This window comes from Pseudoruegeria aquimaris (assembly GCF_900172235.1).
Lineage (GTDB): Bacteria > Pseudomonadota > Alphaproteobacteria > Rhodobacterales > Rhodobacteraceae > Pseudoruegeria > Pseudoruegeria aquimaris.
The window spans coordinates 109381-166090 of the sequence record NZ_FWFQ01000001.1; the positions used below are offsets into that span (position 1 = coordinate 109381).

The following is a 56710-nucleotide window of genomic DNA, read 5'->3' on the forward strand; positions in this document are numbered from 1 at the left end:
ACTTCAGCCGCGCGAAGACGCCCTCGCCCTGCACGTGGGCAACGACCTCCTTGATGCCGCCGAGCTCGGTTTCGCTCTGCTCGATGATCTCGAAGCGCCAGCCGCGGCCTTCCGCGTAGCGCTGATACATCCGCAGCAGATCGCCGGCGAAGAGCGCCGCCTCCTCGCCGCCGGTGCCGGGGCGGATCTCGATCATCGCCGGGCGTGCGTCGGCGGCGTCCTTCGGCAGCAGCGCCAGTTGCAGCGCCGCCTCCATCTCGGGCAGCCGCGCCTTCATCGCCGCGATTTCCTCCTCGGCCAGCGCCTTCATCTCGGGATCGGAGAGCATCGCCTGCGCGTCCTCGAGATCCTGCAGAAGCTGGCGGTAGGCCGCGATCTCCTCCACCACCGGTTTCAGCTCTGAATATTCCCGCGCCAGCGCCGCGAGATCCGCGCCGCTGCCGCCTTCGGCCATCTGCGCCTCAAGAAACTGAAAGCGCTGCGTAATCTGTTCGAGTTTGTCCAAGGGAACCATGCCTTGCTTTCCCCTAATTGCCCGGATTGGTCAAGAGCGCAGGCCGTGCTATCCTCACGCCATGAAAGCCCTGACGCCCCTCTTTCTGATCCTCGCCACCGCCGCCCCCGCCCTGGCCGACGTGAAGGGCCCCGGCGGCAAGGTGATCGACTGCTACTGCACCGATTCCAAGGGCGCGCGGGTGGAACTGGGCGAGATGATCTGCCTGCAGGTGAACGGGCGGATGTTCATGGCCCAGTGCCAGATGTCGCTGAACAACCCGATGTGGCGCGAGATCAGCGAAGGCTGCCTCTCATCCGGCCTCGGGCGCGGCCTCCAGCGCAGCGAGCCAGCCGGCCACGCGCTTACCGTTGACGCCAAGATCTGAGCGCCCGAAACGCAGGCGCGCGAGGATCGCAAGGCGCGCGGTGCCGTCGGCCTGCGGCACGAGCTGCACCGTGGTGTAATCGGGAAAGCCCCACAACAGGCTGCGCGTTTCGTAGGTGATCCGCCCCTCGCCGAGGCTGCCCGCGATCCGCCGCGTGCGCGGCGTGGCCATGGCGACGGCATCGAGACGCGCCAGAAGCCTGTCGGCGCGGCCCGCGGGCGCGCGGGCGTCGTCGGAGCGGATCAATATGCCGGCCTCGCCCGGATCCCCGGCGGCATCGGGATCGACGTGCCAGGCGTCCTCCGTGGTGGGCGCGAGGCGCACGTAGAGCATGGCGACGGCCACGAGGCCGACCAGCAGAAGCAGGGCCACCTTCATGCCGCGCCCCCTGCCCGCGCCCGCCGGTTCCAGGCCCACAGGCACATGATCTCGGTCGCCACATGGGCGCCGGCGATGGCGGTGGCGCCGGTGGTATCGTAGGGCGGGTTCACCTCCACGACATCGCCGCCGACGATGTTGATGCCGGCGAGATCGCGCAGGATGATCGCCGCCTGCGCGCTGGTCAGACCGCCCCAGACGGGGGTGCCGGTGCCGGGCGCATAGGCGGGATCGAGGCAGTCGATATCGAAGGTCATGTAGCAGGCGGAGCCGCCCACGATTCCCTTGATTTTTTCAGCCACGGCCTGCGGGCCGGAGAGATGCACCTCGCGTGCGTCGATGGTGTGGATGCCCATGGTATCGGGGTTCGTGGTGCGGATGCCGACCTGCACCGAGCGGGCCGGATCGATGAGCCCGAGCTTCACCGCCTTGTAGATGAAGGTGCCGTGGTCGATGCGCTCCATGTCGTCATCCGGCCAGCTGTCGGAATGGGCATCGAACTGGATCAGCGCCAGGGGGCCGTGTTTGGCGGCGTAGGCTTTCAGGATCGGGAAGGTGATGAAGTGATCCCCGCCGAGGGTGAGCGCCTCGACGCCCTTGTCCAGGATACCTGCGATGTGGGACTGAAGTCTCCCCGGAAAATCAGGGGTTTTCGCGTAGTCGAAGGCAAGATCGCCATAATCGGCAATGTTGAATTCGCTCAGCGGGTCCACGTCCCAGCCATAGGGCGGGTCGTAGGGCTGGAGGGTGGAAGCCTCCCGCAGGGCGCGGGGGCCGAAGCGGGCGCCTGGCCGGTTGGTGACGGCCTGGTCGAAGGGCACGCCGGTGATGGCCAGATCGACGCCGGTCAGATCCTTGGTGTAGCGCCGCCGCAGGAAGCTGGTGGCCCCGCCGAAGGTGTTTTCATAGGCAAGCCCGGTGAGCTTGCTGCGGGTCAGAGCGGTATCGACTTCATTGACCGCATCTTCGAGGGCCATCTTGGGTATCCTGTATTGTGGTTTCGCGCCAAATCAGCGCCGCGCGTCAGCTTTGCGCGGTTTCGAGCCGTTCGGCAAGCCCTTCGGCGCGGGCCGCGATCTCGGCGAGGGTCTCGGTCAGCTGCGGCGGGATCACCGGCACTTCGACGGGGACCTCCACCTTCACTTCGCGCACTTCCGCCTCGGCCTCGGGCCGACGCGCTTCAAGCTCGGCGATCTTTGCCTCCTGCGCCGCGATCTTCTGCTCGGCCTCCTTCAGGCGCTCATCCAGACCGGCCGTCTTGTCGGCCAGCATCAGCCCGGCCATCAGCAGCATCCGCGCCTCGGGCAACCGCCCGATCTGCTTCACCAGCGTATCGGCCTCGGCCCCGAGCAGCGCCGCGGCGGCGCGCAGGTAGTGTTCTTCGCCTTCCTGGCAGGCGACCTGGAAATCGCGGCCGCCGATGGAAATCTTGATCTCGGGCATCATTCCCCCTCCCCGATCGCGCCTTCAAGGGCCGTCAGCACCGAATCCAGCTCGCGCTTCTCGGCGTTGCGGGCGGCGCGCAGGGCTTCGAGCTCGGCCATCATCGAGCGGTTGATGAGGAAGGGCTCGCCCACGTTCTCGGCGTTGGCGTTGCGCAGGGCTTCGAGGCTCTCGGTCAGCTGCGCGTTGGCGGCGCGCAGCTTCTGGCTCTCCCTCTCGGCCGCATCCAGCTGGGCCTTCAGCTCTTCGACGCTGCGCTGGAGCGCGGCGACGTTCTCTTCCTGCTTTTCCCGGATCGCGGCCACCCGCGCCTCGAGGCTTTGGTTCGCCGAGCGCTCGGCCTCCAGTTCGGCGCGCAGCGCTTCCAGCGCCTCGCCCTCGGCGGATCCGGCGGCCGCGGGCTGCGGAGCGCCCGCCTCGGCCACGGCCTCGATGCGATCCAGCGCCGCGCGGATGCGGGCCTCGATCTCGGTGATATCGCTCATGATGCCTGTTTCCCCTTCTCTTTGCCGCCCCTGACCGCGCTGGAAGGCGCGCGCCCGGCGAATCGGGTGTCATTGTTCAAGGTTGGAGTTTAGCGAATGAAATGGCGAATTGCGCCCCCTTGGCGGCTGCAAATCGTCCCTCTGGTTGCGCGATTTCGCGCCGTGGGAGCGCTCCTTCGCCTCATGGGGGCGTGGAAACTTGCACTAATCGGCGACCCTGCTATCAGGGGCGCAAGCAAGCGAACTCCCGAACCAGAGGATGAACCAAGTGGATATCTCTGCCCTGCGCGAAAAACACCCCGAGCACTGGAAGAAGGCCGCCGCGATCCGCGTGCTGACGCTGGATGCCGTCGCCGCCGCCAATTCCGGCCACTCCGGCATGCCGATGGGCATGGCCGACGTGGCCACCGTGCTGTTCGAGCACCACCTGAAGTTCGATCCGAAGAACCCGGACTGGATCGACCGCGACCGCTTCATCCTCTCCGCCGGCCACGGCTCGATGCTGCTCTATTCGCTGCTGCATCTCACCGGCTACGAAGACATGACGATCGATCAGCTGAAGAACTTCCGCCAGTGGGGCGCGAAAACCGCCGGCCACCCGGAATACGGCCACGCAAAAGGCATCGAGACGACGACCGGCCCGCTCGGGCAGGGCATCGCCAACGCCGTCGGCTTCGCGATCGCCGAGCAGATCCAGCGCGCGCGCTACGGCAAGAAGGTGATCGATCACTACACCTACGTGATCGCCGGCGACGGCTGCCTGATGGAGGGCGTGAGCCAGGAGGCCATCGGCCTGGCCGGCAAGCACGAGCTGAACAAGCTCATCGTGCTGTGGGACAACAACAACATCACCATCGACGGCACCGTCGACATGGCCGACAAGACGGACCAGGTGAAGCGCTTCCGCGCCTCCGGCTGGCACGTGGTGGAATGCGACGGCCATGATCCGGAAGACATCGACCGCGCCATCACCGAAGCCAAGGCCGCCCGCCGGCCCTCGCTCGTGGCCTGCAAAACGCACATCGCCCTCGGTTCCTCCGCGCAGGACACCTCCAAGGGTCACGGCGCGCTGACCGATCCGCAGCTCATCGCCGATACCCGCGCCGCCTACGGCTGGGAGCACGGGCCTTTCGAGATCCCGGCCGACGTGAAAGCCGCCTGGGAGGCCATCGGCGCCAAGGGCGCGGCCGCCCACGCCGAATGGCAGGAGCGTTTCGCCACCCTGAGCCAGGGCCGCCAGGCCGAGCTGACGCGCATCTACGCCCGCGAAGTGCCCAAGCGGCTTTCGGCGGTGGTGAAGGCGCTGAAGAAGAAGGTCTCGGAAGAGCAGCCCAAGGTCGCGACCCGCAAGGCCAGCGAAATGGCGCTCGAAGTCATCAACCCGATCATGCCCGAAACCATCGGCGGCTCCGCCGACCTGACCGGCTCCAACAACACGAAAACCGGTGATCTGGGCGTGTTCATGCCCGACAACCGCAAGGGCCGCTACATCTACTACGGCATCCGCGAGCACGGCATGGCCGCGGCGATGAACGGCATGGTTCTGCACGGCGGCGCAAGGGCTTACGGCGGCACCTTCATGTGCTTCACCGATTACGCCCGCCCCTCCATGCGGCTGGCGGCGCTGATGCAGATCCCCACCGTCTTCGTGATGACCCACGATTCCATCGGCCTGGGCGAAGACGGCCCCACCCACCAGCCGGTGGAGCATCTGGCCATCAGCCGCGCCACGCCCAACACCTGGGTGTTCCGCCCCGCCGACGCGGTGGAAACCGCCGAAGCCTGGGAACTGGCGCTCTCGTCGCAGTCCACGCCTTCGGTGCTGGCGCTGTCCCGCCAGGGCCTGCCGACGGTGCGCACAGAGCACAAGAACGTCAACCTGACGGCCCGCGGCGCCTACGTGCTCTCGCCCTCCGAAGGCAAGGCGCAGGTTGTGCTGATCGCCACCGGTTCCGAGGTCGCCGTGGCGCTCAAGGCACAGGCCGCACTCCAGACCGAAGGCATCGGCACGCGCGTGGTCTCCATGCCCTGCATGGAGCTCTTCGCCGCGCAGGACGAGACCTACCGGCGCAAGGTTCTGGGCGCGGGCACCGTGCGCATCGGCATCGAAGCGGGCGTGCGCCAGGGCTGGGATCAGTGGCTGCTGGGCGAGCGCGCCCGGCCCGCGAAATCGGCCTTCATCGGGATGGAGGGCTTCGGCGCTTCCGCTCCGGCGGGCGAGTTGTTCGAGAAGTTCGGCATCACCGCCGAGGCCGTTGCCGCGAAGGCCAAGGAACTGCTGTAAGGCAGCCCTCGAAAACGATTGGAAAGAGCGCCCCCGCGGCGCTCTTTTTTTGCGCCCTGCGTCTGTGTTGCGTCGGGTGTCTTCTTGCGCCCGGAACAAGCCGAAGGCGCCGGGCGCGCGCCGGCCCGTCCCGGCGGGCTGGCGCGCAGGGGGCCACATGCGCGGCGGAGATCTTGCACGGATTTGGATTGGATAAAGCGCAGACCTCCGGCGGGGTTTGCGCCACCCCACGGGCCGCCGCGCGCCCGGCGCGCTCCGCAAAGTGATTCTGCACCTGCGAAGTGACGCGCGGAAATGGTGGCGCTAACCGGGTGGAATCGTTTGCGCTAACGCCGCCCAAATTGCCTCAGTTTGCGCTAACATATTGGAAAAATACGCCTTTCCGGTTGGCCCAACGCCCCCGTTCCCCCTATAGAATGCGCAACTTCCGCCATGGCCCGGCGGCAGCATCGAGAGTAGGAGAGCGCACCCATGACGATCACCGTTGGCATCAACGGCTTCGGCCGGATCGGCCGCTGCACCCTGGCACATATCGCCGAAAGCGCGCGCAACGACGTGCAGGTGGTGAAGATCAACGCCACCGGACCGATCGAAACCAATGCCCACCTGCTGCGCTATGACTCCGTGCATGGCCGCTTCCCCGGCGAGGTGAAGGTGGACGGCAACACGATGGATCTGGGCCGCGGGCCGATGGAGGTCTTCTCCACCTACGAGCCGCGCGAGCTGGACTGGTCGGGCGTGGATGTGGTGCTGGAGTGCACCGGCAAGTTCAACGACGGCCCCAAGGGCGCGGTGCACCTGGAACGCGGCGCGAAGAAGGTGCTCTTCTCCGCCCCCGCCACCAACGTGGACCGCACCATCGTCTACGGCGTGAACCACCGCGCCCTGCAGGCCGACGACCGCCTCGTGTCCAACGGCTCCTGCACCACCAACTGCCTCGCCCCTCTGGCCAAGGTGCTGAACGACGCCATCGGCATCGAGCGCGGCATCATGACCACGATCCACAGCTACACCGGAGATCAGCCCACGCTGGACCGCCGCCACAAGGATCTCTACCGCGCCCGCGCCGCCGCCATGGCGATGATCCCGACCTCCACCGGCGCCGCCAAGGCCCTGAAGGAGGTGCTGCCCGAACTGGAAGGCCGGCTTGACGGCACCGCCCTGCGCGTGCCCACGCCCAATGTCTCGGCCGTGGATCTGACCTTCGAAGCCGGCAAGGACGTGACGGTCGAGGACGTGAACGAAATCGTGCGCGAGGCCGCCATGGGCCACATGGGCTCGGTGCTCGCCTACGATCCGGAGCCCAAGGTCTCCATCGATTTCAACCACACCACCCATTCCTCCATCTTCGCCCCCGACCAGACCAAGGTTATCGGTGGCCGGACCGTGCGCGTTCTGGCATGGTACGACAACGAATGGGGGTTCTCCTGCCGGATGGCCGACGTGGCCGCGGCGATGGGGCGTCTCCTGCACTAGAAGGGAGATTCGGGGCCGCAGCGCCCCGTGCCACACATGACGAACGGACTTGCAATCGTGCTCGGCGGCCTGATCCTGGCGATCTTTGCCGCCGATTTGCTGTTTTTCCACTGGGGCCTTCCCGTCTTCCTCGGCAGGAAGCTTTCCGAATTTTCGGAATTCCTCGCTTTCTGGCGATAGCGACCAAATGAACGGTTGACCTTCTTTCGCAAATGAACATGTTAGCGATAACAGATTTCCGGGGGCTTGGCCCGGCCCCATCACTGTTGCCGATAGGAGTTTTCGCGACATGGCTGTGAAAGTAGCAATCAACGGTTTTGGACGGATCGGGCGCAACGTGCTGCGCGCGATCGAGGAGGCTGGCCGCACCGACATCGAGGTGGTGGCGATCAACGATCTGGGCCCGGTGGAAACCAACGCCCACCTGCTGCGCTACGACAGCGTGCACGGCCGCTTCCCCAAGGAAGTGAAGACAACCGAAACCACCATCGACGTGGGCCGCGGCCCGATCGAGGTCACCGCGATCCGCAACCCCGCCGAGTTGCCCTGGGGCGACGTGGACATCGTTCTGGAATGCACCGGGATCTTCACCGCCCGCGAGAAGGCCGCGCTGCACCTGGAATACGGCGCCAAGCGCGTGCTGGTCTCCGCCCCGGCCGCCGGCGCCGACAAGACGATCGTCTACGGCGTCAACCACGACACGCTGACCGCCGATGACGTGATCGTCTCCAACGCCTCCTGCACCACCAACTGCCTGTCGCCGGTGGCCAAGGTGCTGAACGAAACCGTGGGCATCAAGCGCGGCTTCATGACCACGATCCACAGCTACACCGGCGATCAGCCGACGCTGGACACGATGCACAAGGATCTCTACCGTGCCCGCGCCGCGGCGATGAACATGATCCCGACCTCCACCGGTGCCGCCAAGGCCGTGGGCCTCGTGCTGCCCGAGCTGAACGGCAAACTCGACGGCGTGGCCATCCGCGTGCCGACGCCGAACGTCTCGGTGGTGGACCTGACCTTCGAAGCCGGCCGCGAGACCTCCGCCGAGGAGATCAACGCCGCGATCCATGCCGCCGCCGCCGGCCCGCTGAAGGGCATCCTCGGCGTGACCGACAGCAAGCTCGTGAGCATGGACTTCAACCACGATGCCCATTCCTCGATCTTCTCCACCGACCAGACCAAGGTCATGGACGGCAACCTCTGCCGCATCCTCTCCTGGTATGACAACGAGTGGGGCTTCTCCAACCGCATGGCCGACACGGCCGTGGAAATGGCGAAATACCTGTAAGAACCTTCCAACTTTCTTCCAGGCTTCTCCGCCCGCGCTTCCCCAGAGCGCGGGCGGTTTTCGTTTGAGCGCCCTGCGCGCACCGTTTTTCTTTGTGCGCCCTTCCTGCGCGGGCCCATGCAGCCGCCGCATGGCGGAAATGCCGCTGCGGGCCTAGCTCAAAGCGCTTTGGGTTCCCATTTCCCTGTCATGACAGAACAGAGATGACCCGAAAGGAAGCGAAGATGACCCTGTTCCACTCCCTCCGCGACGCCGTTTCCAAACGCATCGCCTTCCGCCGCACCGTCCGCGCCATCCGCAACATGCCGAAAGAGATCGCCGACGATCTGGGCATCTTCCGCGGCGACGCCGACCGGATCGCCGCCAAGGCCGTCTACGGCTGAGGGCGCACACCCCGATACCGGGCGGAGCGCCCGCCCGACGAAATGCGAAAGCCGCCCAACGGGCGGCTTGCCTGATTCAGGACGCGTGTTCAGGACGCGTGTTCAGGGCGCGTGGCACGCGGGTGTGTTGCGGAAGATCGGCCGATACCGATGCGCGGGAGCGTTGCCCACGCAACGCCTCCGGCGCGCCTCCCCCGTCATTCCATCGGTCAGAAGAAGGATCAGCGGCCGAGGCGCTCGTAGAGCGCATCGCGCACCGCGGGCGGCACGAACTTGCTGATGTCGCCGCCGAGACGGGCGATCTCCTTCACCAGCTTGGAAGCGATCGCCTGGTGCCGGGCCTCGGCCATCAGGAACACGGTTTCCACCGAGGCGTCCATCGCCCGATTCATGCCGACCATCTGGTATTCGTATTCGAAATCGGCCACCGCGCGCAGGCCGCGCAGGATGATCTGGGCGCCCACGTCGCGCGCGCAGTCGATGAGCAGGTTCTCGAAGGGATGGGCCACGATCTCGGTGCCCGTTTCCTCGGAGAGCGCGGCGCATTCGGCCTCGATCATCGCCACGCGCTCTTCGAGGGAAAAGAGCGGCCCCTTGTCCCGGTTGATGGCAACGCCGATGACGAGCTTGTCCACCAGCGTGGTGCTGCGGCGGATGATGTCGATATGGCCCAGCGTGATCGGGTCGAAGGTTCCGGGGTAGAGCCCTACGCGCATGTGACGCCTCCTGTTGCTTGCGCGCACGCAACATTATTGCGCAGCGCTTTGCAAGCGGCTTTTCCCGAGCGGAAGAAAGTGACGCAACGCCGTGGCGCGATGCCCCCGGTCAATGCCCCATGATCATGCCTTCGAGGGCGTCCTTCTCCATCGCCAGCTGCGACAGCCGCGCCTTCACCACGTCGCCCAGCGAGATCAGCCCCACCATGCGCCCCTCCTCCATCACCGGCATGTGGCGGAAGCGGCCTTCCGTCATCTTCTCCAGCACGCTCTCGGCCGTCTCGGACGGATCGCAGGTGACGAGCTTGCGCGTCATCACGTCGTCCACGGAATCGCTCATGCAGCCCACCCCGCGCTTGCCCAGTTCGCGCACGATGTCGCGTTCGGAGACGATGCCCTCCGCGCTCTGCCCGTCGGAACTGATCACCACCGTGCCTATCCGCCGGCTCGACAGCAGCGCGGCCACCTCGGAGAGGCTGGAGCCGGGCGGCATGGTCACGACACCGGCATCGCCCTTGAGGGTGAGGATCTGTTGAACGAGCATGGGTGGGCCTCCCTTTTACAACCTTCTGAAAATACACCTTCAGCGTGGGGGCAGAGTGGATTTTAGTCAAGTCAGCGCCTCAAGCCGCGCAACTTCCTTGCGCAGGCCCGCGGTGAGCGCCTCCGCGAAGCGGTTGAGCCGCGGCACGCGGCGGTCCGCGGCGTGGCGGATCAGGTAGAAGCTGCGCACGAGGGAGGCCTCCTCCACCAGCACCTTGCGCAGCTCGGGCGCGCTCGGCAGCGCGAAATCATGGGCCACGGTGAGCCCCGCGCCCTGCCGGGCCCAGTTCAGCTGCACCGCGACGGAGTTGGAGGAGAAATCCACGTGGCTCACGCCGACTTCAGCGAGGTAGTCCAGTTCCTTGTCGAAGATCATGTCGGGGATGTAGCCGATGATCTTGTGCTGCCCGAGATCGGCCAGGCTTTTCGGGGTGCCGGCGCGGGCGAGATAGCGCACCGAGGCGGCGAGATGCAGGCGGTAGTCGGTGATCTTCTGCACCATCAGGCGGCCCGAGGCGGGCGGGGAGACGCCGATCGCCATGTCGGCCTCACGGCGCGAAAGGTTGAAGACCCGCGGCAGCGCCACGATCTGCACCTCCAGCCCCGGGTTGGCCTCGCAGATCTGGGCGCAGACCTGCGGCAGCAGGTAGTTGGCCGCCCCGTCCGGCGCGCCGATACGCACGGTGCCGGTGAGCCGCCCCGCCTGCCCGCGCATCTGCTCGATGCCGCCGATGATGCTCTGTTCGGCCTCGGCGGCGCGCGCGCGCAGGGCGTGGCCTTCATCGGTAAGGCTGTAGCCCTGCGGGCTCTTGGCAAAGAGCACCGCGCCGGCGCTTTCCTCCAGCCGTGCGATCCGGCGCCCAACCGTGGCCGGATCCAGCTTCAGCGCCTTGCCCGCGCCCGAAAGGCTTTCGTGCCGGGCCACGGCCAGAAAGATGCGAAGATCGTCCCACTGGATGTCCATGCGCGCCCCGTCCTTGCAATTTTGCAAAATGCTTTTGGGAAACTGCCTCTTTTCCGGTGATTTATGCAAGCCTATTGTGCCGCCAAATCGCACTCAACGGGAGGCTGTCATGACCGTCGAACTCACCCATTTCATCAATGGCCAGCATGTGAAGGGCACCTCCGGGCGCTTCGCGGATGTCTTCAACCCCGCCACGGGCGAGGTTCAGGCCAGGGTGCCGCTCGCCAGCAAGGCCGAGCTGGACGCCGCCATCGAAGCCGCCGCCGCCGCCCAGCCGGCCTGGGGCGCAACCAACCCGCAGAAACGCGCGCGGGTGATGATGAAGGTGGTGCAACTGCTGAACCGCGACATGGACAAGCTGGCCGAGGCGCTTTCGCGCGAGCACGGCAAGACGCTCCCCGACGCGAAAGGCGACATCCAGCGCGGGCTGGAGGTGATCGAGTTCTGCATCGGCGCCCCGCACCTGCTGAAGGGCGAATACACCGACAGCGCCGGCCCGGGCATCGACATGTATTCCATGCGCCAGCCGCTGGGCGTGGTGGCGGGCATCACCCCGTTCAACTTCCCGGCCATGATCCCGCTGTGGAAGATCGGCCCGGCGCTGTCCTGCGGCAACGCGATGATCCTGAAGCCGAGCGAGCGCGATCCTTCCGTGCCGCTGATGATCGCCGAGATCTTCAAGGAGGCCGGCCTGCCCGATGGCATCCTTCAGGTGGTCAACGGCGACAAGGAGGCCGTGGACGGCATCCTCGACAACGAGATCGTGCAGGCGGTGGGCTTTGTCGGCTCCACCCCGATCGCCGAATACATCTACAGCCGCGGCTGCGCGAACGGCAAACGGGTGCAGTGTTTCGGCGGCGCGAAGAACCACATGATCATCATGCCCGACGCCGATCTGGACCAGGCCGCCGATGCGCTGGTGGGCGCGGGCTACGGCGCCGCCGGCGAGCGCTGCATGGCGATCTCCGTCGCGGTGCCGGTGGGCGAAGCCACGGCGGATGCGCTGATCGAGAAGCTGGTGCCGCGCATCGAGAAGCTGAAAGTCGGCCCCTACACCGCCGGCAACGATGTGGACTACGGCCCCGTCGTCACCGCCGCCGCCAAGCAGAACATCCTCGGCCTCGTGCAGTCTGGCATCGACCAAGGCGCGGAACTCGTGGTGGATGGCCGCGATTTCAGCCTGCAGGGCTACGAGGAGGGCTTCTTCGTGGGCCCGCACCTCTTCGACCGCGTGACCCCGGACATGGACATCTACAAGAAGGAAATCTTCGGCCCGGTGCTCTCCACCGTGCGCGCGGGCTCCTACGAGGAGGCCATCGGCCTTGCGATGGACCATGAATACGGCAACGGCACCGCGATCTTCACCCGCGACGGCGATACGGCGCGCGATTTCGCCAACCGCATCAACATCGGCATGGTCGGCATCAACGTGCCGATCCCGGTGCCGCTGGCCTATCACACCTTCGGCGGATGGAAGAAATCCGGCTTCGGCGATCTGAACCAGCACGGCCCCGATGCCTTCAAGTTCTACACCCGCACCAAGACGGTGACGGCGCGCTGGCCGTCGGGCATCAAGGAAGGCGGCGAGTTCAACTTCAAGGCGATGGACTGACGTCCTGACCGGAACGCCCGGCGGCACGCCGGGCAGCCCCCGCCCGCCCCACAGGCGGGGGCTTTCGCCCCCACCTCGGGCTGGGGCCGCCCTTTGCATTTTCGTGGGACAGAATGGCGTGCGCCGAGTCGGAGGAGGCCAAGGCGCTTGCAAGGTGGCGCAATTCACGCCCAGCATGGAAGCGCAAGCCCAGGGAGGAGACCATGACGCAGACACCCCCATCCTTCACCATCGGCATCGAGGAGGAATACCTTCTCGTCGACCGCGAGAGCCTGAGCCTCGCGGAGGCTCCCGAGGCGATGATGGCGGAATGCGTGTCGGCGCTGGACGGGCAGGTCAGCCCGGAATACCTGCAATGCCAGATCGAGATCGGCACCAAGGTCTGCCACGACATCACCCAGGCGCGCGCGGATCTGAAGCGCCTGCGCGGCACCGTCGCGCGCATCGCCGCGCGCCACGGGCTCGCCCCCATCGCGGCCTCCTGCCACCCCTTCGCCGACTGGAAGCAGCAGCACCACACCGACAAGGCGCGCTACAACGATCTGGAGCGCGATCTGGCCGGCGTCGTGCGGCGGATGCTGATCTGCGGGATGCACGTGCATGTCTGCGTGGAGAACCCGGACCTGCGCATCGACCTGATGAACCAGCTCACCTATTTCCTGCCGCACCTGCTGGCGCTCTCGGCCTCCTCCCCCTACTGGAACGGCCAGGATACCGGGCTCGCCTCCTACCGGCTCACGGTGTTCGACAACCTGCCCCGCACCGGCCTGCCCCAGCGGCTGGGAAGCTTCGCTGAATACGAGCGCTCCGTGCAGGCGCTGGTGGATCTGGGCCTGATCGAGGACGCCAGCAAGATCTGGTGGGATCTGCGCCCGTCGAGCCACTTCCCGACGCTGGAATCCCGGATCTGCGATGTCTCCCCCCGGCTGGAAGACGCGCTCTCGCTGGCGGCGGCCACCCAATGCCTGACCCGGATGCTCTACCGCCTCTCGCGCGACAACCAGCGCTGGCGCATCTACGAAAACTTCCTCGTCGGCGAAAACCGCTGGCGCGCGCAGCGCTACGGCGCCGCCGGCGCGGGGCTGATCGATTTCGGCAAGCGCGAGATCACCTCGATGGCCGATCTCGTGGAGGAGTTGATCGATCTCACCGCCCCGGACGCCGCGGCCCTGGGCTGCACCGCCGAGGTGGAGGGGCTGCGCCGCATCATCGTGGACGGCACCAGCGCCCAACGCCAGCGCGCCGCCTATGCCCGCAGCAGGGACGCGGGCCAAAGCCATGAGGACGCACTGAAAACCATCGTGGAACACCTGATCGAGGAATTCCACGCCGATCTATGAAACACCGCGCCCGCGCCCCCGACGGCCCATCGGGCGCGCAGGCACGGAAGGCTCACGGAGGAAAGAGACTTGGATTTTGCACTGAGCGAAGAGCAGCAGCTCATTTTCGACATGGCGCGCGATTTCGGCGCCGCGGAGATCGCCCCCCACGCCCGCGCCTGGGAGGCCGAAGGCACGATCCCGAAAACGCTCTGGCCGCAACTGGCCGAGCTTGGCTTCGGCGGGCTCTACGTGCGCGAGGAAAGCGGCGGCGCCGGGCTCTCGCGGCTCGATGCGACGCTCGTCTTCGAAGCGCTCTCCATGGCCTGCCCCTCGGTGGCGGCCTTCCTTTCGATCCACAACATGTGCGCCGCGATGATCGACAAGTTCGGCAGCGCCGAGATGCGCGCCCGCGTGCTGCCGCGCGCCATCGCGATGGAGACGATCCTCTCCTACTGCCTGACCGAGCCCGGCTCGGGCTCGGACGCCGCCGCGCTCAAGACCCGCGCGGTCAAGACGAACGAAGGCTATCGGCTCACCGGCACCAAGGCCTTCATCTCCGGCGGCGGCTACTCGGACGCCTACATCGTGATGTCGCGCACCGGCGAGGACGGGCCGAAAGGCATCTCCGCGATCCTCGTGGAAAACGGCACGCCCGGCCTGTCCTTCGGTGGGCTCGAAGAGAAGATGGGCTGGAAGAGCCAACCCACGCGGCAGGTTCAGCTGGACGACTGCGCGGTGCCGGCGGAAAACCTGCTCGGCGAAGACGGGCGCGGGTTTGCCTACGCCATGGCGGGGCTCGACGGCGGACGGCTCAACATCGCCGCCTGCGCCCTTGGCGCCGCGCAGTCGGCGCTCGATGCCACGCTCGTCTACATGGGCGAGCGCAAGGCCTTCGGCAAGCCGATCGACCAGTTCCAGGCGCTGCAGTTCCGCCTCGCCGACATGGAGATCAAGCTGCAGTCGGCGCGCATCTTCCTGCGGCAGGCGGCCTGGAAGCTCGACACCGGCGCCCCCGACGCCACGCGGCACTGCGCCATGGCCAAGGCCTACGTGACGGAAGCCGCGAGCGCGGTGGCCAACGACTGCCTGCAGATGCACGGCGGCTACGGCTACCTGGCCGACTACGGCATCGAGAAGATCGTGCGCGATCTGCGGGTGCACCAGATCCTGGAAGGCACCAACGAGATCATGCGCCTGATCGTTTCCCGCGGCCTGCTCGCGGAGCGCGGCGCATGAGCGAGATCACCTGCCGCAAACAGGGGCGTATCGGGCGCATCACGCTGACCCGGCCCAAGGCCCTCAACGCGCTCACCCACGGCATGGTGCAGGCCATCGATGCCGCCCTGCTGGAATGGCGCGAGGATCCAGACGTCGCGATGCTGGTGATCGACGCCGAAGGCGAAAAGGCCTTCTGCGCCGGCGGCGACATCGCCCAGCTCTACGCCGAAAGCCGCGCCGGGAACCTGGCGTTCGGCCGCGCCTTCTGGCGCGAGGAATACCGCATGAACGCGCGGCTCTTCGAATTCCCCAAGCCCGTGGCCACCTTCCTGCAGGGCTTCACCATGGGCGGCGGCGTGGGCGTGGGCTGCCACGGCTCGCACCGGGTGGTGGGCGACAGCTCCCGCATCGCCATGCCCGAGGCCGGCATCGGCCTCGTGCCCGACGTGGGCGGCAGCCTCCTGCTTTCCCAGGCGCCGGGGCGGCTGGGCGAATACCTCGGCACCACCGCCGGGCGCATGGGGCCGGGCGATGCGCTGCACGCGGGCTTCGCCGACTACTACATCCCGGAGAGCCGCTGGCCCGAGCTGATCGCCGCGCTGGCGGACACCGGCGAGCACGGCCTGATCGACGAAGCCGCCCTGCCCGCCCCCGAGAGCCCGCTGGCCGCCCAGCAGGCGGAGATCGACGCCCATTTCGGCGGCGAAACCTTCGGCGACATCCTGCGCGCGCTTCAGGCCGCCGGCGGCCCCTTCGCCGAGGCCGCGCTCAAGGCGCTCGCCCGCAACTCGCCGCTTTCGATGGCCTGCGCCGTGGAGATGGTGCACCGGCTTCGGGGCAGCAACGACATCCGCAAGGCGCTGGAACTGGAATACCGCTTCACCCACCGGGCGGTGGAACACAGCGATTTCCTGGAAGGCATCCGCGCCGCCATCATCGACAAGGACCGCACCCCCCGCTGGCGCCATGCCGGCACGGGCGCGGAAGTGACGCAAATGCTCCTGCCCCTCGGGGCGGAAAAACTGACATTCGAGGAGGAGACGCAATGAAGATCGGCTTTATCGGGCTGGGCAACATGGGCGCGCCGATGGCGGCCAATCTCGTGGCCGCCGGCCACGAGGTGACAGGGTTCGATCTCGCCGCCCCCATGCCGGAGGGCGTGGCCGCCGCGGGCTCGGCCGCGCAGGCCGCCACCGGGGCTGAGGTCGTCATCACCATGCTGCCCAACGGCGCGATCCTGCGCAGCGTGGCGGCCGAGATCCTGCCGGCGATGTCGAAGGGCGCGGTGTTCCTCGATTGCTCCACCGTGGATGTCGAAAGCGCCCGCGCCGTGGCCGAAGAGGCCGAGGCCGCAGGGGTGCTGGCGGCGGACGGGCCGGTATCGGGCGGGATCGGCGGCGCCGCCGCGGGCACGCTGACCTTCATGGTCGGCGGCTCCGAGGCGGCCTTCGCCCGGATCTCCCCGCTGCTGGAGATCATGGGGCAGAAGGCGGTGCATTGCGGGGCCTCCGGTGCCGGCCAGGCCGCCAAGATCTGCAACAACATGATCCTCGGCATCACCATGATCGGCACCTGCGAGGCTTTCGCGCTGGCCGACAAGCTGGGGCTCGACCGCCAGAAAATGTTCGACGTGGTGTCCACCTCCTCGGGCTACAGCTGGAGCATGAACGCCTACTGCCCCGCCCCCGGCGTCGGCCCGCAGAGCCCGGCCGACAACGGCTACAAGCCCGGCTTCGCCGCCGAGCTGATGCTCAAGGATCTGCTGCTGTCGCAACAGGCCGCCGAAGCCGCCGATGCCGATACGCCCATGGGCGTGGCCGCCGCGGCTCTCTACAAGACCTTCGTGGAGGAAGAAGGCGGCAAGGGGCTGGATTTCTCCGCCATGCTGCCGCGCTTCGAGAAACGCTCCCGCGGCTGACCCCGCCCCCGCGATTTCGCAGGCGCCGCCGGCAAAGGCTTGCGGCGCCTGCCTTTTTTCGGCCCCACGGGGCGCGAAGTTTGCACATTTCCTTCCAACTGACGCCGCCGTTTCACGGTTAACAGTTTCTTGCGCGTGGACAACGGCAAGAGCCGGCCCGCGATTCGGACTTGAGTGGCGCAGGCGTTGGAGCCCGCGCCCGTTGGGGAAAAGCGGATGCCGACGGCACAGGAACTGGCGATCAACACCGACGCGACCGCGCTGGACATGGCGAATGCCATCTTCGGCGACGGCGTGGCCGTCTGGAACGCCAGCTACTCCGGCGATCAGCTTTCGTCCGGCATCTACAGCGGCGCCGACACCACCGTGCAGGGCGTGGCCCCCGCCGATACCGGCGTCATCCTCTCCACCGGCTACGTCGCGGATTTCACCAACAGCGACGGCAGCACCGACACCAACCAATCTTCCGGCACCACGACGAACACCTCCGGCATCAACGACGACGGCGATTTCAACGCCCTCGCCGGCACGGCCACGCGCGATGCCTCCTTCCTCGAAATCACCTTCGTGCCGCAGGGCGACTACATCACCATCGATTTCGTGATCTCCTCGGAGGAATACCCGGAATACGTCAACAGCCAGTTCAACGACGTGGTCGGCGTCTGGGTGAACGATCAGCTCGCCACGGTGACGGTGGGCGACGGCTCGGCCTCCGTGGGCAACATCAACGGCGGCGCGACGCAGAACCTCTACGTCGACAACACCGGGGATCAATACAACACCGAGATGGACGGCTTCACCGTCACCCTCACCTTCGTGGCGCCGGTGAACAGGGGCGATTTCAACACGCTCAAGATCGGCGTCGCGGACGTGGCGGATGCGCGCTACGACACCAACCTGCTGATCGCCGGCGGCTCGGTGCAATCGGCCATCGTCGCGCAGGACGACAGCGTGACGATCCCCGGCGGCCGCTCCGCCACGCTCGACGTGCTGGCCAATGACACGACGTCCGCCGGCGGCGTGCTCACCGTTACCCACATCAACGAAACGCCCGTCGTCGCGGGCCAGAGGGTGCAGCTGGCGACGGGCCAGTTCATCACCCTCAACGAGGACGGCAGCTTCTTCATCGAACGCGATGCGGACACGGAAACCGTCTACTTCAACTACACCGTCCAAGACGTTGACGGTAATAGCGATACCGCGCTCGTGGAGATCGTGCAGGAAGCGCCCTGCTTCGCCGCCGGCACGGCGCTTCTCACAGCGGACGGCCCGCGCCCGATCGAGGAGATCGCCGCCGGGATGAAGGTCTGGACGCGGGATTCCGGATTTCAGACGGTGCGCTGGATCGGCAACCGCGCGGTGGACGGAGCGGGCAAGGATGCGCCGATCCTGATCCGCGCCGGCAGCTACGGCGCCGAAACTGACGTGCGCGTGTCACCGCAGCACCGGGTTCTGGTCGGCGGGGTCTGGGCCGAACTGCTGTTCGGCGAGGCCGAGGTGCTCGTCCGGGCGAAGGATCTCGTCAACGGGCGCAGCGTGGTGGTGGATCGCCGCGCGGCGCCGATCACCTATTACCATCTGCTGTTCGACCGCCACGAGATCGTCGCGGCCAGCGGGCTGCTCAGCGAAAGCTACCACCCGGGGCCGCGGACGATGAAGGGCTTCGATCCGGAAACACAAAGCGAAATCATGCGCTTGTTTCCCGAACTTGAGATCGGCACCGGCCGGGGATACGGCCCCGCCGCGCGCAGATCCCTGCGCAGCTACGAGGCCGCAACGCTGCTGCACGAGATGGCCCGCTGACCGGCGGCGCGCCGGATCGCCTATTCCGCCGCCACCCGCCGCCGCGCGCCGGCTTCCAGCAGCTCCTTCAGGTAGCGGCCGGTATGGCTGCGCGGCTCCTTCACGATGTCTTCGGGCGTGCCCACGGCCACCACCTCGCCGCCGCCGTCGCCGCCTTCCGGGCCGATGTCGATCACCCAGTCGGCGGTCTTCACCACGTCGAGGTTGTGCTCGATGACGACGACCGTGTTGCCCTGGTCCACCAGTTCATGCAGCACTTCCAGCAACTTGCGCACGTCCTCGAAATGCAGCCCCGTGGTGGGCTCGTCGAGGATGTAGAGCGTGCGCCCGGTGGAGCGCTTGGCCAGTTCCTTGGAGAGCTTCACCCGCTGCGCCTCGCCACCCGAGAGCGTCGTGGCCTGCTGGCCGACCTTGATGTAATCGAGACCGACGCGGGAGAGCGCCTCCATCTTCTCGCGGATCGAGGGCACCGCCTGGAAGAACTCCTTGGCATCTTCCACCGTCATATCAAGGACATCGGCGATGCTCTTGCCCTTGAACTTGATCTCCAGCGTCTCGCGGTTGTAGCGCGCGCCGCCACAGGTTTCGCAGGTCACGTAGACATCGGGCAGGAAGTGCATCTCGATCTTGATGACGCCATCGCCCTGGCAGGCCTCGCAGCGGCCACCCTTCACGTTGAAGGAGAACCGCCCCGGCTTGTAGCCGCGCGTCTTCGCCTCCGGCAGCCCGGCGAACCAGTCGCGGATCGGGGTGAAGGCCCCGGTGTAGGTGGCCGGATTGGACCGCGGAGTCCGCCCGATGGGGCGCTGGTCGATGTCGATCACCTTGTCGAGGTGCTCAAGCCCCTTGATCGTCTCGCAGGGAGCCGGGGTCTGGCGCGCGCCGTTCAGGCGCATGGAGGCCGTCTTGAACAGGGTCTCGATGGTGAGCGTGGATTTCCCGCCGCCCGAAACCCCCGTCACGCAGACGAATTTGCCCAGCGGGAAATCCACCGTGACGTCCTTCAGGTTGTTCCCGGAAGCCTTTACAACCGTTATCTTTTTCTTGTTTCCCTTGCGCCGCTCGGCCGGCACGTCGATGGCCCGTGCACCCGAGAGATACTGCCCGGTGAGCGAGGCCGGATCGGCGGCGATCTGCGCGGGTGTTCCCTGCGCGACGACCTGGCCGCCATGCACCCCGGCGCCGGGGCCGATGTCGAACACGTAGTCGGCCTCGCGGATGGCCTCCTCGTCGTGCTCCACCACGATCACCGTGTTGCCCTGGTCGCGCAGGTTCTTGAGCGTGCCGAGCAGGCGGTCGTTGTCGCGCTGGTGCAGGCCGATGGAGGGCTCGTCCAGCACGTAGAGCACGCCGGTCAGGCCCGAGCCGATCTGGCTGGCCAGCCGGATCCGCTGGCTTTCGCCGCCCGAAAGCGTGCCGGCGGAGCGCGACAGCGTGAGGTATTCGAGGCCGACATTGTTCAGGAATCCAAGGCGTTCGCGGATTTCCTTCAGGATGGCGCGGGCGATCTCGTTCTTCTGGGCGGTCAGGCTTTCGGGCACCGTCTGGCACCAATCGAAGGCCTCGCGGATCGACATCTGCACCACCTGCCCGATGTGCAGCCCGGCGATCTTCACCGCCAGCGCCTCTTCGCGCAGGCGGTAGCCGCCGCAATCGCCGCAGGGGCGGTTGTTCTGGTAGCGCTCGAATTCCTCGCGGATCCAGTTGGAATCCGTTTCCCGGTAGCGCCGCTCCATGTTGGGGATCACGCCCTCGAAGCTGCGCGTCACCTCGTAGACGCGGCCGCCCTCGTCGTAGCGGAAGCGGATCTCGTCCTCGCCGGAGCCGTAGAGGAACACCTGCTGCACATGGGCGGGCAGATCCTTCCAGGGGGTGTTCTTGTCGAACTCGTAGTGGCGCGCGATGGCCTCGATCGTCTGAAGGAAGTAGGGCGATTTGCCCTTGCGCCACGGGGCCAGCGCCCCGTCGTAGAGCTTGAGCGTGGCGTCCGGCACCACGAGGCGTTCGTCGAAGAACAGCTCCATCCCGAGCCCGTCGCAGGAAGGGCAGGCCCCGAAGGGCGCGTTGAAGGAGAAGAGCCGCGGCTCGATCTCGGGAATGGTGAACCCGGACACCGGGCAGGCGAATTTCTCGGAGAAGGTGATGCGCTCGGGCTCGCCCTCCTTGGGCGCGGTTTCGAGGATGGCGATGCCGTCGGCGAGATCCAGCGCGGTGCGGAAGCTGTCGGCCAGCCGCGTTTCCATGCCCTCGCGCACGACGATCCTGTCCACCACCACGTCGATGTCATGGCGGAACTTCTTGTCGAGCGTGGGCGGCTCGTCCAGTTCGTAGAAATCGCCGTCCACCTTCACACGCTGGAAGCCCTGCTTGCGCAACTCCATGAATTCCTTGCGGTATTCACCCTTGCGGTCGCGCACGATGGGGGCCAGCAGATAGGCGCGGGTGCCCTCCTCCATGCCCATCACGCGATCGACCATGTCCTGCACCTGCTGGGCCTCGATTGGCAGGCCGGTGGCGGGCGAATAGGGCGTGCCGACGCGGGCGAAGAGCAGCCGGAGGTAATCGTAGATCTCGGTGACGGTGCCCACGGTGGAGCGCGGGTTCTTCGAGGTGGTCTTCTGCTCGATGGAAATGGCCGGCGACAGGCCGGCGATGTGGTCCACGTCGGGCTTTTCCATCATGTCGAGGAACTGGCGCGCGTAGGCCGAAAGGCTTTCCACGTAACGGCGCTGCCCCTCGGCGTAGATCGTATCGAAGGCCAGCGAGGATTTGCCGGAGCCCGAAAGCCCGGTGATCACCACGAGTTCGTCACGCGGGATGTCCACGTCGATGGATTTCAGATTGTGCTCGCGCGCCCCGCGCACCTCGATCTTCTTCAGCTCGGGCATGCCCCACCTCTCAACAGACCGCCTACAGATAGGCGATGTGCGGCGAGTCTCCAATCAGAAAATGCGAACATAACGGGAACAGGCGGCAGGATGCTGACATTCCGCCACGGATCTTGCCTGACGGCGGGCTTCGGGCCTAGGCTTGGCGCATTGATTGAGGAAGACAGGACATTTCGATGATGAAGCGATTTCTGCTGGGCGCCGCGCTTGCGGCAATTGCCCAGGCCGCGCCGGCGCAGGAGGCGCCCACCCGCAGCATTCTGGTTCTGGACGGCAGCGGTTCGATGTGGGGCCAGATCGACGGCGTGGCCAAGATCACCATCGCGCAGGAGGTGGTGGCCGGTCTGCTGGCCGAACTGCCCGCCAGCCACGAAGTGGGGCTCACGCTCTACGGCCACCGGCGCAAGGGCGATTGCGCCGACATCGAAACCGTCATCGCGCCGGGCACCGACCGCGCGGCGGTGGCGGCCGCCGTGCGCGCGGTGAAGCCCAAGGGAAAGACCCCGATGACGGATGCGGTGAAGGCCGCCGCGGAGGCGCTGCGGTTCACCGAGGAAAAGGCGACCGTGATCCTGGTGTCCGACGGGATCGAGACCTGCAACCCCGACCCCTGCGCCGCGGCCCGCGCGCTGGAGGAAACCGGGGTGGATTTCACCGCCCACGTGGTGGGCTTCGACGTGACGGACCCGGAAGCGCTGGCCCAGATGCAATGCCTCGCGGAGGAAACCGGCGGCACGTTCCGCACCGCCGCCAATGCCGATGAGCTGGTCTCGGCGCTTCAGGCCGTGGCCGCGGCCCCGGAGCCCGAGCCGGCCGCCCCGGTGGAGGTGCTGTTTCGCGCCGTCACCCGCCCCGGCGGCACCGAGATCGGCAGCGGCCTCGTCTGGAGCCTTTCCGGCGAAGGGGTGTCGCGCGAGGGTGTGAACGAGGCCAGCTTCGAAGAAGCGCTGCCGCCCGGCAGCTACCGGGTCGTGGTGACGCGGCTCGCCGACGAGGCCGGCGCCGAAGGCACGGTGACGGTGCAGGGCGCCCCGCTCACCGTCACGCTGGAACTGCCGGAGCTTCTGCCCGCCGCCAGCCTCGAAGCACCCGAGAGCGGGATGGCCGGGGCGGAGATCACCGTGGGCTGGGACGGCCCCGGCGGCGGCGAGGACTACATCGCCGTCGCAGCGCCCGACGCCGACGAGGCCGCATGGGAGACCTACGCCTACGTGCGCGACGGCAACCCGCTCCGGGTGCCGCTGCCCTCGGCGGAAGGGGCCTACGAGCTGCGCTACGTGATGGAGGGCGGCCGCGCGCTGGCCCGCCGGGCCGTCACCGTGACGCCGGTTTCGGCCACGATCGAGGCGCCCGGCCCGCTTCTGGCCGGGGCCACGGTCGGGATCGGCTGGACGGGCCCGGACTACGAAGGCGACTACCTCGCCGTCGTCGAACCCGGCGGCGATGGCTGGATCACCTATGCCTACACGCGCGACGGCAGCCCCCTGCCCCTGCGGATGCCGGCGGAGCCGGGCGCCTACGAGATCGTCTACACGATGGATCAGGACGCCCGCATCATCGCCCGCCTGCCCGTCACGGTCGCGGCGGCCAGCTTCGGCGTCGAGGCCCCGGCCACGGCCCCGGCGGGCAGCGTGATCGAGATCCCCTGGACGGGGCCGGGCCACGCAGACGACTACATCGCCATCACCGCGCCGCAGGCCGCTGACGGCGAATGGATCACCTATGCCTACATGCGCGACGGAAACCCCGCGCGCCTCACCATGCCCGGCACCCCCGGCACCTATGAAATCCGCTACGTGCAGGGGCAGAACACCAAGGTCAGGGCCCGTGCGCCCATCGAGGTGATGGCCGTCGGCGCTGCGGTCCGGGGGCCGTCCGCGGTGACGATCGGCACGCGTTTCACCGTGGAGTGGGACGGGCCGAACGGCGCCGGCGACTACCTGACGATCGTGCCCCCGGACGCGGCGGAGGGCGACTACGGCAACTACGCCTACACCCGCGACGGCAGCCCGCTTGCGATCACCGCCCCGACGACACCGGGCAGCTACGAACTGCGCTACGTGGCCGACACCACGCCGCTCACCGTGCTGGCCCGCGTGCCGCTGACGGTGGAAGATGCCGCGGTCAGCCTCGAGGCCCCGTCCACGGCGGTTGCCGGCGAGAAGATCACGGTGACGTGGGAGGGCCCCGATGCGCCCTCGGACTACATCGCCGTCGGCGATGCGGAGCGCCTCTACATCACCTACAGCTACACGCGCGACGGCTCGCCCCTGGACCTCGCGGTGCCCGAAGAGCCCGGCGCCTACGAGATCCGCTACGTGATGGATCAGGGCGGCAAGGTGCTGGCCACCCTGCCCTTGCAGGTGGAATGAAAAACGCGCGGCCCCGGTTCGGGGCCGCGCGCGTCAACGGCGATGGCGGGCGGTGCCCGAAGCGTTGAACCGGCTCGGCACCGCCTCGCGCCACCCATGCCTTCCGTATTCAGAAGTGGATCGCCTTGCCGTAGGCGTCCAGCACGCTTTCGTGCATCATCTCCGAGAGCGTCGGGTGCGGGAAGACGGTGTGCATCAGGTCTTCCTCGGTGGTTTCCAGCTGGCGGCCCACCACGTAGCCCTGGATCAGCTCGGTGACTTCCGCCCCCACCATATGCGCGCCCAGAAGCTCGCCCGTCCTGGCGTCGAACACCGTCTTGATCATGCCTTCCGGCTCGCCGAGCGCGATGGCCTTGCCGTTGCCGATGAAGGGGAAACGGCCCACCTTGACCTCGTATCCCAGTTCCTTCGCCCTGGCCTCGGTATAGCCGACGCTGGCGACCTGCGGGTGGCAGTAGGTGCAGCCGGCGATGCTTTCGGGCTTGACGGGATGGGCATGGAGCCCGGCGATCAGCTCCGCCACCATCACGCCCTCGTGGCTGGCCTTGTGCGCCAGCCAGGGCGCGCCGGCGATGTCGCCGATGGCATAGAGCCCCTCAACACCCGTGCGGCAATGGGCATCCGTCACCACATGGGTGCGGTCGATCTTGACGCCGAGCGCCTCCAGCCCCAGCCCCTCGACGTTGCCGACGATGCCCACGGCGGAGATCACCGTGTCGAAGCTGTGCTTCTCGATCTTGCCGCCGGTCTCGATATGGGCCGTCACGCTGCCCTTGGCGCGGTCCAGCTGCTTGACCATGGCCTTTTCCATGATCGTCATGCCCTGCTTCACGAACTGCTTCTTCGCGAAGGCGGAGATCTCGGCGTCCTCCACCGGCAGCACGCGGTCCATAACCTCCACAACCGTGGTATCGGCGCCCAGCGTGTTGAAGAAACTTGCGAATTCGATGCCGATGGCGCCGGAGCCGATCACCAGCAGCTTCTTCGGCATCCGCGGCGGCTGAAGGGCGTGCTTGTAGGTCCAGACGAGATCGCCGTCGGCCTCCAGCCCCGGCAGTTCGCGGGCGCGCGCTCCGGTGGCGAGCACGATGTTCTTCGCCGTCAGCTCCTCGCTGCCCTTTTCGGTCTTCACGCTCACCTTGCCGGGCGCGGGGATGGTGGCCTCGCCCATCACCACGGTGACCTTGTTCTTCTTCAGCAGGTGGCCCACGCCCCCGGACAGCTGCTTGGCCACGCCGCGCGAGCGCTTCACCACCGCGTCAAGATCGTAGCCGATCTTCTCGGCCGAAAGGCCGAACTCCTTCGCGCGTTCCATCAGGTGGAAGACTTCCGCCGACCGCAGCATCGCCTTGGTGGGGATGCAGCCCCAGTTCAGGCAGATCCCGCCCAGGTGCTCACGCTCCACCACGGCCACTTTCAGCCCCAGTTGCGCGCCCCGGATCGCGGCCACGTAGCCGCCCGGCCCGGCGCCGATCACGATCATGTCGAAAGAGGTGGCTGCCATGTCAAACCCTTGCAGAAGTTGAAGTGGTTTGACGTTAAACAATCCGGCCCGAAGGGGCAATCACACCGCGGCCCGCGCCAGCAGGCCGGGGTGCAACCCGTTGTTCCAAAACCGCAGTTTCAGGCGCGCACAGCTTCCATGGCGGCGCTGTAGCCTCCCTCCGCGAGGAAGGCGCCCTCGGGGGCCGTCGTCTGGCGCTCCAGCGCGTCGTTGCGGTAGGGGAATCGCCCGAACATGCGGATCACCTCGCGGTGGGCCTTGGCGTGGAACAGGTTCTCTTCCCCGGTTTCCGGCATCCGCGTGAGCATCAGGCGCACGCAGCGTTCCTGGTCGCCCAGGCATTCCGAGTGCATCAGCGGCAGGTAGAAGAACTGCCGCGCCGGCTCGTCGATGCGCAGATCCCAATCCTTCTTGATCGAGATCTTCGCCGCCGCCCGCGCCGCGAAATCGGACGCGAAGGCCTGCCCGGTGCCACGGAACATGTTCCTCGGGAACTGATCCATCAGGATGATGTAGGCCAGCGCGCCGCTCGGATAGGTGAGCCAGAGCCCGCAGGATCCGTTCATTGCCGCTTGCCAGGTGGGTTCCGCCAGAGCCCGGATTCTTTCGTCCAGCTCCTCCCCGCCGGCATACCAGCCTTCGGGGCCAATCTCGTCCAGCCAGAAGGCCAGAACGTCTTCAGGGCGTAGCATTTTCGGCCTCCATTTGCCGTGACTCCCCCAGGCAGAGGAATCGTTACAAATAATTCATACTTAAGCAAGTCTGGCGTTAACCGTTCGCCTGACCGGCGTCAGATGTGTTGTTTTCGTCTTCCTGCGCGGTTTCGATGAACACTTCCTGTGCAACCCCGACGGCCACCGGCGACGCACTGGGCAGAACCGGGGCGTAGCTGACGTTCTCGTCGGCGTCGGTGGCGGCCGGGCGCTGGGTCATCCGGTAGACGGCGTAGAGCGCCAGCCCCAGCATGAGCACTGCGAGGATCAGCCAGTAGCCCCAGGGGCCGAAGGTGGACATCACCCAGCCGGTCGTCACCGGGCCGGCGATCGCGCCGAGGCCGTTGATGAAAAGAAGCCCCCCCGAGGCCGCTGCCATGTCCTCTGCTTCGAGGTAGTCGTTGGTATAGGCGATCAGCAGCGCGTAGAGCGGGTTCGAGGTGCCGCCGATCAGGAAGCCGCTCACGAGCAGCACGTAGAAATTGCCGCCCGAGAGCACCCCGAGCACCGCCCCCGCACCGCCGAGCGCGGAGACGAACATGATGAGCGTGCGGCGGTCCATGCGGTCGGAGATCCAGCCGATCGGAAACTGCATCAGGAGTGCGCCGATGTAGATGGCGGAGACGAAGATCGAGATCTGCCCCACCGACAGCCCGGCCTCCGTGCCGTAGACGGCGGACATGCCGAACTGGGCCGAGAACACGCCCCCCAGCACCGCCATGCCGACGCAGCCCAGCGGCGAGATGCCGTAGAGCTCCTTGAGCGACATCGGCTTGGTCGTTTCGAAGGCCGGCGTCGGGCTGATCGACAGAAGGATCGGCGCGAAGGAGATCGACACCAGCACCGAGGGAATGATGAAGAGGATGAAACCGGCCGGATCGCCGAAGGCCAGCAGGGCCTGCGCGGTGACGATGCCGGCCATCTGCACGATCATGTAGAGCGAGAGCGCCTTGCCCCGGTTCTCGTTGCTGGCGGCGTTGTTGAGCCAGCTCTCCGCCGTCACGTAGACGCCGCAGAAGCAGAAGCCGATCACCACGCGCCCCAGCGTCCAGGCCCAGGGGTGGGCGAAGGTCGGGTAGAGGATCAGAACCGCCGAGATCATCGAGCCGAGCGCGGCGAAGACACGGACGTGGCCAACGCGGCGTATCCATTGCGGCGCCAGCTTGGAGCCGCCGAGGAAGCCGAGGAAATAGGCCGACATCACGATCGACATCTCGAAGGTGGAAAAGCCCTCGATCGCGCCCCGCACGCCGAGCAGCGTGCCCTGGAGCCCGTTGCCGACCATCAGAAGCAGCATTCCGAGCAGCAAGGCCCAGGAGTGGCTGAGAACCTGAAGCATGATGGCTAATCCTTTTTCTCGGCTTCAGGATCGCACCCGAAGGCCGGTGACTATCGCTCGTATGCGACGTTTCCTTGCGGTTTCAGGGCTCGTTGGGGCAGAGCAGCGAGGAATCGCCGTAGGAGAAGAACCGGTAGCGCTGCGCGATGGCATGGGCGTAGACGGCCCGCATCCGTTCCATTCCCATCAATGCGGAGACCAGCATCATCAGGGTGGATTTCGGCAGGTGGAAATTCGTCATCAGCGCATCCGTCGCCCGGAAGGTGAAGCCCGGGGTGATGAAGATGTCGGTCGGCCCCTCCCAGGGGCGCACCGTTCCGCTCTCCCGGGCCGCCGTCTCGATCAGGCGCAGGGCGGTGGTGCCCACGGGGATGATCCGCCCGCCGGCAGCCTTGGTCTCGGCGATCTCCTGCGCGGCCTGCTCGCTGACCGCGCCCCATTCGGAATGCATCTTGTGCTGCGACACGTCATCGACCTTCACCGGCAGGAAGGTGCCGGCGCCCACGTGCAGGGTCACGTGGGTGAAGGCCACGCCGCGCGCCGCCAGCGCCGCCAGCAGCGCCTCGTCGAAATGCAGCGAAGCCGTGGGCGCGGCCACCGCGCCGCTGTTGCGGGCCCAGACCGTCTGGTAATCCACCTTGTCCTGCGCGTCCGCCGCCCGTTTGGCGGCGATGTAGGGCGGCAGGGGCATGGCGCCGACGGCCTGCAGCGCGGCGTCGAAATCGGCACCGGTACGGTCGAAGGCCAGCACCGCTTCGCCTTCGCTCTTGTCGGTGAGGCGCGCACAGAGCACTTCGCCGAAGTGGATCGTCTCGCCGATGGCGACCTTCTTCAGCGGGCGGATCAGCGCCAGCCAGCCGCCGTCGGGGCGGGGTTCCAGCAGCGTCACCGAAATCCGCGCCGAGACGGGCCCCTGCGCCGACTCCCGGTGGCGCAGCCCCTCCAGCCGCGCCGGGATCACCTTGGTGTCGTTGAGCACCAGCCTGTCGCCCGGGCGCAGGATCTCCGGCAGGTCGAAGACGTGGCGGTCGGTGAGCCGGCCCGCCGTGGCATGCAGCAGCCGCGCGGAGGTGCGCGGCACCGCCGGGCGCGTGGCGATCAGCTCCTCGGGCAGGTCGAAATCGAAATCGCTGAGCTTCATTGCTGCACCTCGGGGGCCGGGCGGCGGAAGATATCGCGGAACATGCCCGGCGTCAGCAGCGACAGCGGGTTGACCTGCGTGACGGGCGCGCCCACAGGCCCGGTGAGGCGGTAGGAAAAGCCGAACAGCCCCTCCCCGCGCCGCGTCAGGGCGGCGCCGACGGAATTGACGAGGTAGACGGGCGAAATCACCCCTTGGAAATCCATTCGTTTCTCCGCGAACGCGTAGCTGCCATCGATCGAGAGCCCCATCGAGGGGCCCACGGCGCTGCCCCGTGTGATGACGAGTTGCTCCGGCGTCAAGACGAATTCGCCCTCCACCTCGTCAAATCCGATGCCGTTTCCGTCCAGCTGCTCCAGCAGCCCCACCACGCTCACCGCCGAAAGCATCTCGGCCAGCGCGGGCGCGCCACGCAGGCGCATCCGCCCCATGCGCAGGGAGCCGTCGAAATGGCCGGGCGTGGCGCGCGGGCGCAGTCGGATCTCCAGCCCCTCGGCGGTGACGTTCTTCATGATGCCGAGCGCATCGAGCACCGCGCCCCCCTCCGCCGCCGCCAGATCGTAGCCGGTGCCGGCCGGCGTGGTGATCTGCTGCCCGGTGATCGGCGCGCGCCCGTTGAGCCGGCCGGTGAACCGCCCCGCCCCTTCGCCGGCCCCCAACTGCCCCCGGAAATCGCTCAGGAAAATGTCGCCCGCGATCTGAAGCCGGTCCAGCGCCACGTTCACCGGCGCTCCGCCGCCGCCGCTGCCTTCCGGCAGGGCCGCCTGCCGCAGATCGAGGAAGCTGCCGGTGAGCGATACCGCCGGCGCCAGCCCGTCACCGCGCCCGCGAAGTTCGACCCGCGCGCTCAGCCAGCCGCCGAGATCGAGCCGCTCGAAGATCGCGCGTTCAAGCCCGCCATCGGGGCGCAGAGCGACGTTGCCCGAAAGCGAAAGCCCCGCACCGTCAAGCGCCACCAGCTCCACCGAGGGCGGCGTCGAGAAGGTTCCGCGCACTGTGAGCGCCGCGCCCGCCGCTTCCGGCTTGCGCCAACCGAGCGCCGGGATCTCAACGCCGAGGCCTTCGAGATCGGAGGCCAGTTCGAAGCGCGGCGGCTCCCCCGGTTTCAGCCGGATCTCCACCTCGCCCCGCGCCGCGCCGCTGAAGCTCTCAGGCGGCAGGCCGATGTTGAAGCTTTCCGCCAGTTGCCGCGACAGGGTGAGCGCCCCGGTGACGCTGCTGCCCTCCTTGAAGGCGGCGCCGATCGGCTGGCGCCAGGTGGCATCGAAGCCGACGCCATCCAGCCTGCCGGCCCCGCTGATGCGGATCGCGCCGGTGTCCACCTCGACGGCGAGTTCGGGCGCGGAGAGGAGCCGTCCGGGCACGAGCACCCGGCTTTCCACGTTGCGCAGGGTGCCGGTGACGGTGAAATCCACGTCCGGCCCGCGGGTTTTCCGGCTGAGAGGCAGCACCAGCACCGCCTCGGCTTCCGCCAGCCCCTCGGCCAGATCCGGCCTGCGGCCCGCCCGCGACATCAGCCGCAAAGGGCGCAGATCCAGCAGGTGCAGAAGATCCGGCACCGTGGCGCGCGCCTTCAGATCGACGCGCCCGATGCTGGGACGGGCGCGCATGTCCTCGATGCGGAAGCGGCTGCCGGATACATCGGCCACCCGCGCGCCGTCGCGCACTTCGCCCGCGTCGATCACGATGGCGAAGCGCGCACCGTCGATCTGCCCGTGGCCCCGCGCCCCGGAGATCGGCGGGTAGCCGGGCAGGAAGCGCACCTCGGCGCCTTCGTAGTCGAAGCCCACCTGGGCCACCGGCTCCGCCCCCGGCCGCAGCCGCAGCGCGACGCGGCCGTTGAAGCCGCGGCCCGCATGAAGGTTGTTGACCAGCCAGTTGCGCGTCTTGGGCCGCAGCGACAGAGGCCAGTAGCGGACAAGCTCTTCCGCCGTGAGCGTATCGGCGGCGGCATCGAGCGAAAGATGCCAGCCATCGGCCTCGGCCCGGGCCGCGCCGCTGGCACGCACGCGGGTCCGCCCATCGAAGAAAGTGGCCTGACCGACGCGGATCACGAAGGGGGCGAAACGGAAATGCAGATCCACCGCCGCCTGCTCGAAGCGCAGCGGCTCGGAAAACAGATCGCCCGCCGGGCTTTCCAGCGCCTCCAGTTCCAGCTGCGCCACCAGCGCCTGCGGCACGCCCCCGCGCCACTCCTTGAAGTAGGATTTGCCCCGCCCGCGCGCGGTGAGCGCATCCGAGCGCAGATCGAAGGCCTCGACGGTGAACATGCCGCGGTCGATCGCGTAGCCCAGCCGCGCGGAGGCGCCCTGCAGCCGGATCGGCCGCGTCGCCTCGTTCGGCCGGATCTCGCCGGCGCCGATGTCGAGCGTGCCGGCCAGATGGGCGAAGCGGCCCGCCTCGGTGAAGCCGGTTTCGAGATCCACGGAAACCGGTGCATCGACCCCGGTGAGGAAGGCGGCGATCGGCTCGTGGCGCGCAAGAAAGCGCGCGTCGGCATTGGTGAGCGCCAGCGTGAAGGCGGCCGCCGGGCTGTCGGCCTCGGTGCGCGCGGTGAGCGCCAGCCGGGCGGGCTGCGCGCCGTAACCGGGGATGCGCAGGGAGGCCCGCGCCGAAAGCCCGCCCTCCTCGCGGCTCAGCCGGACGTTGCCGGCGGTGCCTTCGGTGGTGACGCCGCGCAGGTCGTCCTGGAAGCGGATGTCGATCCCGCGCGCTTCGGCCTGCGCCACCTGCGCCAGCCCCGGCGTGTCCAGCAGCGCCTCAAGCGCGTCCAGCATCGCCGGGAGATCGTTGAAGGAAATCGGCTCGCCGCCGAAATCGAGGTTGAACTTCCCGTCGGCGCCCCGCTGCACGAGGAGCTTCGTATCCTCGATGACGAGCCCCGTGGGCACGAGCCGGCGCGACAGCAGCGCCCGCCCCTGCACCGATAGCGCCACCCGGCCCAGTTCGGCGATCCCCTGCCCGTCGGCGCGGCGCAGGGTGACATCGCGCAGGAGCGCGGTGGGCTCGCCGCGCGCGTTCAGCAGCACGCCCACGCCCTCGAAGGAGAGATCGATGCGCTCGGTGATGCCGTTGATCCGCGCCTCGATGCGGCTGCGCAGCCATTCCGGCGCGGCAAAGGCCTGCTGGCTGCGCGCCATGGCGGTGATGAGCACGACGACCAGCACCAGCCCCAGCACCAGCGCCCCGAGCAGGCCCAGAAGCACCCCGCGCCGCCGGCTGGCGCGCCTGTTGCCTGGCTCTTCCGTCATCCCCTGCCCGTTCATTCCCGATTTTCTGTGCTGCGCGGTGCTTTATCTTCCCTAGGATTGCACTAAAACCATAGGCCGCAGCAACACCAGTAGCAGGAGCCTCCCATGCCCGAGATCGGCGAAAAAGCACCGGACTTCACCCTCCCCGACGGAAACGGCACCGAAATCACGCTCTCGCAGCTGCAGGGCAAGCCCGTGGTTCTCTACTTCTACCCCAAGGATGACACCTCCGGCTGCACCAAGCAGGCCGTCGGCTTCACCGAGGCCGAGGCGGAGTTCGAGGCTGCGGGCGCGAAGGTGCTGGGCGTCTCCAAGGACACGGTGGCCAAACACGCGAAATTCGCCGCCAAGCACGGGCTTTCGGTGACGCTGCTTTCGGATGCCGAGAGCGATGTCTGCGAGACCTACGGCGTCTGGCAGCAGAAGCAGATGTATGGAAAGACCTACTTCGGCATCGTGCGCACCACCTTCCTGATCGACGGCGAAGGCGTGATCCGGCAGGTGTGGAACAAGGTGAAGGTGCCGGGCCACGTGGAGGAAGTGCTCGAAGCGGTGAAGGCACTGTGAACGATCTCAGCCTCGCCGAACGCGCGCTCGACGTGCTGACCTGCGCCGACGGGCGCGAGAAGACGGCCCGCAGCCGCGCCCATGCCGCCGCATGGTTCGCGGCGCGCAAGGCCGGAACGCCCATGCCGATCGGCAGCGCAAGGCCGCCCCTGCAGCCGGCCCGCCCGGAGCGGCCCGAACTGCTTTCACCGCGCGACGTGCCCCGCCGCCGCCCCGGCACCCGGGCCGGGCGGCAGGCGCTTCTGCACGCGGTGGCCCATATCGAACTGAACGCGGTGGACCTGCACTGGGACATCATCGCCCGCTTCACCGATGTGCCCATGCCCATCGGCTTCTACGATGACTGGGTGGCGGCCGCAGACGAGGAATCCAAGCATTTCAACTTGATGTGCGACTGTCTTGAAGCAGACGGCAGCCACTACGGCGCGCTGCCGGCCCATGCGGGTATGTGGCGTGCCGCCGAGGACACGGCCGAGGATCTGATGGGGCGGCTCGCCGTCGTTCCGATGGTTCTGGAGGCGCGCGGACTCGACGTGACGCCGGGCATGATCGAAATCTTCCGCAAGGCCGGCGCCACGGATGCGGTGGCCGCGCTCGAGGTGATCTACGCCGAGGAGGTCGGGCATGTCGCCTACGGCTCCAAGTGGTTCCACTTTCTCTGCGGCCGCCATGAGCTTGATCCCAAGGAAGAATTCCACCGGCTCGTCCAGCGGTATTTCCACGGCGCGCTGAAGCCTCCGTTCAACGAGGAGAAGCGCGCGGACGCGGGCCTGCCGCCGGATTTCTACTGGCCGCTGGCCGACGAGACATGGGAGCGCGGCGCCCCCCCCGCCGATGCCCAAACCCTAGGCACCCCGTTTCGGCGGTTTTTCGCCGAAACTGCCGGGGCTTACGCCATCCTCCGCCACCCGTTGCCGAAAAGGTTTGCAGGGGTCCCGACGCCCCGGTAAGCATTCGGCGACCGAGCGCGGAGGGGACACTTGCGCCGGTCTCAACGGGGACAAAATCAGGGGCAAACGAACCAGTGGCGTCTGCACTTCTGCACAAACTTCACCTTGCGTTGGAAAAGCGGCTGCCCGAACGGCGGCTCTTCCTGCGCTCCGACACCGAAACGCGTTTCATCCGGCTGCGCTCCAGCACCCAGGCCATCGCCCTCGTGGGCATCGTCGCGGTGGGAAGCTGGACGTTGGTGGCCACCTCCATCCTGCTGATGGACTCGCTCAGTTCGGGCAACATCCGCGAGCAGGTGAAGCGCGATCAGTTCATGTACGAAGCCCAGCTCAACAAGCTTTCCGCCGAGCGCGACATGCGCGCCCAGGAGGCCGCGAGCGCCCATGCGCGCTTCAGCGTCGCGCTCCGGGAAATCTCCGAGATGCAGGCCCGCCTGCTGGAGAGCGAAGACAAGCGGCGCGAGCTGGAAACCGGGCTGGAAGTGGTGCAATCCACCCTGCGCCAAGCCATTCACGAACGCGACGAGGCCCGCGCCCGCGCCGAGGAGCTTCAGCTTGCGCTGGCCGAGACCGCGGCCAAGGAGCCCGAAACCCAGCGGCTGTCCGAGGTCGAGGACACCGTGGCCTTCCTCTCCGAAGCGCTGCGCGAAACCGCCGTCGAGCGCGATCACATGCAGGCCTACGCGGCCGATGCCGATGACTACATCGCCGAACTGCAGCTGGAATCCCGCCTGAAGGACGAACGCAACGACCGCATCTTCTCCACGCTGGAGGAGGCCGTGAGCGTGTCCATCGCCCCGATGGACAAGATGTTCCGGTCCGCCGGGCTGAACGTCGACAGCATCATCGACCAGGTGCGGCGGGGCTACTCGGGCCAGGGCGGCCCGCTCACCCCGCTCGAATTCACCGTCACCGATGAAACAGAGGCCGCCGACGGCATGCGCGCCAACTCGATCCTGCAGAAGCTGGACGAAATGAACATCTACCGCATCGCCGCCCAGAAAGCGCCCTTCGACGTTCCGGTGAAATCCGCCTTCCGCTTCACCTCGGGCTTCGGGCCGCGCTGGGGCCGGATGCATTACGGCACCGATTTCGCCGCTTCCTACGGCACGCCGATCTACGCCACGGCCGACGGCGTGGTGATCCACGCGGGCTGGCAGTCCGGTTACGGCCGTCTCGTGAAGATCCAGCACGAGTTTGGCATTGAAACCCGCTATGCGCATATGTCAAAAATACGCGTGACTAAGGGCCAACGGGTTTCCCGAGGTGATCGCATCGGCGACATGGGGAACTCCGGACGTTCCACCGGCACCCATCTGCACTACGAAGTCCGTGTGGGCGGCAAGGCGGTCAACCCGATGAACTATATCAAGGCAGCTAGAGATGTTTTCTAAAAGCAGGATCAATGAAGCCGGCGCGAAATCCGGCGCAGAGGCCGACAAGCCCAAAGCCCCGGAAGCTCCGGTCAGCAAGCCGGCCCCCGAGGCGAAGGCCGTTGCGCCCAAGGCGAAGCCGCCGGCCTCCTCGCTGTCGTCCGATCTGACGATCGTCGGCAACCTCAAGACGACCGGCGACATCAACGTGGAAGGCACCGTCGAGGGTGACATCCGCGCCCACCTCCTGACCGTGGGCGAATCCGCCACCGTGAAGGGCGAGGTCGTGGCCGATGACGTCGTGGTGCACGGCCGCATCGTGGGCCGCGTGCGCGGCCTGAAAGTGCGCCTGACCTCCACCGCCCGCGTGGAAGGCGACATCATCCACAAGACGATCGCCATCGAAAGCGGCGCCCATTTCGAAGGCTCCGTGCAGCGCCAGGACGATCCGCTCGGCGGCGGCGCTCCGAAGAAGCCGGCGGCCCCGCAGCCCCAGGGCTGACCCGCGCACCGATCGCGAAAACGAAGAAAAGGCGCCCATGGGCGCCTTTTTTGATACGTCTTTTCCGGTGCGGTTTCGCGCGCCGGCACGGCGGAGGCGGTCAGGCGGCCTTGGCCTCGCCGGACACGACCGGCGCCAATGCAGAAAGCTCGCGGAACAGCACCTGGCGGATCGTGCGCAGTTTCTCGCTGCGGCGCACCTCGGCATTGGTGAGCAGCCAGAGATCGATCGGGAAGGCCGTCGCCACCGCCCGGCTGCGCTGCACGCCTTCCATCTGGGTGGCCACGAACCAGGGCATCATGCCCACGGCCCGCCCCGCCTGCACGAAGGTCATCACGCCGTCGATGTTGCTCACCCGGTGCACGGGGCTGTCGGTGTGCACCCGCCCCCGCGCCCACTCCGGCAGGCCGTCGCCGTTGCTGAGGAAGGTCACCACGGGCACCTTCGGCAGTTGCTTGCCCTCCCCGCGGGCGCCGGCGTCGAAGCGCTCGATCAGCTCGGGGGCGCCGATCGGCATGATCGCCACCGGCGCGATCTTCTGGCCGATCAGGTCTTCGTCGGGGTTGGCGGTGTAGCGGATGGCGAAATCCACGAAGCCCGAGCCCACGTCCACCAGTTCGGAATCGGCGATCACGTCGAGGGTGATGTCGGGAAAGGCATCGAGCAGCTTTTCGAGCACCGGCATCACCATGATCTTCAGCGGCCCGTCCGCCGTGGTGATGCGCACGCGCCCTTCGACCTTCTCGTTGGCGTGGCGGGCCATCTGCGCGATGGAGTGCGACAGCGTTTCCATCTCGGCCACCCGCTCGGCCAGTTCGCGCCCCCGCGGCGTGAGCCGCAGGGCCAGCCCGTCCCGGTCCACCAGCCGCATGTTGAGCCGGCTCTCCAGCGCAGCGATGCGGCGGGAGACCGTCTGGTGCGTCACGTCGAGCGCGCGGGCGGCTTCAACCGTCGAGGATGCGCGGGAAAGTGCGAGAAAATACCTGTAGTCGTCCCAGTCGTGCGCCATGAAACATGCCCTTTGTCCGGCGACACCGGCTTCGGGTGCCGCATCGCTTTGTAATTCGGGCTGATATAGGGCGAGCGCCGCCGGGCTTCAATGCGCGGCGGGCCGTGGCACCGCGCCGCGCCCGTGGCTCAGGGCGCGGTGGCGAGGCGGTAGAGATGCCAGCTCGCGTGACCCAGAAGCGGCAGCACCACCAGAAGCCCTAGGAACCAGGGGAACATGCCGACGAACAGCAGCGCGGAAATTACGATACCCCAGCCGATCATCAACACGGGGTTCGCCGTCACCTGGCCGAAGCTCGTCACCATCGCCGTGATCACGTCCAGCTCGCGCTCCAGCAGCATCGGCAGACCGAAGACCACCAGCGCGAAGGTGACGAAGGCGAAGACCGCTCCGACGGCGGAACCGAAGAGCAGCATCGAGAGCCCCTCGGTGGTGAGGTAGAGATCGTAGGAACTGGAGACGTTGACCAGCGTCATCTTGCCGAGGAACAGGGCAAAGATCATGTGGGCGATGAAGAACCAGAACAGGAAGATCATGATGATCGTCACGCAGATCGAAGGGATCTGCCGGTTGCGCTGGTTGAAGACGACGCCCAGGATCTCGCCCCAGTTCAGGGCCGCGCCGCTTTCCAGCCGGCGGCTGACCTCGTAGAGCCCCACGGCCGCGAAGGGGCCGATCAGCGGAAAGCCGAAGGCGGCGAGCCCAAGCCAGTAGCTCTGCCCGGTGGCGGTGGTGATCCACCACATCAGAAGCCCGCCCAGCGTGTAGAAGGAGCCGAAGAACAGCCCGAAGGCGGGGGCCTTGCGGAAATCCGCCCAGCCCCTCGCGAGGGCCTCGCGGATCATGGCCGGGGTGACGCGCTTGAAATCGGGGATGTCGCTGGCCTGCTCGGGAACGGCTGCGTGCTGCATCTGGGGGCTTCCTCCTCCTTGCCTCGTGGCAGAGGTTAGCCAAGCCCCGCGCCCGGCTCAATCCCGCGCGCGGCCCGTTTCAGCCGCTTCCCGATCTCAAGCCCTCAGCCCGGATCAATCCTCGGCCCGGATCAATCTTCGGCCTGGGCGTCGGCCCGGCTCTTGCCGGCCAGATCCATCGCGAGCGTGGCGGCCATGAAGGCATCCAGATCGCCGTCGAGCACGCCCTTGGTGTCGGCGGTTTCGTAGTTGGTGCGCAGGTCCTTCACCATCTGGTAGGGCTGCAGCACGTAGGAGCGGATCTGGTTGCCCCAGCCCGCATCGCCCTTGGCCTCGTGCAGGGCGTTCACCTCGGCGTTGCGGCGGTCCAACTCCATCTGGTAGAGCCGCGATTTCAGCGCCTTCATGGCGATGTCGCGGTTCTGGTGCTGGGATTTCTCGGAGGAGGTCACCACGATCCCGGTGGGGATGTGGGTGATCCGCACGGCGGAATCGGTGGTGTTCACGTGCTGGCCACCGGCGCCGGAGGAGCGGAAGGTGTCGATCCGGATGTCGGCGGGGTTCACCTCGACCTCGATGTTGTCGTCGATCACCGGGTAGGCGCCCACGGCGGCGAAGGAGGTCTCGCGGGTGCCCTTGCCGAAGGGCGAGATGCGCACCAGCCGGTGGGTGCCGCTTTCGCTCTTCAGCCAGCCGTAGGCATTGTGGCCCTTGATCTGGTAGGTCACCGATTTGATCCCGGCCTCGGCGCCGGGCTGCTCTTCCTGCAGCTCCACCTCGAAGCCGCGCTTCTCGGCCCAGCGGACATACATCCGCGCCAGCATCGCGGCCCAGTCGCAGGCCTCGGTACCCCCGGCGCCGGCCTTGATTTCGAGGAAGGCGTCGTTGGGATCGGTCTCGCCGTTCAGAAGCGCTTCGAGCTCCTTCTTGGCGGCCTTCTCCTTGAGCGCGGCAAGGGCGGCCTCGGCCTCCGCCACCACGTCGTCATCGCCTTCCATCTCGCCCAGTTCGATCAGCTCGATGTTGTCGGACAGCTCCTGCTGGATCGATTTGACCGTTTCGATCTTGTCCACCAGCAGCTGGCGCTCGCGCATCAGCCCCTGCGCCTTGGCCGGATCGTTCCAGAGATCGGGATCCTCGGTGCGGGCGTTGAACTCCTCCAGCCGGTGGGCCGCGGTCTCCCAGTCCATGCGCTGGCGCAGCAGCTCCAGCGATTTCTCGATGGCGTCGACGATGTTCTGCGTTTCAGCGCGCATGGGGATTCCTTGCTAACGGAAGGGTGTTTCAGGCCGGGGTGATAGCAACCTGCGCGCAGGCCGGCAAGATCAGTAGAGCCCGCCCGACGACAGCGTGCCGAAGCTGGCCTTGCCGCCGATCGTCTTCTTCTCGCCGGTCGAGGTGGTGATCTCCTGGGACTGGCTGTCCTCGCCGCGCGAGTAGAGCGGCAGGTTCGAGCCCATGGCGAAACCGCCGTCGTAGGCCACGCCGAAGACCGGCTCGAAACCGTCGCGGAAGTATTCCGCCACCACGTGCTCGCCCACGGCGTCGTCCGGAAGGCGGGCGCCGGTGTAGCGGTCGATCTTGATGAAATGGCCGCCGGGCGGAACGCGGAACGGCCCGCCGCCGTATTTCTTCACCGCTTCCTTCATGAAATCGTTGAACACGGGCGCGCACATGCTGCCGCCGCCGGCCCCCCGCCCCAGCGGCTTGGGCTGGTCGTAGCCGATGTAGCAGCCGGCCACGATGTTGGAGGTGAAACCGACGAACCACACGTCCTTGGCGTCGTTGGTGGTGCCCGTCTTGCCGGCCACCGGAACACCCACGTTCACGCGGCCCGCGGCGGTGCCGCGCTCCACCACGCCCTGCATCATCGAGGTGAGCTGGTAGGCGGTGACGGCGTTCATCACGCGTTCGCGGTTGGAGACGATGCGCGGGCCCACGCCCGGCTCCAGCGACGCGAGCTGGCAATCCTCGCACTTGCGCTGGTCGTGGCGGTAGACCGCCCTGCCCCAGCGATCCTGCACCCGGTCCACCAGCGTGGGCTCCACGCGCTCACCGCCGTTGGCAAACATCGCGTAGGCCGCGACCATCTTGTAGAGGGTCGTCTCCTCGGAGCCGAGCGCGTTGGGCAGGTAGGTGCCCATGCGATCATAGACGCCGAAGCGTTCGGCATAGGCGGCCACGGTCTCCATGCCCACCTCCTGCGCAAGCCGCACCGTCATCAGGTTCCGGGAGCGTTCGATCCCGGTGCGCAGCGGCGTCGGGCCGTAGAACTTGTTGGAGGCGTTCTTCGGGCGCCAGACCTCGTTGCCGGAATAGATCTCGATCGGGGCGTCGATCACGATCGTCGCCGGGGAGTAGCCCGAATCCAGCGCCGCGGCGTAGACGAAGGGCTTGAAGGAAGAACCCGGCTGCCGCGTGGCCTGGGTGGCGCGGTTGAACACCGAATGCTGGTAGGAGAAGCCGCCCTGCATCGCGATCACCCGGCCGCTGTTCACGTCCATCGCCATGAATCCGCCCTGCACCTCCGGCACCTGCCGCAGGGTCCAACGGATGAACGCGCCGTCATCGTCGCGCGTCATCGCCCGCACATGGACGACCTCGCCCACTTCGAGCAGATCCCCCGCCACCTTGGCCTTGGGGCCGAGCGTGCCGTCGCTGCGGCGCTTGCGCGCCCAGGTCACGTCCTCGGGGGGGATCCAGTGGCCGTCGGAATCCTCTTCCACGCCCTCGATGCCGATCCGCGCGTGGGTGGAGCCGACCTCCAGCACAACGGCAGGATACCAGCCCGCGATGTCGCGCGCGACCTCCACCCCGGCGAGCGCCTCGCGCCAGCTTTCTTCGCTGCCCAGCAGCGCCGGGTCGATCCGCTCACCTGTGCCGCGCCAGATGCCGAGGCCGCGATCGTATGTCTCCAGCCCCTTGCGCAGGGCCGCGGCGGCCTCGTCCTGCATCTCGCGGTCGATGGTGGCGCGGATCGCGAGGCCGCCGGAGAAGAACTCCTCCTCGCCGAAGTCGCGGCTGAGCTGGCGGCGGATCTCGTCGGTGAAATAGTCGCGCGGCGGCAGCGCCGAGCGGAAGCTCGGGATCTGGCCGCCCTGCACCGTGTCCAGCGGCGCGTTACGGGCCTCTTCGTATTCGGCGTCGGTGAGATAGCCGTTCTCGTTCATCTCCCGCAGCACGAAATTGCGCCGCTCGATGGCGGCCTCGGTATCGCGCACCGGGTGGTAGTTCGAAGGCGCCTTGGGCAGCGCGGCGAGATAGGCCGCTTCCTGCGCGTTGAGCTCTTCAAGCGACTTGTTGAAATAGGTCTGGGCCGCGGCGGCAACGCCGAAGCTGTTCTGCCCGAGGAAGATCTCGTTCAGGTAAAGCTCGAGGATCTTGTCCTTGGAGAGCGTCTCCTCCAGCCGGGAGGCGAGGATGAGTTCCTTGATCTTGCGCTCCGCCGAGCGGTCCGAGGACAGAAGGAAGTTCTTCATCACCTGCTGGGTGATGGTGGAGGCGCCGCGCAGGCGGCCGCCCTGCAGCGCGTCCAGCCCGGCCTTGACCATGCCGAGCGGATCGTAGCCCTTGTGGGTGTAGAAATTCTTGTCTTCGGCCGAGATGAAGGCCTGTTTCACGAGATCGGGGATTTCCTCGCTGGGGGCGAAGAGGCGGCGTTCGCGGGCGAATTCGTCGATGATGCGCCCCTCGCCCGAGTAGATCCGCGAGATGGTCTTCGGCGTGTATTGCGCCAGTTGCTCGTGGTTGGGCAGATCGCGCCCGTAGATCCAGAAGATCGCGCCGATGGTCAGCGCGACGGCAACCGCCCCGATGGTGAGCAGGCTGAAGATGCCGCCGAAGAAGGAAAGAATAGCCCGGATCAAGGCACTGCTCCCGAAGTTCTCTGTTCTGACGCGTGTATATGGGAGGCTTTGCGCAGCGTCAAAAGCGCCGTAGCGGCCTTTCGGCTGTTTCCCGCTTGATCCCAAGCGCCCGGGTGGCATCCTATCAAGCGGGCGGCGCGCCGCCCACGGCTAATATCAGGCCCGGAGGTCACGATGACGGGAGCAGACGAGGCCGCGCGCGCGGCCGCCGCCGCGCGGGACATCCTGCCGCTCTACGAGGATAGATCCGCCTATTTTCAAGAACATCGCGGGCGCACCCTGTTCGAGAGGATCTGGCTCGACCGCTTCCTGCGCGCCCTGCCCGCCCCACGCGACGTGCTTGACATGGGCTGCGGTTTCGGCGCGCCGGTGGCCTCCTACCTCACGCAGGCGGGCTGCGCCGTGACGGGGGTGGACGGCAGCGCCGCGATGGTGGCCGCTTTCCGTGAAACACTGCCCGGATCGGAGGCCCGTCACGCCGACATGCGCCGCCTCGCCCTGGGCCGGCGGTTCTCCGGGCTGCTCGCGTGGAACAGCCTCTTTCACCTCACGCCCGAGGATCAGGCCGCCATGTTCGCCGTCCTCAAAGCCCATGCCGCGCCGGGGGCCGTCCTGATGTTCACCTGCGGGCCGGGCCAGGGCCTGGCCATGGGCGAGATGGACGGCCGCGCGCTCTATCATGCAAGCCTATCGCCGGACGCCTACCGCGCCTGCATGGAGGCCGAGGGGTTCGAGCCGCTTCTCTTCATGGCGGAAGATCCGGCCTGCAACGGCCATTCCGTCTGGCTGGCGCGCCGTCGCGGCAGCTAGCCGCGCGGGCGCCGGGCCGATCACGCCGGGCCTATCACTCTGGGCCGATCACTTCCGCAGCAGCCGCGCCTCGGCGGCATCGGCCGCCGCCCATGCCTTCAGCCCGTCGAGGATGGCGCCCGCCGCGCGGTCGCGCCAGGCGGCGTCCTGCAGGCGATCCAGATCGCTGGGATTGGAGAGAAAGCCCAGTTCGATCAGCACCGAGGGGATGTCGGGCGATTTCAGCACCGAGAAGCCGGCCGAGAGCTTGGGCTTCTTGTAGAGGGTGATCTCGTTGGCCTTCAGCCCGTCCAGCAGCGCGGAGGCGAGCTTGTCGGCGCGCGGCATGGTATCGCGGCGCACCATTTCCATCAGCACGATGGCGATCACGTCGTCCTGTTCGGTCAGGTCCACGCCGGCGAGAAGCTGGTCGCGATCGTGGCGTTCGGCCAGCAGCGCCGAGGCGCGGTCCGAGGCGCGGTCGGACAGCGTGTAGAGCGTCGTCCCGGTGGCGCGGCCCTCCGCCAGCGCATCGGCGTGGAGCGAAAGGAACACGTCCGCCCCGAAGGCCCGCGCTATGGAGACGCGGGTTTCCAGCGGCACGAAGACATCCTCTTCCCGCGTGAGAAGAACCTCGTAACCCCCTGCCCGAAGGAGCTTTTCCTTCAGTTCGCGCGCGAAGGTGAGCATCAGGTCGGCTTCCTTGTGGCCGCCGCGTTCCGCCCCCGGATCGATGCCGCCGTGGCCCGGATCGAGCACCACGCGCAGGGGGCGGCTGCCGTCCTGCCGGCGCACCAGCGGCGGCACATCGGCCGGTTGCGGGCGCTCCCAGCCCGCGCCCGGCGGCGGGCCGGCCTGCGCGGCGTAGGTTTCGGCGTCCACGGCTTCGGTGCGCAGGGTGATGGCCGCGCGCCCCGTGGCCGGATCGGTGCGCATCCCGGCCTCCACCACCGCCTGCGGCCCGGCGAGATCGATCACCATGCGCGACCAGCCCGGCCGGAACACACCGAAGCGCAGCCCGGTGGCGTTGCTGCCGCTCAGTAGGTCGTCCGGCGTGATCCCGCTGAAATCCACCTCGCGGAAATCCAGCACCACCCGACGCGGTTCATCCAGCGTGAAGACCCGGTAGGGCACCGGCTGGCTCAGGAGCAGCTTCGCCTCGATGCCGCCGCCGCGTGCATCCGCCACGCCACTGCGCGCGGCCTCCAGCCGCGCCAGCGCGCTGAACTCCTGCGCGCGCAGCGCCCCCGACTGGGGGGCGCAGGCCAGCAGGCCGACGAGGAGTATCCGAAGTGCTGCCCGAAGCATCTGCCCTGCCCGTGCGGTTTGTCTTGCCCTTGGCGCGATCATAGCGCCGCGCGGCGCGCCATGTAAGCCTGAAGCCGCGCGAGGCCTTCGCGGATGTCCTCGGTGGCCCGCGCGTAGGAGAAGCGGATCCAGCGGGCGCCGCGCTCGGGGTCGAAATCCAGACCCGGCGTCACAGCCACCCCCGCCTCGCGCAGGATCTCCTCGCAGAAGGCGAGGCTGTCGTCGGTGAAATCGCTCACGTCGGCGTAGATGTAGAAAGCCCCGTCCGGCGGCGCGAAACGGGTGAAGCCCGCTGCCTTCAGCCCGTCCACCATCAGCGCGCGGTTGGCGGTATAGACGGCCATGTTGGCTTCAAGTTCCGCGTGGCTATCCAGCGCGCCGAGCGCGGCCACCTGCGAGGCGTGCGGCGCGCAGATGAACATGTTCTGTGCCAGCCGCTCCACCGTGCGCACGTGATCCTCGGGCACCACCATCCAGCCCACGCGCCAGCCCGTCATCGAGAAATACTTGGAGAAGGAGTTGATGACGTAGACATCATCGGTGATCTCCAGCGCCGAGACCGCCCGCTCGCCATACTGGATGCCGTGGTAGATTTCGTCGGACACGAAGGAGATCCCCTGCTCGCGGCAGGCCCCGATCAGATCGGCGAGTGCCTGCTTGCCCAGCATCGTGCCCGAAGGGTTGGCCGGGGAGGCGACGATCAGCCCGTCGAGCCCCTGCCCTTCGAGATCGCCCGGCACCGGCTGGAAACGGTTTTCCGGCGCCGTCTGGAGGCCGACCGCCTCCAGCGAAAGCGCCTTGAGGATCTGGCGGTAGCTCGGGTAGCCCGGCAGCCCCAGCCCGACGCGATCGCCCGCGTCAAAAAGCGCCGTGAAAGCCAGCAGGAAGGCGCCCGAGGAGCCCGAAGTCACCACCACGCGCGCCGGATCGAGATCGACGCCATACCACTGCCGATAGAGCCGCGCGATGCCGGCACGCAATTCGGGCAGGCCGAGAGCCACGGTGTATCCGAGCGCATCGCCCTCCATGCCCTCGGCCAGTGCCGCACGCGCGCCTTCAGGGGCGGGCGTGCCCGGTTGCCCCACTTCCATGTGGATGATGTGGCGCCCCGCGTCCTCGGCTTTGCGCGCGGCTTCCATCACGTCCATCACAATGAAGGGATCGACCTGGCTTCGGCTTGAACTCTTCATCTTTCGCTCCATACTGCCCGATGTCCGGGTTTTCACAGCGCCCGGGCGGGAGGTCAATGGCAGGCATGACATCTACCGCGCATCTCACCCGCTTCTTCGCGGGGCTGCTTGTCTGCCTGCTCGCCTTCGCGCCGAGTGGCGCACGGGCACAATCGCTGATCCGGGATGCCGAGATCGAGCGCTCGCTCAAGGAACTCGCGCGCCCGCTGATCACCGCCGCCGGGCTGAGCCCCTCGCGCGTGCGCATCATGGTGATCAACGATTCCTCGCTGAATGCCTTCGTGATCGATTCCCGCCACGTCTTCCTGCACTCCGGGCTGATCATGCGCATGAAGGAGCCCGCGCAGCTTCAGGCGGTGATCGCCCACGAGCTGGCCCATATCGCCAACGGCCACCTGACCCAGCGCGCGCTGAACCTCGGCGCGGCCCGCTCCGCCGGGATGATGGGGCTGCTGCTTTCGGCCGCCGCCGCCGCCGCCGGCGCCCCCGATGCCGCCGCCGGGATCGCGATGGGCAGCCAGCAGAGCGCGCTGCGCGTCTTTCTCAAGCACACCCGCGCCGAAGAGGCCTCGGCCGATCAGAGCGCCCTGCGCTTCATGGCCGCCGCCGGCGTGGATCCGAACGCCATGGTCGAGGTGCTCAACATCTTCCGCGGGCAGGAGGCGCTGTCTTCCGGTCGGCGCGACCCCTGGGCCTCCTCCCACCCGCTGACGACGGATCGCCTGCGCGCCGTGCGCGGCTACGCGGCGAGCGCGAAACCGCGCGAAGGCAACGATGCGGCCTCGGCCTACTGGTTTGCGCGCACGCAGGCCAAGATGCAGGGCTTCCTGCGCAATCCCAACAGCGTGCTGCGCCGGGTGAAGAAAAGCGATACCTCCGAGATCGCCCTGCTGACGAAGGCCGTGGCCTACCACCGCATGCCCAACCGGAAACTGGCCTATGCCAACATCGACGCGCTGATCGCCAAGCGCCCGAAGGATCCCTACTACCGCGAGTTGAAGGGCCAGATCCTGCTGGAAAACGGCGAAGCCGCAGCGGCGGCGCAGGCCTATGCCCAGGCCGTCAACCTTGCGCCGGACCAGCCGCTGATCCTCGCGGGCTACGGGCGGGCGCTGCTGGCGCAGAACACCGCCGAGAGCAACCGCAAAGCCCTGCAGGTGCTGGAAAAGGCCCGCAGCCGCGACAGCCAGGATCCCCGGATGCTGCGCGATCTGGCCGTGGCCTACGCCCGCGCGGGCAACAACGGCATGGCTTCGCTGGCCACCGCCGAACGCTATGCCCTGAGCGGGCGGATGCGCGATGCCGGCACCCACGCCACCCGCGCCGCCGGTCTGCTGCCGCGCGGCACCTCGGGCTGGAACCGGGCGCAGGATGTGATACGAGCAAGCGAACTCGCAGCGAAAGCGAAAAGGAACTGACCCGATGAAACGCCTCCTCCTTGCCGGAGCCGCCCTTGCGGCCCTCGCCTCCTCCCCGGCCGCGGCCTTCGACATCTCCGCCATGTCAGACGCCGAGCGCGGTGCCTTCCGCGAGGAAGTGCGCAGCTACCTGCTGGAAAACCCGGAACTTCTGCTGGAAGTCATCGCCGTGCTGGAGAAGCAGCAGGCCGAGGCGCAGGCCACGGGCGATCAGCAGCTGATCCAGACGAACGCCACCGCCCTCTTCGAGGATGAAAACAGCTGGGTGGGCGGCAACCCCGAAGGCGACGTCGTGCTCGTGGAATTCATGGACTACCGCTGCGGCTACTGCAAAAAGGCTTTCGAGGAAGTCGAGGCCCTGCTCGAATCCGACGGCAACATCCGCTTCATCGTGAAGGAGTTCCCGATCCTCGGCGAAGAGAGCGAAATGGCCGCCCGCTTCGCCATCGCCACGCTCCAGCTTGAAGGCGATGCGGCCTACAAAGCCGTGCACGACGATCTGATGACGATGCGCGGGCAGGTCAGCGAAGGCTCGCTGGCCAAGATCGGCCGCGCCGCCGGCATCGACGTGGAGGCCGTGAAGGCGCATATGGACAGCGATGACGTCTCCTCCGTGATCGCCGAAAACCGCGCGCTCGCCGCGCGGCTGAACATCTCGGGCACGCCCGGCTTCGTGCTGGGCGACACCATGCTGCGCGGCTACCTGCCGCTCGACGCGATGCGCGAAGTGGTGAAAGAGATCCGCACCCAGTAACAGGCCCGCCGCTGTCCGGCCTGCAGGCGCCCGCCCCTCGGCGGGCGCTTTCGCGTTTCAGGGCTGCCTTCTGGACTGCGTTTCGGCCAGGAAATCGAGCGAAAGCCGGCGCGCCCTTTCGGCGGCCTCGGCATCGAAGGTGAGCGTGGAAAGGGCCGATTTTTCCCGCTGATCGAACCCGTGGGTGACACCGGTGAATTCCTCCACCCGCACCTCGCGCCCCCGTGCCTGCATCCGGGCGGCCAGTTCGAGGCAGTCGGTTTCATCCACGATGGCGTCATCCTTCACGAGCAGCATCCGCACGGGAATGTCCGCCTGCCAGCCCTCCAGCGCCACCCGGCTGACGGGGCCGCAGTAGGGATAGGCCAGCACGGCGGCGTTGACGCCGGCAAGCCCCTCCGCAGCGATGCTGTCGGGCCAGCGCGTGAGCGGCCCCGGCACCTTGTCGATCCCGTGAAAGGCCAGGAGCTCCAGAATGGCCCAGCCGCCGTGGGAGGCCCCGATCAGCGCGATGCGCCCGGGATCGGCGAAGTCCATCCGCCGCACGTCGTCCAGCGCCACCGCCAGATCCGCCGCGCGCTCGCTGCCGTTGAGCAGTTGCCCGGCGCAGACGAGGCGCCAAACCTCGGCGGTGAGCAGCCCGCGGGGGCCGTGGCTGTCCACCTGCACCGAGGCCCACCCGGCGGCGGCCAGATCGCGCGCGGCGGCCTCCAGGTTGTCCTTCGGCCCATCACAGCCCGAGGCCAGCAGCGCCGTAGGATGGGGCGGCGCGAAACGAGCGGGATCGGGCCGGGTGATCCGGTAGTAGGGGCTCAGAAGGGCCGATAGCTCTTCCGGCGTATGGTCCACCGCCGAAAGGCCGAACACCGTGCGAAGGGAATTGGCCGCGAGCAGCAGCACCAGCAGCAACGCCACCCCCACCCCGATCCACAGCCCGCGCCCACGCCGCATCAGAGGGCAGAGCCCCGCGCCGCCATCAGCGCCTTCAGCGCATCCGCGCGCCCGTCCGTCCAGCCTTCCGGCGCAAGGAGCTCGGCCCAGGCGTCCACGTAGTCGCGGGCGATATAGAGATGGCCGTAACCCTCCACGTCCAGCGCGATCGCCATGTCCAGCGCCAGCTGGAACATCGTCACCAGCGGATACCAGCGGAATTCCGGCGCAACGTCGGGCGCGCGCGGCGCGTTCATCCAGTCGGGCTTCTCGTAGGCGGTGCGGAAGCTGAAGGCCACGATCGGATCGGAGCCGTAATGCAGGAACACGAAGCGCATCGGCCCCCAGGGGGCGTCGATCTCGTTCATCGCCCCGTTCTGCGTCATCACCCGCACGAGGGAGGAATTGCCGAAGGTGGGGCGCCAGGCCGGGCTGCCGGGCACCCGGTCATCGCGCACGAACTGCCACAGCGGGCTCAGGAAGGGCGAGCCGGCCCAGAGCGCGCCGTCGATCGGATCGGCCAGCAGATCGAGAATGGGCAGCGTGGACTGCGAGTTGAACGCCCCCTGGCTGAGCCCGTGCACGTAGAAGCGCGGTCGGCTGTCCTTCGGAAGCCCGGTCCAGTAATCGTAGATCGTTTCGAACAGGGCACGGGCCTGATCCACCCCGTATTCCGGGTTGCTGAGCAGCGAGAGCGCGCTCGTGAGGTAGGAGTATTGCACCGAAACGGTGGCCACGTCCCCGCCGAGCATGAAATCCAGCGTGTCATGGGCGCCCGGATCCATCCAGCCCGTGCCCGTGGGCACCATGACGACCAGCGTCGAGCGGTCGAACCCGCCCTGCCGGATCAGTTCCCGCAGGGCGATCTCGGCCCGCGCCTGCGCGGTGTCGGCGGCCCGCCGGCCCACGTAGACGCGCACCGGCTCCAGCGCGGGGCCCCCGGTGAAGGCGGCGATCTCTTCCGCGGTGGGCGCGGTGGCGACGAACTCGCGCCCGCGCCGACCGAGTTCTTCCCAGTTCAGCAGCGAAGCGGCACTGCCCGTCTTGCCCGGATCGGTCGGTTGCGGCGTGCTCGGCTCGATCAGCAGGTCGGCGGCTTCGAACGAGGCATCCGCCGCCTGGAAGGCCCGCGCGACCAGCACGCCCGAGGTGACGGACCAGACGAGATAGCCCAGCAGAAGCAGCGTCAGGACCGCCCCCACCCTTGGCGGAACAACCGCGCGCAGCAGCCGCTGGAGCACGTCGAAAGCCGCGCCCAGAAGGCGACACAGCCCCCAGAGCAGCAGGAAGCTGCCAAGCCCGAAGCCCGCCACCGTGAGGGGGTGGCCCGTGCGCACCGGCTCAAGCTCCATCACCGCACGGGTCGCGTTCTGCCAGTCCGCGGCGCGATAGAGGCAATAGAGAATCGCGATCAGGCACAGCCCGTAGGCCGCACGCCGTACCAGAAGGGCCGCGCCCGCGCCGAGATGCGGCAGTTCAAGAAAGTTCCACAACCGCCTGATCTGATTGCCGATTTCGTAACCGATCACCGCGACGATCCCGCCCAGAAGCCCCTGCAGCACCGGATCGCGCGGCACCAGCGAAGGCGTCAGGGCGGCGCAGAAGCAGGCCGTGGCCAGCAGCAGCGGCAGCGCATGGAGGCGATAGCGCGGCGGGGGAAAATCGGCGGTGCGGGAAGATCGACTGTCGAAGGGCATGGCGGATCCGGTTGCAGGCGTATCACCGCCTGCTTAACACGCGATCCGGCCCTGGCAAAAAGCTTTGCGCGGCCTATTCCGCCGCCGCAGCCGCCGCCTCCTGCGCCTCGATCTCGGCGGCGCGCTTCTCCACCTGTTCGACGATGTGATCCACCATCTCGTCGTTGCTGAGCTTGTGGCTCTGCTTGCCCGCGAGATAGACCATTCCCGAGCCGGCACCGCCACCGGTGAAGCCGATGTCCGTCATCAGCGCTTCGCCGGGGCCGTTCACCACGCAGCCGATGATCGACAGGCTCATGGGCGTCTTGATGTGTTCGAGCCGCTTTTCGAGCTTTTCGACCGTCTTGATCACGTCGAAGCCCTGCCGCGCGCAGGAGGGGCAGGAGATGATGTTGACGCCCCGGTGGCGCAGGCCGAGCGATTTGAGGATGTCGTAGCCGACCTTCACCTCTTCCACCGGATCGGCCGAAAGCGAGACGCGGAGCGTGTCGCCGATGCCCATCCACAGCAGGTTCCCGAGCCCGATGGCGGATTTGATCGTGCCCGACATCAGGCCCCCGGCCTCGGTGATGCCGAGGTGGATCGGCGCATCTGTGGCCTCGGCCAGCGCCTGGTAGGCGGCTGCGGAGAGGAAGACGTCGGAGGCTTTCACCGAGATCTTGAATTCGTGAAAATCGTTGTCTTCCAGTATCTTGATATGCTCAAGCCCGCTTTCCACCATGGCTTCCGGGCAAGGTTCGCCGTATTTTTCCAGCAGGTGCTTCTCAAGCGAGCCGGCGTTGACGCCGATGCGGATGGAGCAACCGTGATCCTTCGCGGCCCGGATCACTTCCTTCACGCGGGACTCATCACCGATGTTGCCGGGGTTGATGCGCAGGCAGGCGGCGCCGGCCTCGGCGGCTTCGATGGCACGTTTGTAGTGGAAGTGGATGTCGGCCACGATCGGAACCGGGCTTTCCTTCACGATCTCGCGCAGTGCGCGGGTGCTGTCCTGATCCGGCGTGGACACCCGGACGATATCGGCCCCCACCTCGGCGCAGGCCAGAACCTGCTTGATGGTGGCGGCGGCGTCGGAGGTGTCGGTGTTCGTCATCGTCTGCACCGCGATCGGCGCATCGCCGCCCACGGGCACAGTGCCGACATGGATCTGACGGGATTTCCGGCGGTAGATGTTGCGCCACGGGCGCACATGGTTGAGCGACATGCCCACCCCCTGCAATCGGCTGCGGTTTCCCTGACTAGATAGAGGAGCGCCCGCCCGTAGGCAACGGGGGCAATGCGCGCGGGGCTATTCCGACGCAGGCGCCACCGGAGCGGCCGGCGCGGCTTCCAGCTCGGCCACGATGCGCGCGAGATCCCGATCCCGCTCCAGATCGGCCACCTGGTAGGTCTCCTTCAGCGCCTCCGCCGAAAGCGCCACCTGCTTGGCCACCGAGGTGCCCTGCCCCGCCGGGCCGTAGGTTTCGCCGTTCACGCGGAAATAGACGCTGCCGGAGTTGCCCGCGCGCAGGCGCGGGGCTTCCTCGGTGGCGGGCAGGACGTATTCCTCGCCCGCGTCGAGGATCTTTTCGAAAAGGACGGTGCCGTCGGCGGCGCGCACGCGCACCCAGGCCGGGCGCACGGCGAACATCACCACTTCGGGCGCTTCGTCCTCCACCACCTTCACGAGGGCGGATTCGATGGCCTCGGCCTGGCTCGCGGCCTCGGCAACGGCCACCGGTGCCTCCTCGGGCAGGGTCATGGGTGCGAGCACGCCGAAACTGGCCGGATCAACAGCGGCGATCGGGCCATCACGCGCTTCGAGCACGGGCACCTCCAGCGCCTGCGGGCGGTAGAGGCGATCCAGCGCCTCCGCCGACGGCGGCGTGAAGCCCGGTGCGGCGCCGACTTCGGCCACGTCGATGGGCGACTCCGCCAGCGGATCCACCTCTGAGATCAGGCCGGGCGATTGCTCCACCGGGGCGAATTGAACCTTCTGGACCTCCTGAAGCACGAACCAGCCGCCGTAGCCGATGCCCGCCAGCAGGCAGAGCAGCACGAGGATGGAACCGATGGCTCCCGGCTCGATCCCGCTGAACATCGCCTGATTGCGCGGCACGAAGGGCGTGGCCGGGTTGGCGAAGAGATCGTTGGTGTTGCGGAAGCCGCTGCCCTTGTCGGCGGGCTGTTTGCGCTTGGAGGCCGACTTGTAGCCATCCTTGGAGCCGAGCCCGTCCACGATCTGGAAATCGCTCTCCGCGCAGAAGGTGCTGTAGGCCCAGTCCGGATCCAGCCCGAGGTAGCGGGCGTAGGAGCGCACGTAGCCGGCCACGAAGCCCGGCGTTTCGAAGCCGGAGGGATCGCAGTTTTCGATGGCGGAGATGTAGGCGGCCTTGATCTTGAGTTCGCGCTGAACGTCGAGGAGAGATTTGCCGAGCGTGGCGCGCTCGCCGCGCATCACGTCGCCGAGGCGCAGATCGTAGGCATCGAAGCCCTTCGGAGTTGCCTCCGGCTGCGCGTCACCCTTTCGGAGATCTCTCCGCCCGATCATTCAGTCGTCCCCATGCCTTCGCTTCGCCCCGTGGGCAGCGATTCTTCCCGCGCCACCCTATTACCCTAACGATAACACAGGACAATCGATTCGGCAGGATTCCTCGCGTCAGCCCGCCATGTCGGCACGATTCAGCGCACAGTGGGACCAGAGCGCGTCCAGCGCGTGCACCAGCGCGTCCATCTCCTTCGGGCCGTGCACCGGCGAAGGGGTGAAACGCAGGCGTTCGGTGCCGCGCGGCACCGTCGGGAAGTTGATCGGCTGCACGTAAATTCCGTGATCTTCCAAGAGCATGTCCGACATCATCTTGCAGTGCACCGGGTTGCCCACGATCACCGGAACGATGTGGCTGCCATGATCGATCAGCGGCAAGCCCAGCCCCTTGAGGCGGGTCTTGAGGATCCTGGCCTGGGTCTGGTGCCGGTCGCGGAGGGATTGATCGGATTTTAGGTGTTTTACCGAGGCCGCCGCCGCCGCGGCCACGGCCGGGGGCAGCGAGGTGGTGAAGATGAAGCCCGGCGCATAGGAGCGGATCGCGTCCACCATCTTGGCGGAGGCGGCGATGTAGCCGCCCATCACGCCGTAGGCCTTGGCGAGGGTGCCGTTGATGATGTCGATGCGGTGCGCGAGCCGGTCGCGCTCGGACACGCCGCCGCCGCGCGGGCCATACATGCCCACCGCGTGCACCTCGTCGATGTAGGTCAGCGCGCCGAATTCATCGGCGAGATCGCAGATCGCTTCGATCGGCCCGAAATCGCCGTCCATCGAGTAGACGGATTCAAAGGCGATCAGCTTGGGCGCGGCCGGATCGTCGGCCTCCAGAAGGGCGCGCAGGTGATCAAGATCGTTGTGGCGGAAGATCCGCTTGGCCCCGCCGTTGCGGCGGATCCCCTCGATCATGGAGGCGTGGTTCAGCTCGTCGGAATAGATGATGAGCCCGGGGAACAGCCGCGGCAGCGTCGAGAGCGTGGCATCGTTGGCGATGTAGGCGGAGGTGAAGACGAGCGCCGCCTCCTTGCCGTGCAGATCGGCCAGTTCGGCCTCGAGCCGGTTGTGGTAAACCGTGGTGCCCGAGATGTTGCGGGTGCCGCCGGAGCCGGCGCCGGCGGCGTCGATGGCTTCATGCATGGCCGCCAGGACGGCCGGGTGCTGGCCCATGCCGAGGTAGTCGTTGCCGCACCAGACGGTGACGGGGCGCTCTTCGCCGGAAGGATGGCGCCATGTCGCGTGGGGGAAATGGCCGTTCTTGCGTTCGATGTCGATGAACGTGCGATAGCGGCCTTCCTCGTGCAGCGTGGTGAGCGCAGCATCCAGTTTGGCGGTGTAATCCATTGGCTTGGCGTCCTTTGCTAGTGCCTGGGCCTTTCGGGCGTCTTGCAACATTAGTGCGCCGGGCTGAGTCCCGACAGGTTACAATTTGCCGCGATGCGGGTCAGTCATCCTTGATCACGATCAAACAATCGGCCGCCCCCTTGCGGGTGGATTTGCCGTTGCAGTTGGAGACGGCGAAATTCTGCGCGCCATCGCCGCGGAACACGCTCCACTCCCCCGTCTTGGGCGAGATGGCCATGGCCTTGGGGGCTCTGGCACGGCGGTATTCCTTGCGGAAGCCTTCCGTCGCGTCGCGGCTCAATTGCAGGGGCTGCGGCTTCCAGCCCTTGGGATAGACCCGCAGCACCACCTCGCAGGGCGCGCCGCCGTTGCGGCGATCGTTGCAGGTGGCCAGCGCGGCCACCTCGGCATCTTCCATGCGGTGGAAGTTCGCCGCCGATGCGGCGGCGTTGGAGAACATGCCCTCGTCCGGCGGCACGGCGACGGCGGCGTAGTAGTTCTGCGTCTTTGCGACCTCCTCCAGCAGCTTGCGGTCCTGGTCGCTCAGGAAGCCGGCCTTGGAGATCGCGATCCCGATTCCCTTCTCCGGGAACAGCATCGCGCGGGCCTCCTTTTCCGAGAAGACCTGTGCCGAGGCCGCGCCGGCGGCGGCAAGGCCGGCAACACCAAGAACGAGCGTGAGAATTTTGCGCATGGGCGATCTCCTGTTGGCTTGCCTTCGAACCTATCGCCACAGGCCGCCGGTGCAAACCCCGCAAAGCGCCCTCCGGCGTCACACCCCGGGTGCTGGCAGCGCGCGGGCTGGACACCACCGCGCCGCCTGCTAGGCTCGCGCCGAAACTGTCAATCCCGCATTACCAACCAAGCGAGGCCCCCATGACGCTCGACGCCGTTCTGAACCGCATCGACGAGGATCTTCCGCAAAGCCTCGATCGCCTGATGTCGCTGCTGCGCATCCCGTCGATCTCCACCGATCCCGCCTACAAGGCCGACTGCGACAAGGCCGCCGACTGGCTCGTCGAGGATCTGAAATCCATCGGCTTCGAGGCCTCCAAGCGCCCCACGCCCGGCCACCCGATGGTGGTGGCCCACGGCGGCGAGGGCGATGGCGCGCCCCTGCTCTTCTACGGCCACTACGACGTGCAGCCCGTCGATCCGCTCGATCTGTGGAAGACCCCGCCCTTCGAGCCGGAACTGCAGCAGACCCCGAACGGCCAGGTGATCCGCGGCCGCGGCGCCTCCGACGACAAGGGCCAGCTGATGACCTTCGTGGAAGCCTGCCGCGCCTGGAAGGCGGTGCACGGCAGCCTGCCGTGCAAGCTCACCCTCTTTTTCGAAGGCGAAGAGGAATCGGGCTCGCCCTCGCTCATTCCCTTCATGCAGGAGAACGCCGAGGAGCTGAAAAGCCGGATCGCGCTGATCTGCGACACCTCCATGGTGGCGCCGGGCGTGCCCTCCATCGCCAGCCAGCTGCGCGGGATGCTGAAGGACGAGTTCACCATCGTCGGCCCGAAGATCGATCTGCACTCCGGCCACTACGGCGGCCCCGGCCTGAACCCGCTGAAGGAAATCGCGCGCATCATCGCCTCCTTCCACGACGAGAACGGCCGTGTCGCGGTGGAAGGCTTCTACGAGGGCGTGCACGAGATTTCCGACGAGCTGCGCCGCCAGTGGGAAAACTGCGGTTTCGACGAGAAGGCCTACCTCGAAGGCGCCGGCTACACGCAATCCAGTGGTGAGGCCGGCTACTCGACGCTGGAGCAGCAATGGGCGCGCCCGACGCTGGAGGTCAACGGGCTCTGGGGCGGCTACATGGGCGCCGGCACCAAGACGGTGATTCCCTCCGAGGCCCACTGCAAGATCACCTGCCGCCTCGTCGGCGACATGGACCCGACCCGCCTGCGCGAGAAGATCCGCGCCCACGTCGAGGCGCGGCTGTCGCCGGATGCCAAGGTGATCTGGGATCAGGATCTGGACGGATCGCCCGCCTCGGTGATGGACATCACCCGCCCCGAGTTCGAAAAGGCCCGCGCCGCGCTGTCGGACGAGTGGCAGCGCGAAGCCGTCTTCTGCGGCATGGGCGGCTCGATCCCGATCGCCGGCTTCTTCAAGGAGATCCTCGGCATGGAATCCATGCTGATCGGCTTCGCCAACGAGGATGACGCCATCCACTCGCCCAACGAGAAATACGACGTGCAGAGCTTTCACAAGGGCATCCGCAGCTGGGCGCGGGTGCTGGCGGCGCTGAACGGCTGAGGCGCGCGCCGCGCAAACCCTCCTGCACACATGAAAGCGGCGCCCTGATCCCCCGGGGCGCCGCCTCCACCTTTCCTGCGATCCGGCCGGCGCTATCCGCGCTTGAAGAGGCTCAGGATCGCAAGGAGCAGGATCGCGCCGATGGTAGCGTTGATGATCGCACCCACGACCTCCCCGCCCAGCGAAAATCCCCAAGAAGGAAACAGCCAGCCGGCGATCACGCCACCGACGATCCCGATCACGATGTTCATCAAGAGGCCGCTGCCGCCGCCCTTGACGATGGTTCCAGCCAGCCAACCGGCGACGGCGCCGACGAAAAGTGAAATCAGAATGCCCATGGATTTGCCTCCCGCTTCATGGAATATCCAAACCTACCACATTTTGCGCAACCAACATAGCGCTCCACAACATAGCCAGCAGGCCCGGACCGAGGCGCAGCCTCTGATTGTTTGCGGAGATCCCGAAAATCGCTGTCGCTGATCGCGCGGAATGCTATGTTTTGCAGGGAACACGGCGGGTGGGCAAACAGCCGCGAAGGCCTGGTGGCCGGCAGGCCGGGAGGGAAACATGCGGAGCGAAACAGCGGCGATCGAAGGCTTCGAGGCGGGCGTGGCCGCGGTCAACGGCCAGAGAATCGCCTACAGCAAGGGCGGCTCCGGCCCGCCGCTCCTGCTGCTGCACGGCTTCCCGCAGACGCAGGCGCTCTGGGCAAAGGTTGCGCCGCGCCTTGCCACGGAGTTCACCGTCGTCGCCGCCGATCTGCGGGGCTACGGCGCCTCGTCCAAGCCGGAAGGCACCGCCGCCTACGGCTTCCGCCCCATGGGCGTGGACATGCTGGCGCTGATGGCCCATTTCGGCTTCGAAGGCTTCCACCTGGCCGGCCATGATCGCGGCGGGCGCACGGCCCACCGGATGGCGCTCGATGCGCCGGAGCGGATCCTGAGCCTCTGCGTGATGGACATCGTGCCCACCCAGCATCTTCTCGCCCACCTCACCCCGCAGGTGGCCCGATCCTACTACCACTGGTTCTTCCTCGCCCAACCTCATCCCTTCCCCGAACGCATGATCGGCGCCGATCCGGACGCCTATTTCGAAAGCTGCCTGCTGGGCTGGGGCGCGGCCCGGCTCGAGGATTTCGACGCCGGCCAACTGGCCGCCTACCGCGCCGCCTGGCGCGATCCCGAGGCGATCCGCGGCATGTGCGCCGATTACCGCGCCACGCTGGACGACGATCTCGCGCTCGACACCGCCGATCTGGCCCACCGCCTCTCCTGCCCGGCGCTGGTGCTCTACGGGGCCGACGGCGCCATGGCGCGGGCCTATGACGTGCCCGCCACATGGGCGCCGCGCCTTGAGCACATGAAATCCGCCGCGCTGCCCGGCGGGCATTTCTTCATCGACGC

General features: G+C 67.4%; 49 protein-coding genes (2 of these 49 running past the window's edge). 22 read left to right on the plus strand and 27 right to left on the minus strand.

Annotated elements, in window-relative coordinates; translation table 11 throughout:
* Nucleotides 1–514, minus strand: the 5' portion of a protein-coding gene (gene prfA, locus PSA7680_RS00545; RefSeq protein ID WP_085866713.1) for a peptide chain release factor 1. Its footprint begins 542 nt before the window's first position; 514 of the gene's 1056 nt are visible here — the first part of the coding sequence; it begins with the start codon at nucleotides 512–514; its stop codon lies beyond the left edge, outside the window.
* 61 nt (nucleotides 515–575) lie between these two features.
* Between prfA and PSA7680_RS00550 the strand changes: the two genes are divergently transcribed.
* On the plus strand, nucleotides 576–881 hold the full coding sequence (locus tag PSA7680_RS00550; RefSeq protein WP_085866714.1) for a hypothetical protein: 306 nt from the start codon (nucleotides 576–578) through the stop codon (nucleotides 879–881).
* Here the strand turns inward: PSA7680_RS00550 and PSA7680_RS00555 are convergent.
* From PSA7680_RS00555 to PSA7680_RS00570, 4 genes are read right to left on the minus strand one after another with little or no spacing between them, the layout of a single operon-like run.
* A complete protein-coding gene (locus PSA7680_RS00555; RefSeq protein ID WP_085866862.1) occupies nucleotides 807–1259 on the minus strand; it encodes a DUF1499 domain-containing protein in 453 nt (150 codons plus the stop codon). The two genes, PSA7680_RS00550 and PSA7680_RS00555, sit on opposite strands and share 75 nt — an antisense overlap.
* Entirely contained in the window at nucleotides 1256–2236 is a 981-nt protein-coding gene (gene speB / locus PSA7680_RS00560) for an agmatinase (protein ID WP_085866715.1), read from the minus strand. Before speB ends, PSA7680_RS00555 begins: the two co-directional genes overlap by 4 nt.
* Before the next feature lie 46 nt (nucleotides 2237–2282).
* On the minus strand, nucleotides 2283–2702 hold the full coding sequence (locus PSA7680_RS00565) for a cell division protein ZapA (protein ID WP_085866863.1): 420 nt from the start codon (nucleotides 2700–2702) through the stop codon (nucleotides 2283–2285).
* Nucleotides 2702–3187 carry a hypothetical protein gene (locus PSA7680_RS00570; RefSeq protein WP_085866716.1) on the minus strand — a complete coding sequence of 162 codons (486 nt, stop codon included), beginning with the start codon at nucleotides 3185–3187 and terminating at the stop codon, nucleotides 2702–2704. The genes PSA7680_RS00565 and PSA7680_RS00570 overlap by 1 nt, the downstream gene beginning before the upstream one ends.
* Before the next feature lie 268 nt (nucleotides 3188–3455).
* Between PSA7680_RS00570 and tkt the strand changes: the two genes are divergently transcribed.
* From tkt to PSA7680_RS18645, 5 genes are all read left to right on the plus strand, one after another.
* Nucleotides 3456–5471, plus strand: coding sequence for a transketolase (gene tkt / locus PSA7680_RS00575; protein WP_085866864.1), 2016 nt, complete (start codon nucleotides 3456–3458; stop codon nucleotides 5469–5471).
* 471 nt (nucleotides 5472–5942) lie between these two features.
* On the plus strand, nucleotides 5943–6947 hold the full coding sequence (gap, locus tag PSA7680_RS00580; RefSeq protein WP_085866717.1) for a type I glyceraldehyde-3-phosphate dehydrogenase: 1005 nt from the start codon (nucleotides 5943–5945) through the stop codon (nucleotides 6945–6947).
* A gap of 36 nt (nucleotides 6948–6983) precedes the next feature.
* The gene (locus PSA7680_RS18640; RefSeq protein WP_176244051.1) at nucleotides 6984–7127 is read left to right on the plus strand and encodes a hypothetical protein; all 144 of its coding nucleotides are present in this window, start codon (nucleotides 6984–6986) and stop codon (nucleotides 7125–7127) included.
* A 109-nt stretch (nucleotides 7128–7236) separates the two neighbouring features.
* Nucleotides 7237–8238: a type I glyceraldehyde-3-phosphate dehydrogenase gene (gene gap, locus PSA7680_RS00585; protein WP_085866718.1), complete on the plus strand. Its 1002-nt coding sequence runs from the start codon at nucleotides 7237–7239 to the stop codon at nucleotides 8236–8238.
* A 224-nt stretch (nucleotides 8239–8462) separates the two neighbouring features.
* Nucleotides 8463–8621, plus strand: a complete 159-nt coding sequence (locus tag PSA7680_RS18645) for a DUF1127 domain-containing protein (protein WP_176244052.1) — start codon at nucleotides 8463–8465, stop codon at nucleotides 8619–8621.
* Between the two features lie 221 nt (nucleotides 8622–8842).
* On the opposite strand, the gene coaD is transcribed toward PSA7680_RS18645, so the two are convergent.
* The 3 genes from coaD to PSA7680_RS00600 all read right to left on the minus strand — a co-directional run bounded on the left by coaD (nucleotide 8843) and on the right by PSA7680_RS00600 (nucleotide 10838).
* Nucleotides 8843–9337 (minus strand): pantetheine-phosphate adenylyltransferase, encoded by a 495-nt coding sequence (coaD, locus tag PSA7680_RS00590; protein ID WP_085866719.1) that lies wholly within the window; start codon nucleotides 9335–9337, stop codon nucleotides 8843–8845.
* Between the two features lie 109 nt (nucleotides 9338–9446).
* Nucleotides 9447–9881 (minus strand): CBS domain-containing protein, encoded by a 435-nt coding sequence (locus PSA7680_RS00595; protein ID WP_085866720.1) that lies wholly within the window; start codon nucleotides 9879–9881, stop codon nucleotides 9447–9449.
* 66 nt (nucleotides 9882–9947) lie between these two features.
* On the minus strand, nucleotides 9948–10838 hold the full coding sequence (locus PSA7680_RS00600; RefSeq protein ID WP_085866865.1) for a LysR family transcriptional regulator: 891 nt from the start codon (nucleotides 10836–10838) through the stop codon (nucleotides 9948–9950).
* 115 nt (nucleotides 10839–10953) lie between these two features.
* Here PSA7680_RS00600 and PSA7680_RS00605 point away from each other — a divergent pair, with 115 nt between their 5' ends.
* The 6 genes from PSA7680_RS00605 (at nucleotide 10954) to PSA7680_RS00630 (ending at nucleotide 18717) form a co-directional block, all read left to right on the plus strand.
* Complete coding sequence (locus PSA7680_RS00605; protein WP_085866721.1) at nucleotides 10954–12456, plus strand: CoA-acylating methylmalonate-semialdehyde dehydrogenase; 1503 nt, start codon at nucleotides 10954–10956, stop codon at nucleotides 12454–12456.
* Between the two features lie 203 nt (nucleotides 12457–12659).
* Entirely contained in the window at nucleotides 12660–13796 is a 1137-nt protein-coding gene (locus tag PSA7680_RS00610; protein WP_085866722.1) for a carboxylate-amine ligase, read from the plus strand.
* Between the two features lie 69 nt (nucleotides 13797–13865).
* Entirely contained in the window at nucleotides 13866–15014 is a 1149-nt protein-coding gene (locus PSA7680_RS00615) for an acyl-CoA dehydrogenase family protein (protein ID WP_085866723.1), read from the plus strand.
* Complete coding sequence (locus PSA7680_RS00620; protein ID WP_085866724.1) at nucleotides 15011–16045, plus strand: enoyl-CoA hydratase/isomerase family protein; 1035 nt, start codon at nucleotides 15011–15013, stop codon at nucleotides 16043–16045. Before PSA7680_RS00615 ends, PSA7680_RS00620 begins: the two co-directional genes overlap by 4 nt.
* Complete coding sequence (gene mmsB, locus PSA7680_RS00625; protein WP_085866725.1) at nucleotides 16042–16914, plus strand: 3-hydroxyisobutyrate dehydrogenase; 873 nt, start codon at nucleotides 16042–16044, stop codon at nucleotides 16912–16914. The genes PSA7680_RS00620 and mmsB overlap by 4 nt, the downstream gene beginning before the upstream one ends.
* 216 nt (nucleotides 16915–17130) lie before the next feature.
* Nucleotides 17131–18717, plus strand: coding sequence for a choice-of-anchor L domain-containing protein (locus PSA7680_RS00630; protein WP_085866726.1), 1587 nt, complete (start codon nucleotides 17131–17133; stop codon nucleotides 18715–18717).
* A gap of 20 nt (nucleotides 18718–18737) precedes the next feature.
* On the opposite strand, the gene uvrA is transcribed toward PSA7680_RS00630, so the two are convergent.
* Entirely contained in the window at nucleotides 18738–21605 is a 2868-nt protein-coding gene (uvrA, locus tag PSA7680_RS00635; protein ID WP_085866727.1) for an excinuclease ABC subunit UvrA, read from the minus strand.
* 176 nt (nucleotides 21606–21781) lie between these two features.
* Here uvrA and PSA7680_RS00640 point away from each other — a divergent pair, with 176 nt between their 5' ends.
* Nucleotides 21782–23977 (plus strand): VWA domain-containing protein, encoded by a 2196-nt coding sequence (locus tag PSA7680_RS00640; protein WP_085866728.1) that lies wholly within the window; start codon nucleotides 21782–21784, stop codon nucleotides 23975–23977.
* 109 nt (nucleotides 23978–24086) lie between these two features.
* Here the strand turns inward: PSA7680_RS00640 and lpdA are convergent, their stop codons facing one another.
* From lpdA to PSA7680_RS00665, 5 genes are all read right to left on the minus strand, one after another.
* A complete protein-coding gene (lpdA, locus tag PSA7680_RS00645) occupies nucleotides 24087–25481 on the minus strand; it encodes a dihydrolipoyl dehydrogenase (RefSeq protein WP_085866729.1) in 1395 nt (464 codons plus the stop codon).
* Between the two features lie 119 nt (nucleotides 25482–25600).
* Nucleotides 25601–26173: a DUF924 family protein gene (locus PSA7680_RS00650; protein WP_085866730.1), complete on the minus strand. Its 573-nt coding sequence runs from the start codon at nucleotides 26171–26173 to the stop codon at nucleotides 25601–25603.
* 76 nt (nucleotides 26174–26249) lie between these two features.
* Nucleotides 26250–27533 (minus strand): MFS transporter, encoded by a 1284-nt coding sequence (locus tag PSA7680_RS00655; protein ID WP_085866731.1) that lies wholly within the window; start codon nucleotides 27531–27533, stop codon nucleotides 26250–26252.
* An 82-nt stretch (nucleotides 27534–27615) separates the two neighbouring features.
* A complete protein-coding gene (queA, locus tag PSA7680_RS00660; protein ID WP_085866732.1) occupies nucleotides 27616–28674 on the minus strand; it encodes a tRNA preQ1(34) S-adenosylmethionine ribosyltransferase-isomerase QueA in 1059 nt (352 codons plus the stop codon).
* Nucleotides 28671–31925: a YhdP family protein gene (locus PSA7680_RS00665; RefSeq protein WP_139838518.1), complete on the minus strand. Its 3255-nt coding sequence runs from the start codon at nucleotides 31923–31925 to the stop codon at nucleotides 28671–28673. Before PSA7680_RS00665 ends, queA begins: the two co-directional genes overlap by 4 nt.
* 105 nt (nucleotides 31926–32030) lie before the next feature.
* Here PSA7680_RS00665 and bcp point away from each other — a divergent pair, with 105 nt between their 5' ends.
* From bcp to PSA7680_RS00685, 4 genes are all read left to right on the plus strand, one after another.
* The gene (bcp, locus tag PSA7680_RS00670; RefSeq protein ID WP_085866734.1) at nucleotides 32031–32492 is read left to right on the plus strand and encodes a thioredoxin-dependent thiol peroxidase; all 462 of its coding nucleotides are present in this window, start codon (nucleotides 32031–32033) and stop codon (nucleotides 32490–32492) included.
* Nucleotides 32489–33442, plus strand: coding sequence for a ferritin-like domain-containing protein (locus PSA7680_RS00675; RefSeq protein ID WP_085866735.1), 954 nt, complete (start codon nucleotides 32489–32491; stop codon nucleotides 33440–33442). Before bcp ends, PSA7680_RS00675 begins: the two co-directional genes overlap by 4 nt.
* 74 nt (nucleotides 33443–33516) lie before the next feature.
* The gene (locus PSA7680_RS00680) at nucleotides 33517–34836 is read left to right on the plus strand and encodes a M23 family metallopeptidase (RefSeq protein ID WP_176244049.1); all 1320 of its coding nucleotides are present in this window, start codon (nucleotides 33517–33519) and stop codon (nucleotides 34834–34836) included.
* Entirely contained in the window at nucleotides 34826–35317 is a 492-nt protein-coding gene (locus tag PSA7680_RS00685) for a bactofilin family protein (RefSeq protein WP_085866736.1), read from the plus strand. Before PSA7680_RS00680 ends, PSA7680_RS00685 begins: the two co-directional genes overlap by 11 nt.
* A gap of 100 nt (nucleotides 35318–35417) precedes the next feature.
* Here the strand turns inward: PSA7680_RS00685 and PSA7680_RS00690 are convergent, their stop codons facing one another.
* The 4 genes from PSA7680_RS00690 to PSA7680_RS00705 form a co-directional block, all read right to left on the minus strand.
* Nucleotides 35418–36326, minus strand: coding sequence for a LysR family transcriptional regulator (locus PSA7680_RS00690; protein ID WP_085866737.1), 909 nt, complete (start codon nucleotides 36324–36326; stop codon nucleotides 35418–35420).
* A 128-nt stretch (nucleotides 36327–36454) separates the two neighbouring features.
* A complete protein-coding gene (locus PSA7680_RS00695) occupies nucleotides 36455–37237 on the minus strand; it encodes a DUF2189 domain-containing protein (RefSeq protein WP_085866738.1) in 783 nt (260 codons plus the stop codon).
* A 131-nt stretch (nucleotides 37238–37368) separates the two neighbouring features.
* Entirely contained in the window at nucleotides 37369–38493 is a 1125-nt protein-coding gene (prfB, locus tag PSA7680_RS00700; protein WP_085866739.1) for a peptide chain release factor 2, read from the minus strand.
* Between the two features lie 69 nt (nucleotides 38494–38562).
* Entirely contained in the window at nucleotides 38563–41103 is a 2541-nt protein-coding gene (locus tag PSA7680_RS00705) for a penicillin-binding protein 1A (RefSeq protein WP_085866740.1), read from the minus strand.
* Nucleotides 41104–41277: 174 nt separating this feature from the next.
* Between PSA7680_RS00705 and PSA7680_RS00710 the strand changes: the two genes are divergently transcribed.
* A complete protein-coding gene (locus tag PSA7680_RS00710) occupies nucleotides 41278–41913 on the plus strand; it encodes a class I SAM-dependent methyltransferase (RefSeq protein WP_085866741.1) in 636 nt (211 codons plus the stop codon).
* Between the two features lie 48 nt (nucleotides 41914–41961).
* On the opposite strand, the gene PSA7680_RS00715 is transcribed toward PSA7680_RS00710, so the two are convergent.
* Nucleotides 41962–43200 carry an N-acetylmuramoyl-L-alanine amidase gene (locus PSA7680_RS00715; protein WP_085866742.1) on the minus strand — a complete coding sequence of 413 codons (1239 nt, stop codon included), beginning with the start codon at nucleotides 43198–43200 and terminating at the stop codon, nucleotides 41962–41964.
* A 38-nt stretch (nucleotides 43201–43238) separates the two neighbouring features.
* The gene (locus PSA7680_RS00720) at nucleotides 43239–44390 is read right to left on the minus strand and encodes a pyridoxal phosphate-dependent aminotransferase (protein ID WP_085866867.1); all 1152 of its coding nucleotides are present in this window, start codon (nucleotides 44388–44390) and stop codon (nucleotides 43239–43241) included.
* 65 nt (nucleotides 44391–44455) lie between these two features.
* Between PSA7680_RS00720 and PSA7680_RS00725 the strand changes: the two genes are divergently transcribed.
* On the plus strand, nucleotides 44456–45808 hold the full coding sequence (locus PSA7680_RS00725) for a M48 family metalloprotease (protein WP_245824404.1): 1353 nt from the start codon (nucleotides 44456–44458) through the stop codon (nucleotides 45806–45808).
* Nucleotides 45809–45812: 4 nt separating this feature from the next.
* Entirely contained in the window at nucleotides 45813–46562 is a 750-nt protein-coding gene (locus tag PSA7680_RS00730; protein WP_085866744.1) for a DsbA family protein, read from the plus strand.
* A gap of 57 nt (nucleotides 46563–46619) precedes the next feature.
* On the opposite strand, the gene PSA7680_RS00735 is transcribed toward PSA7680_RS00730, so the two are convergent.
* The 6 genes from PSA7680_RS00735 to PSA7680_RS00760 form a co-directional block, all read right to left on the minus strand.
* Complete coding sequence (locus PSA7680_RS00735; RefSeq protein ID WP_085866745.1) at nucleotides 46620–47513, minus strand: dienelactone hydrolase family protein; 894 nt, start codon at nucleotides 47511–47513, stop codon at nucleotides 46620–46622.
* A complete protein-coding gene (locus PSA7680_RS00740; RefSeq protein WP_085866746.1) occupies nucleotides 47513–49189 on the minus strand; it encodes an alpha/beta hydrolase in 1677 nt (558 codons plus the stop codon). The genes PSA7680_RS00735 and PSA7680_RS00740 overlap by 1 nt, the downstream gene beginning before the upstream one ends.
* A 73-nt stretch (nucleotides 49190–49262) precedes the next feature.
* Nucleotides 49263–50393 carry a flavodoxin-dependent (E)-4-hydroxy-3-methylbut-2-enyl-diphosphate synthase gene (gene ispG / locus PSA7680_RS00745; RefSeq protein WP_085866747.1) on the minus strand — a complete coding sequence of 377 codons (1131 nt, stop codon included), beginning with the start codon at nucleotides 50391–50393 and terminating at the stop codon, nucleotides 49263–49265.
* Between the two features lie 84 nt (nucleotides 50394–50477).
* Entirely contained in the window at nucleotides 50478–51719 is a 1242-nt protein-coding gene (locus tag PSA7680_RS00750; protein WP_085866748.1) for a helix-turn-helix domain-containing protein, read from the minus strand.
* A 108-nt stretch (nucleotides 51720–51827) separates the two neighbouring features.
* Nucleotides 51828–53051 (minus strand): 5-aminolevulinate synthase, encoded by a 1224-nt coding sequence (hemA, locus tag PSA7680_RS00755; RefSeq protein WP_085866749.1) that lies wholly within the window; start codon nucleotides 53049–53051, stop codon nucleotides 51828–51830.
* Between the two features lie 100 nt (nucleotides 53052–53151).
* Nucleotides 53152–53745 (minus strand): hypothetical protein, encoded by a 594-nt coding sequence (locus PSA7680_RS00760; protein WP_085866750.1) that lies wholly within the window; start codon nucleotides 53743–53745, stop codon nucleotides 53152–53154.
* 182 nt (nucleotides 53746–53927) lie between these two features.
* Between PSA7680_RS00760 and PSA7680_RS00765 the strand changes: the two genes are divergently transcribed.
* Complete coding sequence (locus PSA7680_RS00765; RefSeq protein ID WP_085866751.1) at nucleotides 53928–55307, plus strand: dipeptidase; 1380 nt, start codon at nucleotides 53928–53930, stop codon at nucleotides 55305–55307.
* Nucleotides 55308–55399: 92 nt separating this feature from the next.
* Here the strand turns inward: PSA7680_RS00765 and PSA7680_RS00770 are convergent, their stop codons facing one another.
* Complete coding sequence (locus tag PSA7680_RS00770; protein WP_085866752.1) at nucleotides 55400–55645, minus strand: GlsB/YeaQ/YmgE family stress response membrane protein; 246 nt, start codon at nucleotides 55643–55645, stop codon at nucleotides 55400–55402.
* A gap of 229 nt (nucleotides 55646–55874) precedes the next feature.
* Here PSA7680_RS00770 and PSA7680_RS00775 point away from each other — a divergent pair, with 229 nt between their 5' ends.
* On the plus strand, nucleotides 55875–56710 hold the 5' portion of the coding sequence (locus PSA7680_RS00775) for an alpha/beta fold hydrolase (protein WP_085866753.1). Its footprint extends 88 nt past the window's final position; the window shows 836 of its 924 coding nt (coding positions 1–836); its start codon is at nucleotides 55875–55877; its stop codon lies beyond the right edge, outside the window.

Excerpts from the sequence above, each read along its gene's own strand:
- uvrA (WP_085866727.1), bottom strand. The coding sequence starts at position 21,605 with ATGCCCGAGCTGAAGAAGATCGAGGTGCGCGGGGCGCGCGAGCACAAT.
- PSA7680_RS00760 (WP_085866750.1), bottom strand. The coding sequence starts at position 53,745 with ATGCGCAAAATTCTCACGCTCGTTCTTGGTGTTGCCGGCCTTGCCGCC.
- PSA7680_RS18640 (WP_176244051.1), top strand. The coding sequence starts at position 6,984 with ATGACGAACGGACTTGCAATCGTGCTCGGCGGCCTGATCCTGGCGATC.
- hemA (WP_085866749.1), bottom strand. The coding sequence starts at position 53,051 with ATGGATTACACCGCCAAACTGGATGCTGCGCTCACCACGCTGCACGAG.
- PSA7680_RS00710 (WP_085866741.1), top strand. The coding sequence starts at position 41,278 with ATGACGGGAGCAGACGAGGCCGCGCGCGCGGCCGCCGCCGCGCGGGAC.
- PSA7680_RS00720 (WP_085866867.1), bottom strand. The coding sequence starts at position 44,390 with ATGAAGAGTTCAAGCCGAAGCCAGGTCGATCCCTTCATTGTGATGGAC.
- PSA7680_RS18645 (WP_176244052.1), top strand. The coding sequence starts at position 8,463 with ATGACCCTGTTCCACTCCCTCCGCGACGCCGTTTCCAAACGCATCGCC.
- mmsB (WP_085866725.1), top strand. The coding sequence starts at position 16,042 with ATGAAGATCGGCTTTATCGGGCTGGGCAACATGGGCGCGCCGATGGCG.
- PSA7680_RS00610 (WP_085866722.1), top strand. The coding sequence starts at position 12,660 with ATGACGCAGACACCCCCATCCTTCACCATCGGCATCGAGGAGGAATAC.
- PSA7680_RS00735 (WP_085866745.1), bottom strand. The coding sequence starts at position 47,513 with ATGCGGCGTGGGCGCGGGCTGTGGATCGGGGTGGGGGTGGCGTTGCTG.
- PSA7680_RS00740 (WP_085866746.1), bottom strand. The coding sequence starts at position 49,189 with ATGCCCTTCGACAGTCGATCTTCCCGCACCGCCGATTTTCCCCCGCCG.
- PSA7680_RS00650 (WP_085866730.1), bottom strand. The coding sequence starts at position 26,173 with ATGCTACGCCCTGAAGACGTTCTGGCCTTCTGGCTGGACGAGATTGGC.
- PSA7680_RS00665 (WP_139838518.1), bottom strand. The coding sequence starts at position 31,925 with ATGACGGAAGAGCCAGGCAACAGGCGCGCCAGCCGGCGGCGCGGGGTG.
- ispG (WP_085866747.1), bottom strand. The coding sequence starts at position 50,393 with ATGTCGCTCAACCATGTGCGCCCGTGGCGCAACATCTACCGCCGGAAA.
- gap (WP_085866718.1), top strand. The coding sequence starts at position 7,237 with ATGGCTGTGAAAGTAGCAATCAACGGTTTTGGACGGATCGGGCGCAAC.
- PSA7680_RS00565 (WP_085866863.1), bottom strand. The coding sequence starts at position 2,702 with ATGCCCGAGATCAAGATTTCCATCGGCGGCCGCGATTTCCAGGTCGCC.
- PSA7680_RS00730 (WP_085866744.1), top strand. The coding sequence starts at position 45,813 with ATGAAACGCCTCCTCCTTGCCGGAGCCGCCCTTGCGGCCCTCGCCTCC.
- lpdA (WP_085866729.1), bottom strand. The coding sequence starts at position 25,481 with ATGGCAGCCACCTCTTTCGACATGATCGTGATCGGCGCCGGGCCGGGC.
- coaD (WP_085866719.1), bottom strand. The coding sequence starts at position 9,337 with ATGCGCGTAGGGCTCTACCCCGGAACCTTCGACCCGATCACGCTGGGC.
- prfB (WP_085866739.1), bottom strand. The coding sequence starts at position 38,493 with ATGCGCGCTGAAACGCAGAACATCGTCGACGCCATCGAGAAATCGCTG.
- queA (WP_085866732.1), bottom strand. The coding sequence starts at position 28,674 with ATGAAGCTCAGCGATTTCGATTTCGACCTGCCCGAGGAGCTGATCGCC.
- PSA7680_RS00725 (WP_245824404.1), top strand. The coding sequence starts at position 44,456 with ATGACATCTACCGCGCATCTCACCCGCTTCTTCGCGGGGCTGCTTGTC.
- PSA7680_RS00605 (WP_085866721.1), top strand. The coding sequence starts at position 10,954 with ATGACCGTCGAACTCACCCATTTCATCAATGGCCAGCATGTGAAGGGC.
- bcp (WP_085866734.1), top strand. The coding sequence starts at position 32,031 with ATGCCCGAGATCGGCGAAAAAGCACCGGACTTCACCCTCCCCGACGGA.
- PSA7680_RS00690 (WP_085866737.1), bottom strand. The coding sequence starts at position 36,326 with ATGGCGCACGACTGGGACGACTACAGGTATTTTCTCGCACTTTCCCGC.
- PSA7680_RS00770 (WP_085866752.1), bottom strand. The coding sequence starts at position 55,645 with ATGGGCATTCTGATTTCACTTTTCGTCGGCGCCGTCGCCGGTTGGCTG.
- PSA7680_RS00655 (WP_085866731.1), bottom strand. The coding sequence starts at position 27,533 with ATGCTTCAGGTTCTCAGCCACTCCTGGGCCTTGCTGCTCGGAATGCTG.
- PSA7680_RS00685 (WP_085866736.1), top strand. The coding sequence starts at position 34,826 with ATGTTTTCTAAAAGCAGGATCAATGAAGCCGGCGCGAAATCCGGCGCA.
- PSA7680_RS00555 (WP_085866862.1), bottom strand. The coding sequence starts at position 1,259 with ATGAAGGTGGCCCTGCTTCTGCTGGTCGGCCTCGTGGCCGTCGCCATG.
- PSA7680_RS00750 (WP_085866748.1), bottom strand. The coding sequence starts at position 51,719 with ATGATCGGGCGGAGAGATCTCCGAAAGGGTGACGCGCAGCCGGAGGCA.
- PSA7680_RS00550 (WP_085866714.1), top strand. The coding sequence starts at position 576 with ATGAAAGCCCTGACGCCCCTCTTTCTGATCCTCGCCACCGCCGCCCCC.
- PSA7680_RS00715 (WP_085866742.1), bottom strand. The coding sequence starts at position 43,200 with ATGCTTCGGGCAGCACTTCGGATACTCCTCGTCGGCCTGCTGGCCTGC.
- PSA7680_RS00570 (WP_085866716.1), bottom strand. The coding sequence starts at position 3,187 with ATGAGCGATATCACCGAGATCGAGGCCCGCATCCGCGCGGCGCTGGAT.
- PSA7680_RS00640 (WP_085866728.1), top strand. The coding sequence starts at position 21,782 with ATGATGAAGCGATTTCTGCTGGGCGCCGCGCTTGCGGCAATTGCCCAG.
- speB (WP_085866715.1), bottom strand. The coding sequence starts at position 2,236 with ATGGCCCTCGAAGATGCGGTCAATGAAGTCGATACCGCTCTGACCCGC.
- PSA7680_RS00765 (WP_085866751.1), top strand. The coding sequence starts at position 53,928 with ATGACGCTCGACGCCGTTCTGAACCGCATCGACGAGGATCTTCCGCAA.
- PSA7680_RS00595 (WP_085866720.1), bottom strand. The coding sequence starts at position 9,881 with ATGCTCGTTCAACAGATCCTCACCCTCAAGGGCGATGCCGGTGTCGTG.
- PSA7680_RS00630 (WP_085866726.1), top strand. The coding sequence starts at position 17,131 with ATGCCGACGGCACAGGAACTGGCGATCAACACCGACGCGACCGCGCTG.
- gap (WP_085866717.1), top strand. The coding sequence starts at position 5,943 with ATGACGATCACCGTTGGCATCAACGGCTTCGGCCGGATCGGCCGCTGC.
- PSA7680_RS00695 (WP_085866738.1), bottom strand. The coding sequence starts at position 37,237 with ATGCAGCACGCAGCCGTTCCCGAGCAGGCCAGCGACATCCCCGATTTC.
- PSA7680_RS00620 (WP_085866724.1), top strand. The coding sequence starts at position 15,011 with ATGAGCGAGATCACCTGCCGCAAACAGGGGCGTATCGGGCGCATCACG.